Raw genomic sequence first — 57671 nt, forward strand, 5'->3', positions numbered from 1 at the left:
CACGCTTGTAGAAGTATTATAATAATCAGTTACGGTCTTTATGTGCCGTGGACGAACCGTATGGATCAGTTGAAAGGACTGAAGCTCTCTTATCGAACTTGTTGATCGTTATCAAAGAAACGGCCTCACCCCCCCGCCCTCGTCAGAGGAGAGGGGGCCAGGCAAAAGACTTTGGTGGCTATTGCGGGCAGGATCACCTCTTACCATTCCGAACAGAGAAGTTAAGCTGCCCAGCGCCGATGGTACTTGGGCTTGACCCCGGGAGAGTAGGTCGCCGCCAATTTTTAAGAAAGCCTCATCGCTACGCAGCGGTGGGGCTTTCTCCGTTTGTACAACGCGGTCTCCGACCGCGATGTACGACGCAGCCTCCGGCTGCGAAGTCTCCCGAGCCGCCCCAGCATAAAGCAGCCTCCGGCTGCGCCCAACCCATATTGCGTACTTTGTATCACACAAACCTCCGCATATGGCCCACCGCTACCTATCCTACATCTGTTACACGCTCTTCGGACTTATCGCTCTATCCACCACACTCACCGCTCAGGATGAGCTCAAGCAAGCCGTTAAGCAAAGCATAGACGACCAATACGCAAGCCTGACCGAGCTGAGCGACAAGATCTGGTCCTACGAAGAGATAGCCTTCCAGGAAAGCCAGTCGGCCGAAGCCCTGAAGCAATATGCCCGGGACAACGGCTTCACCATCGAGGAAAACATCGGAGGTATCCCTACCGCCTTCACTGCGGAATACGGAAGTGGAAAGCCGGTCATCGGCATTCTAGGAGAGTTCGATGCGCTACCGGGCTTGAGCCAGGAAACGGTACCCCACAAACAACCCCTCCACGAAGGAGCGGCCGGCCACGGCTGCGGACACAACCTCTTTGGAACGGCCAGCCTCGGTGCGGCTACGGCCATCAAGGATCTGATTGAGTCAGGAGAACTGGAAGGTACGATCCGCTTCTACGGTACCCCGGCCGAGGAGAAGTACTTTGGTAAGCTCTGGATGATCCGCGCCGGAGCCTTCGAGGACGTAGACATCGTCATGGATTGGCACCCCGCTGATGAGACCAAGACCGGCGTGCAGACCGGGCTAGCCCTGGTGGATTTCATCGTCGAATTCCACGGTCAGGCCGCCCACGCCGCGGGTGACCCCTGGAACGGCCGCGATGCCTCCGACGGACTCGAGCTCTACACCACGGGCATCAACTACTACCGCGAGCACGTCAAACCCAGCGTCCGTATCCATTACGACATCGAGGTGGCCGGTGAGGTCGTCAATGTCGTGCCGGACTACGCCCGTATCTGGACGCGCGTCCGCGATGCCAACTTCGCAGGGGTACAACCAGTCTACGACCAGATCAAACGCATCGCCGAGGGGGCGGCCATGATGGCGAATGTCGACTACGAGATCAACCTCGTTTCCGGCATCCACGAGGTAATGGTCAACCGAACCGGTGCCGAAGTACTGCAGCAGAACCTGGAGGAAATGGGGCCGATCGAATACACCGAGGAGGAGCAGGAATTCGCCAAAGGCATTCAGCAAGCGGTGGACAAACCGGAGATCGGCTTAGTCAGCAAGATCGAGCCGCTGGAAGAAACCCAGGAAGTTGCTAGTGGCGGCTCAACCGACGTAGGAGATGTCAGCTACGTGGTACCGGTCATTCGTCTCCGGGCGACCACCGCCCCGAACGGTACGCCCTGGCACAGCTGGGCCGTCGTTGCCTGCGGCGGCATGAGCATCGGCCATAAGGGGATGGCTTTCGCCGCCGAAGCCCTGGCCCGTACCATGGTCGACCTCTACGAAGACGAAGGCCTGCGCCAGCGCATCCGGACGGAATTCGAGGAGGACCTTGGAGATTACGAGCACGTACCTATGGTACCGGAAGGGCCGGCCCCCGTCGGAAACTAAGGGCGGCGGAGCGCAGGTAAGGTGCCGTTCACGGTAATCATGGAGGTTGGGTTGTGAATCAGGACAGCGCTTCCCGCATGTACAGCAAAAGGGGGCGCATCTTACTGTACGCTTCCGCTATCAAGTCCGGGAAGTCATCCCCCAGAACATCGTCCTGCGTAATACGACGGGAAATCGTAAAGTTCTTGCGGCGCAGCAGTTCGATGTATTCGTGATCACCGGAGTAGCCCTTCGGACTGGTCTTCAGTTTCTTCGGATCGTCCTCCAGCCCGCCGTCGAAGTAATCCTGGAAGGCTTTATCGGTTAGGATCTCTTGCAGCTTAGCCCCCTCCTTGTCGATACGGCCCCGGATCTTCTTGAGCATGTCATTGTCCGGGTTGTGAACGCCGCCGGCGATGAAGGAGTAGGGCGGAGAGACGTAGATGTACAATCCCGAGCCCTTCTGTTCCCCCGGGGCAAAGCCGAAGTTGTTCTTGTAGGTCGGCCGCTCCGGATGGTAGAGTAGATTGTTGTTGATCCGCTCGATGGCCTCTTTCGGCTCGATGTCCTTGTAGAAGTTGTCCCGCTCTCCGAGCTTATTGAGGATACGGTCGCATTCCTCGATCCAGATTTGTTTCGCTTCCTCGTAGCGATCCCGGTGGGCATCCATCCACTGCTTGGAATTATTGTCGGACAGGTCACGAAGGAAGTCGAAGATCTTGCGTTTGGACATGGCGGTAAATGCTATCGTTGGTCGGTGGATATAATGCGGTTTGCGGAAAACGGTTTGATGCTCTCCCGCCAGACGTACACACTGATCATCCCGCGGGATACCCCTAAAGGCGAGGAAATGCAACTAATTTGTAGCGGACCTCCGTTAATTGGGCAAACCCTATACCTGCGCCCCGTCGCCCGCTATGTTACTGACTATTTCCACTACCTACCAGCCGGCCACCGATCTGGGCTTTCTGCTGCATAAGCACCCGGATCGCTTCCAGACCATCAATCTATCCATCGGGCAGGCCCACGCCTTTTACCCGGAAAGCAGTCCGGAACGGACGACGGTGGCGCTGCTGCTCGATATGGATCCTATTGATATGGTACGTAACGGGCGGTCGGACGGTAACCAAGGGTTTAGCCTGGGGCAGTACGTGAACGACCGGCCTTACGTCGGCTCCTCTTTTCTTTCGGTGGCCCTGGCGAAGGCTTTCTCGACCGCTCTTAATGGTACCTGTCACAAGCGACCCGAATTGGTTGATCAACCCCTGCCGCTGAAGGCCACACTTTCGGTGGTAAGTGCGCCGGCCGGTGGAGAAGCGCTATTACGCAAGTGGTTTGAGCCATTGGGTTATACGATGGACATCACGCCCCACGCGCTGGATGCCACCCATCCGGAATGGGGAATGAGTTCCTACTACACTGTCACCATGGATGGGGTAGTAACGCTGCAGGCACTCCTGGCTCACCTTTACGTGCTGATTCCGGCCCTGGATCGCGACAAGCACTATTACGTCAGTGAAGGCGAGGTGGCCAAGTTGCTGGCAAAGGGAGATGGCTGGCTGGAGCAGCACCCGGCCCGGGAAGAGATCACCCGGCGCTACCTCCTGGGCTTCCGGTCGCTGACCAAGCAGGTATGGTCCGAGTGGGAGGGTGCCGAGGAAGCGGCGGACGTAGCCCGGAAGGAAAAGGCGGCTGCTCCCTCCCTGCACGATCGGCGATTACAGGCGGTATTGTCCGCGCTACTTGCAAGTGGTGCCGAGAGCGTATTGGACCTGGGCTGCGGGGAGGGAAAGCTCCTCCGGTTGCTGCTCAAGGAGCGCCAATTCCGGCGTATCGAGGGTATGGATGTCTCCTACGGAGAACTCACCAAGGCAATGGACCGGCTACACTACGAAGACCTGCCGCCCAGGCAGCGGGAGCGACTTAAACTATGGCAGGGAGCACTCACCTACCGCGATGAGCGCATGCATGGCTTTGACGCCGCTGCGGTAGTCGAGGTGATCGAGCACCTGGATGAGAATAGGCTGCAGGCCTTCGAGCGGGTCGTTTTCGGGAGTGCCCGGCCGGCTACGGTGGTGCTCACCACTCCGAACGCCGATTACAATGCCCTCTTTGAGAAAATGGAAGCAGACACGATGCGGCACACCGACCATCGCTTCGAATGGAGCCGGGAAGAGTTTCGCGCGTGGACCGAAAGAATAACTTCAGAATACGCTTACCAGGTCAGTATCGAACCGATCGGACCCATCGATGACACCTACGGATCACCTTCACAAATGGCGATTTTTACTCATGCAGATTAGTGTACCCGAACTTTCGTTGATCTTACTCGTCGGCCCGGCCGGATCCGGGAAGAGCACCTTCGCCCGGACACATTTCGGAAAGTATGAGGTAGTCTCGTCCGATACCTGTCGGGGCGTCGTGTCCAACGATGAAAATGCACAGTCAGCTACCCCCGATGCCTTTGACCTACTGAACTTCATCGTCCGCAAGCGCCTGAAGCAGGGACTGCTGACCGTAGTGGATGCTACGAACGTTCAGTCGGAATCGAGGAAGTCGCTGATCAAGATCGCCAAAGAATTTCACGTACTGCCCGCCGCTATTGTGCTCAATATGCCGGAGGAAGTATGCGCCGAGCGCAACCGGCAACGTCCGGACCGCAACTTCGGCCGCCATGTGCTGCGGCACCAGCTAACCCAATTGAAACGCTCCCTCCGAGGACTCAAACGGGAAGGCTTTCGCAAGATCTACGTGCTGGACACACCCGATGAGGTAGCTGCAGTGACCAGAATCCAACGCGACAAACTGTACAACGACAAAAAGAGCGTCCACGGGCCCTTCGATATCATCGGAGATATTCACGGCTGCTATGACGAGACGCACGAACTGCTGGAGAAGCTGGGCTACGAGATCAGGGTCGCTCCTGAGCGGAAGGAATACTTCGGTCTGGAAGTGAGCCATCCCGCCGGCCGGCAGGCTATCTTTCTTGGGGACCTGGTCGACCGCGGTCCTAACTCGCCCGACGTGTTACGCCTCGTCATGAGTATGATTAAGGATGGGGTGGCCTGGTGCGTACCCGGCAACCACGATCTGAAATTGCAGCGAAAACTGAACGGGAAGAAGGTGACCGTCAACCACGGGCTCGCGGAAACGCTCGAGCAACTGGAGGGCGAATCCTCCCGCTTCCGCGACGACGTCCGGGACTTTCTCTACAGCCTCGTCAGCCACTACGTATTTGACGACGGGCAACTGGTAGTGGCCCACGCCGGGCTGCGGGAAGACATGCAGGGGCGGGGCTCGGGCGCCGTGCGGGCTTTCTGTACTTACGGGGAGACCACCGGGGAGATCGATGAGTTCGGACTACCCGTGCGCCACAACTGGGCCGCCGAGTACCGGGGGAAGGCTAAAGTCGTTTACGGCCACACGCCCGTGCCCGAAGCGGAATGGTTGAATCGAACCATCGATATCGATACCGGCTGCGTCTTCGGGGGCAAACTGACCGCCCTGCGCTATCCGGAAGAAGAATTGGTAAGTGTTCCCGCCAGACAAATCTACTGCGAGCCGGTGCGACCGCTCAATCCGGCCCCCTCCGCGCTTTCCGCCCAGCAGGAATACGATGACCTGCTGGACATATCGGACGTGACCGGCAAGCGGATCGTGCAGACGCGCCTTCGGAATAACCTGACTATCCGGGAAGAAAACTCCATAGCCGCGCTGGAGGTCATGAGCCGCTTTGCCGTCAACCCGAAGTGGTTGATCTACCTGCCGCCGACCATGTCGCCCTGCGAGACCAGTGACCTGCCCGATTACCTCGAGCACCCGAACGAAGCCATCGCCTACTACCAAAGCAAAGGCGTGAATAACATTGTGTGCGAGGAAAAGCACATGGGGTCCCGGGCGGTGATCGTCGTATGCCGAGACGAATCGGTAGCGGCCCGTCGCTTTGGCATCACCAATGAGGGTCCGGGCGTGGTCTACACCCGTACCGGGCGAAACTTTTTTACCGACTCCGTGCTGGAGAAAGCATTTCTGGACCGCGTGACAGCTGCCCTGACAAAGTCCGGCTTTTGGGACAAGTTGGACACCGATTGGGTCTGTCTGGATACGGAGTTGATGCCGTGGTCGGCGAAAGCACAGTCGCTGATCCAGGAGCAGTACGCTGCCGTCGGTGCGGCGGCCAGCCACGCCCTGCCCGCGGTCAACGAAGCGCTGAGAAAAACGATGGCGCGCGGCGTAGAGGGCATGGATTCGGTAATGGAAAAATTCACCTACAAGGAAGCGGCGGTGGACCGCTACACTGTGGCCTACTGTAATTACTGTTGGGAAGTAAACTCCATTGACGACTATCGTCTCGCTCCCTTCCACGTGCTCGCGACGGAGGGGGCGGTCCACGTCGATAAATCCCACGAGTGGCATATGCAGACCATAGGCGACATGGCCACCGGAGACGAAATCCTTTTCCGGGCTACGCCGTACCGCATCGTCGATACGGCTGACGCCGCCCAGGTGCAGGCGGCCGTTGACTGGTGGCTGGCCCTGACCGCGGCCGGTGGGGAGGGTATGGTGGTCAAGCCTTACGATTTCGTCGCCTACGGCAAGGGCGGATTACTCCAACCGGCGGTAAAATGCCGCGGGAGGGAGTATTTGCGCATCATCTACGGACCAGAGTACGATTTGCCCGAGCACCTCAGTCGCTTGAAGAAGCGGGGGCTGGGTAAGAAGCGTTCGTTGGCGCTCCGGGAATTCGCCTTGGGTATCGAAGCGCTGGAGCGATGTATTCGCCGGGAACCGCTGCGCCGCATCCATGAATCGGTCTTTGGCGTGCTGGCGCTGGAGAGCGAAGCCGTGGATCCGCGTCTGTAAGCGGCTACTGCTGACATTGAAACGCGGTGGCTACCTTGGGTGGTCTTTCATCCCTATGGCCAACCGTCCCGAAAAATTCATCAGCTGCGACTGGGGTACCACCAACTTCCGGTTGCGGGTGGTGGATGGGGATACGTTAGCCGTGATTACAGAGCTTAGGTCAGGTACCGGTATCCGCCAGCTTGATGCGGACTTCCGGGAAAGCGGGAAGGGAAGCCGGTTCGACTACTTCGCGGATTATCTAAGCAAACAGCTCGATCAATTACCCGGTGAATACCAGTATTTGCCTGTCGTGGCTTCCGGTATGGCATCGTCCAGTATCGGGATGAAGGAGCTGCCCTACGCGCGCTTACCCTTCGGAGCGGCCGGTACCTCCCTGCTTAGCAAATGGTGCGAAATGGAAAACCGGCGGCTGTTGCTGGTGTCTGGGGTACTAGGCAATGGGGATATCATGCGCGGGGAGGAAGTGCAGGCTATGGGACTTGCCAGGGAGATGGAGCAGGACGGTGTACTCATCCTGCCGGGCACCCACGCCAAACATTTGACCTACCGCGAGAGCTACTTTACCGACTTCACGACGCATATGACGGGTGAGTTATTTGATGTGCTGGTGAAAAATAGTATTCTGAGTGGATCGGTAGCGGCCGGTTCATTCAATGAACTAGAACGAGCGGCGTTTTTGGAGGGAGTCGATACCGGGAAGACAGGGAAACTATCCTCCAGTCTATTTCGAGTAAGGGTAGGGCAGGTCATTGGAAAGAGACCACCGTCGGAAAACTACTATTACCTGAGTGGCTTATTAATTGGGGAGGAGCTGCGCCACCTATCACGGGCCGACGGAACGATCTACCTGGCAGCATCGGGGCCTACCCACGAGCTATACCGCCTGGCCCTGGACAGGTTAATGGACGGTGGACTCGTCAAAATCTTTAGCGAGCAGGTAGTAGATCGAGCGCTACATTTCGCCCACCAAACATTGCTACATCAACATGGCTAATACCCATCCATTTTCCTGGGAGTCTTTTAACGCCCTCCCGGTCATCGCGATTCTGCGCGGCTACGATCGCAAACAATGCCGCCGGATTGCCGGGGTAGGAATGGCTGCCGGATTTCATACCCTGGAAGTGACCATGAATACCGCTGAGGCTGCGGATATTATCCGCGAACTACGGGATCTCCACCCGGAACTAAATGTAGGCGCCGGCACCGTTTGTACCTTAGAAGACTACGAAGTCGCCGTAGCCGCCGGTGCCCAATTCATCGTCATGCCCATCGTGGAGGAGGAAGTCATCGTTAGTGCCGTCGCGGAGGATATACCCGTCTTTCCCGGAGCATTCACGCCTACGGAAGTGTACCGGGCTTGGTCGCTGGGCGCATCGGCGGTCAAGCTGTTTCCGGCCGGTCAGTTGGGTCCGAGCTACGTCCGCGATATACTCTCTCCGTTGGACGACGTCCGCTTGCTACCCACCGGCGGCATTGATGCCACCAACGTACAGTCCTACTTCGAAGCTGGAGCGTACGGCGTGGGCATGGGCAGCGGCCTCCTCGACAAGCCCCTCATTCAGGCAAACGACTACGATGGTCTCAAAAGCCACTTCGAAGCGGTACGACGCGGTTTCCAACCGCGCAGTAGAACGCTGTCTCCGACAGCGAGGTAAGACGCGGTTTCCAACCTCCCCGTACGATGCAGCTTCCAGCTGCGCCGGTAAAATGCGGTCTCCGACCGCGATCCCACTACTCACTTTCCTCCACCCGCTCAATCTTCCCCACCAAAAAAACATAGCTACAAAGCCCCACGAAAGCCACCGCCCCTACAAAGAACAGCGCCGACTCAAAACTCCCCCCCTCCGCCAGAAAACCAATAACCGTAGGCGAAACAACGGCCCCCAGTCCCCCGATAAAATTAAAAACGCCACCGACCAAACCGATCAGCCGCTTGGGGGCCAGTAGCGAAACGAAAACCCACGTAATCGACGCGAGCCCATTCCCAAAAAAAGCGATGGCCAGGAAGAAGATGATCAGAGCGGTACTGTCCGTATAGTTGGCGCCGATGATTAGAATGGAGAGGAGCATGCCTAAAATGATCGGCCCTTTTCGTGATGCCTCTTTACTGACGCCTCTGCGTACTAAAAGATCGGATACGAAGCCGGACAGCAATACCCCGACGAAGGCCGCCAAAAAGGGGATTGAAGCCAGGAAGCCCGACTGGATAAAGTCCAATCCACGAAATTCCACCAGGTAAGTCGGAAACCAGGTCAGGAAGAAGGTGAAAAGAGAAACCAGGCAAAACTGCCCGAGGTAGATGCCCCAGAGCTTGCGGTGAACGAACGCTTCGCGCAGGTCGGACAGGCTGAAGTTGGTGCGGCCCGCATCTTTTTGGTCGGTGGTGTTATCAACCAGTCCGCCTCCCGCTGCGATGAGGTCCAGCTCGGCCTCGCTGACCGACTCGTGGCTGCGCGGATCGCGGTAGTAAAACCACCAGACGACCGCCCAGATCATGCCGATCACCCCCGAGAAAATGAATAATCCCCGCCAGCCGAAGTAGGCCTGTACCGTCACTAACAGCGGCGTAAGAAAGGCCAGCCCGATGAACTGACCGGAGGTATAGATCGCGATGGCGGACGCCCGCTCCTGCTCGGGAAACCAGCTCGTGACGATGCGATTATTCGTCGGGTAGGAGGGGGCTTCGAAAACACCGATCGAGGCCCTGAGCTTGATGAGGGCCGCCAGGGAACTGACCAGCCCCTGTAGCAGGGTTGCGAGCGACCACAGCACCAGGATGATGGGGTACAGTAACCGTGGCCGCACGTGATCGGCCAGGATGCCGCCCGGGATCTGCAGCAGTGAATACGTGAGCCCGAAGGCGGAGAAGATGAGGCCGAGCTGAACCTTAGTCAGGTCCAGATCTTCGCTGATGGCCGCGGCGGCAACGGAGATGTTGCTCCGGTCCATATAATTGATCACCACCGTCACGAAGATGAGCGCGAGGATGTGGTAGCGTTTCCGGGTTATGGGCGCGGCACTTACCATTCCGTTACCGACCCGTCGGCGTTGCGCCAGATGGGGCTTTTCCAGTTGTGGCCGGTGGCGGCGGCTTCCCGCACCTTGTCCTCGTCGATCTCGATGCCCAGCCCCGGTTTAGTGAGCAGCGGTACGTGTCCGTCGCGGAGCTGAAAGCCGTCGGGGTCGGCGAGGTAATCGGTCAGGTCGGCGCCCACATTATAGTGGATGCCGAGGCTGGTTTCCTGGATCAGGGCGTTGGGGCAGTTGAAGTCCACCTGGAGCGCCGCGGCAAAACTGATGGGCCCCAGGGGGCAATGGGGAGCTAAGGCCACGTCGTAGGCTTCGGCGAGGGTGGCGATTTTCTTTACTTCCGTGATGCCTCCCGCGTGACTGAGATCGGGCTGAATGATATCCACCGCATTCTGTTCCAGGATGCGCTTGAAATCCCAGCGGGAGTACATCCGCTCGCCCGTAGCCATCGGAATGGACGTGAAATCGTGCAGGGCCTTCAGGGCGTCATTGTTCTCGGCCAGGACCGGCTCCTCCAGAAAGAAGGGGTCGTAGGGTTCGAGTACGCGGGCGATGGCCTTGACCTGTCCCTTGTGTACCCGGCCGTGGAGATCCACGCCGATCAGGACATCGCTGCCGACCGCCTCGCGCATGGCGGCCATCTTATCGCCGATGGCGGCCACCTTTGCCGGACTATCAATCCACTCCATTTCGTCGCAGATGGTCATCTTCACGGCGGTGAACCCGTTGGCGACCCGCTTTCGGGCGGCCGCGGCCAGGGCTTCCGGGGTATCGCCGCCGATCCAGCCGTACACGCGCATCCGGTCGCGGACGGCACCCCCGAGCAGCTGATAGACGGGTGCGTCGAATGCTTTCCCTTTAATGTCCCACAGGGCCTGATCGATGCCGGCCAGCGCGCTCATCAGGATGGGGCCGCCCCGGTAAAAACCACCCCGGTAGATCATGGACCAGAAGTCTTCGATGCGGTGGGCGGAGTGGCCGATGAGGTGTTCCTTCACTTCGTGGACGCAGGCCTCTACGGTGGCGGCGCGGCCTTCCACTACCGGTTCGCCCCAGCCTACGATGCCTTCGGCGGTGGTAAGCTTCAGGAAGAGCCAGCGGGGGGCTACTTTGAAGGTTTCGACCTGGGTGATGATTAAGTCTGGCATGATCTTACGGTGAGGAGTAGGTAAAGTACGGGATTTGGTACATCACGGCTTGTGGGCGCACTGCGGAGTGGGAAGTTTCGCTTTTTGCCGCTTTGCGGCTGAGGGGGTTCCACGGTGGACTAGGATGAGGTAAAGGGAAGGATGCAGAACTCGTTGCTGCTTCGCTAATGAATGGGACGCACAGGAAATGGCAGTTCGCCTTCGGCTCGTAGGGGTGGGTTCACACGGATGGCCACGGATTTAGGGCACGGAATTGCACGGATTTTTCCCGGCATGTTAGCTCGCCTTCGGCTCGTGGGGGGAGGGGGAAAGGTCTGCGTCTCCGCTCGTAGACGGACCTACTCGCCTTCGGCTGGTAGTGATTTTTCTAAGTTGGTATCCCCGTGGGTGGAAGAGCTCTGCACCGTCAGGTGCAGAGCAAGCCCCTGTCGCGGAATCAAAGAGCTGCGCCAGCAGCTATCAGCGCACTTAAAATCTGCGTCGATATTCGCGCCCTAATCCGTGTGATCCGCGGTAAAAGATCAGAGCGCCAGCGAGCCCCCTTCTTAGTGCAGTCTCCTGCCCAGACCAGCGTCAGCTGGTCTGGGCAGGAGGTTTTGCTATTGACCCGTCGGCAGACGAGCTCCGTTGCTCTACGCTCGGCGGACGACTGGTGCCGACCCGTGGGCGGACCAACTCCGCTTCACTACGTTGGGCAGACCGCGGGCGCCTTCAGGTCCGCCGAGTAGCGGCTCGTTTGCGGGGGCGGGGGAAAATAATCGGAGGAATATGTAACAGCTTCTATTGTATGGCGCATATACCGGTAAATCCCTTATCCATGCAAGGAAAGACACACTGGTTGTCGGTATTCATCCTGCTGCTAACGCAGGCGCAGCTATTTGGCAACGGCATCGAGGTTTCGAACCTGCAATTCACGGGGGAGGCGGGCAACGTGGCCGACCTCTCCTTCACCGTAGCGTGGGAGAATTCCTGGCGGCTTGACGCCGGACCCGGCAACTACGATGCGGCCTACATCTTTGGGAAGTACCGGACGGCCGGGGGCGATTGGCAACCCATGTACTTCCTAACCCTGGCCGGCACATCCGGGAACGCCACGCTGGAAAGACCTTCTGCCCCCGCCCCGGGCTTTTTTGCCTACCGGAACGCCGTCGGGACCGGAAACGCAAGCTTCAATCTCACCGTGCAATGGGACTACGGCGCCTTGGGCGTTGATGGCCTTTCGAACGTAGAGACCAGGATTTTTGCCGTTGAAATGGTCCATGTGCCCGAAGGGGCCTTTCAAGTCGGCGACGGCAGCATCAACGGCAGCAAATTTTACCAGGGGGAAGGGGAGCTTACCAGAGAGCCCTTTTCTCCCTACCGAATCGATTCGGAAGATGTGATATACATCGACATCGATAACTTGTATTACATTGATAGTACCTACTCCGGCGACCAGCTCGGCCTGTTGCCCGCGGAGTACCCAAAAGGCTTTGCCGGTTTCTACTGCATGAAATATGAAGTTTCCCAGCAACAGTGGGTGGACTTCTTCAATACGCTGACGCCTACCCAGCAGGCGACGCTGGACGTGACCGGCCCGAATGGCAAGAATTCCGATGTCGTCTTAGACCGTAACGCCGTCAGCTGGGATGGCAGCTCACCGGCTACCACGAGCCTGCCCGACGTAGCCATGAATTATGTACCGAATACCTTCATGCTCGCCTATCTCGACTGGGCCGGCATGCGCCCGCTCACCGAACTGGAATACGAGAAAGCCTGTCGGGGACCTATTATTCCCGTCCCCGGGGAATTCGCATGGGGCACCACGAATATCCACGGCACCGCTTACACCCTGAGCGGAGCCGGCACCGCCGCGGAAGCGATCACCGATCCAGGGGTCGGCACCGGCAATGCCGCCTACAGTAACCTCACGCCGGATGTAGATCCGCTGCGGGTTGGCATATTTGCGGCCAGCGCGGTCAACACCACCCGGGAAGAAACCGGGGGCAGCTATTATGGCATCATGGAATTGAGCGGCAACCTCATGGAACGTTGCATCAGTGTCGGCGCCGTGCAAAATCGATCATATACGGGCTTAACCGGCGACGGGAGGCTCTCGGAAACCGGTTGGGCCAACGTATCATGGTGGCCGAATACAGGACTGAGTTTTCGGGGTGGATCGATCGGACAGAAGAGCAGTTTGCTCCAGGTATCCGATCGCAGCTACGGGTCATATAGCAGCTCGATTTCCCTATCGTCGAACGGCATCCGGGGTGCCATTACCGCCCCATAGACGGTATGCGAACGGGTGCACATTTACTACTTCGTGCGGTCTTCCTCTGCGGCGCGACCCTGCCGGTGAGCGCACAGTACCAGGGGGGTGACGGCGACGGACACGATATGCTCGATCTCGCCTTTACCCTGGAGGCCTACGATCCAGCGGCAGTGTACAGCGGGGGCGCCGGCGACGGACACGATATGCTCGATCTCGGCTTTACGCTATCCGCCTACGATCCCGCGGCACTATTTAGCGGAGGCGCCGGCGACGGTCACGACATGCTCGATCTCGGCTTTACGCTATCCGCCTACGATCCCGCGGCACTATTCAGCGGAGGCGCAGGCGACGGACACGATATGCTCGATCTCGCCTTTACGCTGACCGCCTACGATCCCGCGGTACTATTCAGCGGAGGCGCCGGTGACGGACACGATATGCTCGATCTCGCGTTTACGCTGGCCGCCTACGATCCCGTAGCCCTGTTCAGTGGTGGTGGCGGTGACGGACACGATATGCTCGATCTCGCCTTTACCCTGGCCGCCTACGATCCCGTAGCCCTATTCAGTGGTGGTGGCGGTGACGGTTACGACATGGCCTTACTCGAGCCGGGTAGCCCCTTCCCCCTGACCCTACTTACTTTTGAAGCCGTTGCAAAGGCGGATTACGTCCTCCTGACGTGGGTGACGGCGGACGAGGTGGACACCGATTATTTCACCGTGGAAAAAAGCCGGGAAGGCTTCGATTTCAAGTCCATCGGTCGCACCGCCGCCGCCGGAAAAACGCCCCGCGGAGTCAAAACGTACTATGCCTTCGAAGACGGGGCCCCGTGGGAGGGAACCACCTATTACCGTCTGCGCAGCATAGATCTGGACGGCACCTTCTCGCTCTCGGATATCCGTACGGTCGACTTTCGCCGTGCTGCGGGGTGGGACTTTACGGTATTCCCAAATCCGAATGACGGCAGCCGTTTAGGTATTCAACTGACGGGCGGTGAGCATCAGGGTGCCATCCATACTGACCTTTACAGCGCAAGCGGTCGGCGAATATTGAATCACACGTTCCCCGCCGAAGTGACGGGGCGCTACACCCTGCCGGTCGGTGACGTGAACCTGCCGTCCGGATCCTACTACCTCCGCGTATCGAAGGGGGAAGAGCAAATCAGCAAATTGCTGGTGGTAAAGAGAAGATAAATTCGGGTTGACAACCGGCCTACCTCCTGGTCCACCCAGCGTTAGTCTCATGCTATCGACCCGTCGGCAGACGAGCTCCGTTGCTCTACGCTCGGCGGACGACTAGTGCAAAACCGTGGGCGGATGAACTCCGCTACGCTGCGTTCGGCAGACCACATACCCCTACGCCGAGCGAAGCGAGTGTATGCCTCCGTGATTCCTCTGTGAGCCCCTTTGCGTCCTCCGTGGTGAAGCCCCGAGCGCAGCAAGTGCCCCGCCAGAAAATTGTAAATCGTACATCAAAAATCGTAAATCGTAAATCGTAAATCCTACAAATACCGCCCGGTGTAACTACCCTCCACGCCCTTTAGCTCCGCCGGCCGGCCCTGAAACACCAGGTGCCCCCCGTCACGCCCGCCCTCGGGGCCGAGGTCGATAACGTAGTCGGCCGATTTGATTACATCGATATTATGCTCCACGATCAGCACGGTATGGCCGTTTTCGACCAGGGCGTTGAAGGCGGTGAGCAGCACGCGCACATCGTCGAAGTGGAGGCCGGTAGTGGGCTCGTCGAAGATGAAGAGAAGGTGGTCGCCGGCCTTGTCCTTGGTAAGAAAGCTCGCGAGTTTGACCCGCTGGGCCTCCCCGCCGGAGAGGGTGGAACTGGACTGCCCGAGCGTCACGTAGCCGAGCCCGACGTCCTGCAGGGGTTGCAGCTTACGGGCTACGGTGTCTTCTTCGGCAAAGAATTCGATGGCCTCATTGATGCTCAAATCGAGTATCTCGGCGATGTTCTTGCCGTTGTACTGTACGTCCAAAATCTCGCGCTTGAAGCGGGCGCCGTGGCACTCCTCGCATTCCAGGCGCACGTCGGCGAGGAATTGCATTTCCACCACCTGCTCGCCCTCCCCCTTGCAGGTCGGGCAGCGGCCGCCGTCCACGTTGAAACTGAAGAAGCTGGGCTTGTAGCCGCGGATCTTGGACAGCTGCTGATCCACCATCAAATTGCGGATCGCATCGTAGGCGCCAACGTAGGTGACGGGGTTGGAACGACTGCTCTTTCCGATCGGGGCCTGGTTCACCATCTCTACACCGGTGAGCATCTTCAGGTCGCCGGACAATTTGCTGAAGGCGCCCGGGGCCTGGCTGCTGCCTTCGCCGAGTTCCCGGAGCAGGGCGGGGTAGAGGATACCCTTCACCAAACTCGTCTTGCCGCTACCGGAAACGCCGGAGACGACCGAAATGGCATTCAGCGGAATGCGCGCATCCACCTTTTTCAGATTGTGCATCCGGGCACCCTCGATCTGGATCCAGTTGGTCAGGCGACGGGGTTGGTCGTTCGGCTCGATACGGAGCGTCCCATTCATGTATTTCGTGGTGAGGCTTTCGGTGGCCTCGTCGAAGATACTTTCGTAGGGGCCGGCAAAGATTACCTCGCCCCCGTGTACGCCGGCCTTCGGGCCGATATCGATGAGGTAGTCCGCCGCGGCGATGATACCCTCCTCGTGCTCCACGACCAGTACGGTATTCCCCAGGTCCCGCAGCCGCCGCAGCACCTTCACCAGGCGCTCGGTATCGCGGGGGTGGAGGCCGACGCTGGGCTCGTCCAGGATGTAGAGACTGGCCGTGAGGTTGCTGCCCAGGGTACGCGTCAGGTTGATGCGCTGGCTTTCGCCGCCGGACAGCGTATTGCTGAGGCGGTTGATGCTGAGGTAGCCCAGGCCGAGGTCCATCATGCTCTGCAGGCGGTTATTGACCTCCAGCAGCAGGCGGCGGGCGATCGTGGTATCGTGCTCGTTGAGCTTCAGTTCCTGGAAATGCTTTTGCAGCAGATCGATGGGCAGGTCGACCAGTTCGGTGATGGCCTTGCCGTCGATCTTGACGTAGGTGGCTTCCTTGCGCAGACGTTTTCCCTTGCAGTTGTGGCAAAGGGTGCGGCCGCGGTAACGGGCCAGCATCACCCGGTTCTGGATCTTGTACAGTTTTTTCTGCAGTTCGTTGAAGAAGGCGTGGATGCCGTCGACGTGGCGGTTGCCCTCCCAGAGTACCTCCTTCTGCTCGTCCGTCAGGTCACCGTAGGGGGTATGGACGGGAAATTCGAAGCGATTGGCGACCCGCAGAAAATCTTTCTGCCACTGCCCGTAAGTACTGCCGCTCCACGGGGCTACGGCACCGTCGTAAACGGACAGGCCCGGATTGGGGATCACCTTGTCCTCGTCGATGCCCATCGTCCGGCTGAAGCCTTCGCAGACCGGGCAGGCACCGTAGGGGTTGTTGAAGTTGAACAGGGCGGGGGAGGGCTCGAGGAAGGTCATTCCGTCGAGCTCAAACCGGTTGTTGAAGGCGGTCCATTCCTGCGCTCCGTCGCCCATGCTTACGATTACCTCGCCGTCGCCTTCGACGAAGGCGGTCTGTACGGAGTCGGCGATGCGCTTGTTGTTTTCCTCGTCGTCGGTCTTAACCACGAAGCGGTCGATAAGCACCATCATCTCCTCCTCGGTGGTGAGGGTGTCGAGGACCTTGTCCAGGCTCTTGCGGTCGCTCTCCAGAACGTCGTCGATGCGCTGCGGCTCGTCGTCGGCCAGCACCCGGGTGTAGCCTTTCTGTTGCAAAAGCTCGAGTTCGCGGCGGAGGGTGCGGTCGCCGTAGGTGCGCGGGATGGGGGCGTAGAGGTACACCCGGCTGCCTTCCTCCTGGCCGAGGATGTGGTCGACTACGTCGGAAACGGTGTGGCGCTTCACCTCTTCACCGCTTTTGGGGCTATAGGTGCGGCCCACGCGGGCATAGAGCAGGCGTAGGTAATCGTAGATCTCCGTCAGCGTACCCACGGTGGAGCGGGCATTGGCCGTTGTCGTTTTCTGCTCGATCGCAATGGCCGGGCAGATGCCGCGGATGTAGTCCACTTCCGGCTTCTTCATCCGCATCAGGAACTGCCGGGCGTAGCTGCTCAGGCTCTCCACGTAGCGGCGCTGCCCTTCGGCGAAGAGCGTGTCCATCGTGATGCTCGACTTGCCGCTGCCACTCACGCCGGTCACCACCACCAACTGATTTTTGGGGATAGTAAGGTCGACGTTCTTCAGGTTATTGGCGTTCGCCCCCTTGATGAAGATGGCGGTGCGGAGGTCGGCGGCGGTTTGCTCGGGACGGTTTTGGGACATAGGTTGGAAACACCCCTATGCGGTAGGGGTTGGGCGGGGGGAGGGGGAAGTATGCTTTTTGCGGGACAAAGTAGGAGAGGGGCCGGTCGTCGACCGGGCTTTGCTCGACCGCCGCTAGCGGGGTAAGAGAAGAAATAACTCCATTACCTATTTATTTCGTCTACCTTGTTCGAGGCTATAATGACCTCGAGGGGCGGGCCTTACTAATACATCTAAAACTCAAGTTGGCATATGATTGCAAAGCTACCTTTCTGCGTACTCGCTTTCACCCTTTGTTTGACTGCGGCGCTTACAGCGCAATCTGCCTATACAACCAATTACTGGCTTGAAGCGGAGTGCGCGGAGGTAGGACAAAATTGGGACATCTTCGAGGCGGATGCCGCAGCTGGTGGAGCTTTCGTCGCGTCTCAGTTCGTTTCCCGCAGAAACTCGCCGGCCGACATCGAAAGCAATCGCGTTCGATTTCAGATAGATAATGCTGATCCCACCGCGGTATATACCGTATATGCCCGGGTAGAAGCCGTTTTACCCGTTACGGATTCATACTATGTGAGAATAAACGATGACGGTTATACAAAAGCGAAAGTGGGGTCTTCGCGTGGTCCGGGATTCAAATGGCTCCCTATAACCGTAACCCAATTCACGGGAGGCAGCAATACCATCGATTTTGCGTACCGGGAAAGTAATACGCGGCTAGACAAAATCTATGTCACCAGTGGAGATGATGTCCCGGAAGGCATTGGCCCCGTCACCGGTAATTGCCGACCCTTTAGAACGCCAATCGATGACTATAACATCTTTTGGCTCGAAGCGGAGTGCGGTATCGTCGGTAGTAGCTGGCGTACGGTCAAGGGAGATGATGCGTCGAATGGCGCTTTTGTGGTGGCAGAAAAGTCGTCGATTGACCGAGCACCGATAGACGTGCCCAGCAATTACATAAGATTTACGCTTAGTGATGTTATTGGCGGCGGTTATCGACTTTGGATGAGAAGCAGTGGGGGCGGCTATTTCATCCGCGTCAATGGCGGCAAATGGTCCAGACAAAACTTTATAGGAGGAAAGACAACCGGCTTTCGGTGGCTTGAGGAGGGCCTACCCCGTGGGCTAAAAGCAGGAGACAACACCATTGATATTGCTTTCCGGTCGCAAGATTTTACCCTCGATAAAATTCTACTGACGAGATACAATTTGACGCCAACCTTATTCGGTGGCCTTGCTCCATCATGTGATTTAACGCCATATCCTACGCCCTCTGCCGAGAACACCTTTTTCTTCGAGGGAGAGTGCGGTGAAATGGGTGAGGTATGGGAAACTATCCTGGACTCAGGGGCAAGTCAGGGCCAGGCTGCTGTGGTAAAGGGGCCTAATTCCACGGACGTACCGCCAATTGATGAGCCAGACAATTTGCTTCGTTTCAACATTGACCGTGCCGAAGCGGGAGACTACAGTTTTTTCGCGCGCATAAAAGCGCCCACTGGATTCGATGATTCCTTCTGGTTTCGAGTGAACGGGGGAGAATGGTACGAATGGTGGATGAATATCCAACAAGGCGATGCATACAACTGGAATCAAATTCGTAGAGCAATCTATTTGAACGAAGGCGTCAATACGATTGACTTTACCTTCAGGGAAAACGGGACCATACTGGATAAGATCTATTTCTCCAAAAGCGCAATAGATCCAACGGACCAACGCGTCGCGGACTACGATATTAGCTGCAATCCAGACCCTGACGCTGCAGCAGACCAGTACCTTTCGGTGGAATGCGCAGCCGTAGGTGATACTTGGTTTACGGGTGGAGGTGTCGCTATAGCAACCGAGAATAGCATAGTCGCTCCACCGGAAGATATCGCGGCGAATCGCGTACGTTTCACAATAAATAGTGAGCCCGGCAACTATTCCATCTTCGCGCTAACCCGGGCATTCAACAGCCAAAGCAATTCGTTCTGGGTAAGAATTGACGACGGGGAATGGCTCGAATGGTCCCAGGGAATTAAGGTCAGTACGTCGTTCGAGTGGAACGAGATACCGCTTGCTATGCAGGTGAATCAGGAAGCACACTACATCGACTTCGCATTTATGGAGGCGGGCACCTGGCTGAAAGGGATATTTTTGACCCAAACCGGGATGATACCCGATAGGATGGACTTTACGGAGTCAGGCTGCGGTTCGGAAATTGCCATAAGCCGGGATCCGAAGTTGTTGGGAGCCGATAGTGACGTCCGCGCCGCCAATCCGCGAGCTGACATAACGCTGTTTCCAAATCCCGTCACCGATCGGCTAAATCTGGCGTATAGCAGTGTGGTCACCGGGGAACTGACGGTAACCGTAATCGACAACCTGGGAAGAAATGTCTACCAAACGAAAGTGACCAAGGAGGATCAGCTTCTTCGTTCCCAGGTCCCGATACATAATCTGGAGCCGGGGCAGTATTACCTGCGCATTCAAAATGGCCAGGACGTGCAATCGCGTGCGTTTCTGAAGCAGTGATCGTGACACCAGGTCGACAGCCCCCCCTTTCCGTGGCCAAGGGGGGGCTATGGTTTATTGGTCCGTTCCAAAAAGGATGAAGGATCAACGAACTACCGGCCTGATACCAATGCCATAAAGTATCCATTATTGATATACCCATGGGGTAGCTGGTCGAGCAAGCCGGCAGATGCGTATTTCTGAACCTATTAATAGGTTCATATCTAATGCCTAAGCAGCTCCCCGTACGGCAACTTTTCAGGAACTTTAATCTTGGCTGGATCATCCTTCTAAGTGGAATGGTGGCGCTCTCCGCCGGCCTATCCATGCATAACGATCTGCCGGCCGTAGATTCCTTTCTCTGCTTCGATGCGGGCTGCGCTTCCGTACAGAGCTGGTCGAATGTCGTGCTGGCCGGACTGATGCTGAGCGTTGGTACCGTAATGATATTAAAGGAGAAGGAGGTTTGAATATGGAGCGTGGGTCCCGGGCGTTCGAAATATCTTGTTTTTGATTTTGGACATATAGTCCTTCTAGCTACCTAAATCGTACCGCCTTGCTGGATCGCCTACTCCGAAAATTCCGCCGCCGGCAACCCACTATACTTTGTGAGTCCGTTTCGCCCTGCTCCCCGATCGTTGCCTTCGTAGAGGCTGACGACCGGGTCATCTATTTTTATCTGCAGGCCAAGGACGGGATGCGCTTCGGACCGAAAGCCTGCTGGGTGGCCAATTTAGTACCTGCTCCACAGGACGTGGAAAGAGATGCGATGGCAGAAGGCGTACCTCCTCTACAGCCCGCGAAGCATTGTGGCCACCCGCAGGGTAGATCGGTACCGCGCTCCAAGGATTTATCCGTGGTATGGTTAGCGGAGGGAAACGCTGCCGCTTTAAAGGAGAAAGGTGAGATAGTGGCAATCATACCCGGCTGGAGCGGGATCAATAACTTCAGCGGCTACGCAAGGGACGCTATCGGCACCGGCCCCTTTGCTGCCCAACTGCACAACGATATGAATATCTATGAGCGGGTGGCCGAGTCTGCCGAATTCTGGGAAAGCTGGAATAAGTCCGATCCCTTCGCCTTCTGCCAATCCCGGCAAATGAGGGTGTATGAGTCTACCTTCGGGCCCTGCACCCAATATTATGCCATTGACAACCACCAGTTTCCCACGCGCGGGCTATACACGCGTAATGATTCTGATGGCTTCGTAGCGGCAACTGTCGGTATGTCTTTATTGCCGATGCCCGTAGCTGAAATGTACGCCGATAATTCCGCGGAGATACACCGGGTAGAACTGGGTCTCATGCTGGACCGTCCCGTAGACGCGCAGACTTTGCAGCATATTTGCAATAGCCTCAGCGGACACGCGGCCATGCCCTGGCAGCAAATCAGTTGGTGGGGCCAGGGGCATACCGCTAATTTTACTTTCAAGTCATCTTCGCCACTAGACAACGTCGTATTGACGAGTCACCTAACGGTATTTCCCCCTGTTCCGATTGGACCCAGCTACGGGGATAAGGTTAACTTTTTATGGATGGTACCCATCAGCGATATGGAACGACTGGCATTCCATACAGCTGGCGACGGTACATTGATCGATCGGTTACAGGAGATAGGTGACGCAGCCCTGTCACTGGACCGAGAGGTACTCGGTTGAAAATGCTAATGATGATTCACTACAAGTTGTTATAAAAAAACCCACGACCGTCCAAGGACGATCGTGGGTTGAAATCCACTGTCCGTTAGGCGAACAGCGGGTGATATTGGTTAATATCGGGCGTAATCTACTTGCCGCTAAGCTTCTCGGCACCGGCGTCCAGGGCACGGGCAAGGGTGGTCAGACCCATGTTGTTGCCACCCAGTTCGCGGGTTTGGTCGGCGAGGGAAGAAAGCAAAGCGGATACCGATCCACCGTCAATGTTGTCGGCGGTCAGTTCGGTCTTGAGTTCCTGCAGGTCGCTGACGATCTCGTCGGTACCGTCCATGCTGCTCAGTTCGCCGATCCAGCTATCGATGTTGGATACGGCGGTGCTGGGCTGCAGGGCAGTGATGTCACCACCGGCGCCTTCTACAGCGGAGATGGTTGACTGAAGCGTCTGGCTGTTGGCCTCGTTGGCCATGGGGTCTACTGGATTCTGACGGTCGGGCATGGTGGTTTCCATCTCATCCGTTTCCATGGTGTCGGTATCGTCCATGGAAGTGGATGCCGGACGTTCACCACAGGCGAATAGCATCAGAACTAAAAAGAGGGGAAGAATCGTTTTCATCTTTTGAAGGTTTGGTTGTCGTTTAGTTTCACAACTCCAATCCCATCAAAAAGGTTCCGAAAAATCGTGGCTATAAATTTTGTTGACTCTAACACGGAGCTCCGGCAACTCCCTAGTAGTCAGTAAGTCATAGGCAGGCGCCAGGGAATAATGTGGCCGGCAGGGACGACTACGGACACCACGGCTGGCCAATACACCCACCAGCCTTATAAACCATATGTAATTGACTGAACGGCAGAATACTACGGGCCGATCTTGGGGTCAACTCTCTCTGTGCGTTTATTTCTCAGATGGAGCTGATCATTGAGAAAATAAATTACGTTCAGTGGCTTCTACGTCCTGGGGTCACCACCGAAATTCCGAACGCAGATTTTTAATCTCCTTTTGGTGTAATCGGGTCGGGAAAGCACAATCATCGTACGCGCGTCAGCATACTTCATCGTAGTACCGGCTATCCAAGGCGGGAATATGGCCTTCAGACAGCGTGAGGGGAATGATATAGTTATGCGACTCCGGTATCTACACCGCGACAGACGAGCGCCCTAGCGTCGGCTGCAATCGTAATCCTACGATCTATCCTTTCAGCCGACCGACTTGCCCCATCGGCATGAACCAGACGTGGCTGCAAGAACGGGGCTATTTAATGATGCCCAGGCTACGCGCAAAACGCAGCAGGTCGACCGTGCCGCGGACCCCGGCTTTCTTCATCAGGTTCTTGCGGTGGGTACACACCGTATTGTAGCTGATAAACAGCCGTTCGCCTATCTCCTGGCTACTGCAACCCTCGGCAACTAGCTTGAGCACGTCCATTTCACGGCGGGAGAAATTCACGGAATCCTTGCAATTAAAAACACGGGTGTGCAGGGTCTCCGTTTTACCGAAGCTGGTGTGCCGAACGTGCAGCTGACAGGCATGCGGAGATTGCAGGGCGGAGATGTCCGTCACGACCGTAAAATCGGTTACCGGAAGGCCCGCCACGTCCAGGTTAGGGAACGTCAGCTGGTGATTCAAATGAAGGTACTGGCCTTTCGCATCCCGAAAGCGGCAGGTAAAGCCAAAACTCAACGCCTTGCGCTTACCGATCGGGTGACGCGATAATTCTCGTCGGATTTCGGCCAATATGCGTTTAACGCACGGCTGATCTTCGGGGTGGATATAATCGAATGCCCGGCTCGGGCCGCCGAATTTCCACACCCCCGGATCGTAACCGAGGAGGGAGGTAATGCCGGGGCTGACGTAGCGGAAGCGGCCCGTCTGGTAATTCACCGAATACCAGTAGATGTTGGTCTGGGCAATCAGCGATTCGATAGCGGGATCGGGCGTCAGCGCCGGGACGTAGGAATGGCTTGGGCCGTCGGTGGCCAGCCGTTTGGGGGAGACGAGTGGGGATGTCATAGTGTATATGGGGCAGAGAGTTCACACACCTGTCTATACCAAAACGCTTAAAAAGTAACCCGGAGCCTAACCCAGATCACCAATTGTGGGTACGAAACAGGTAAAAAAAAAGGCCGGTTACGAAATTTAGTGAGACTACCAGTGAACCGGCATTTGAAGTTAAAAACATTTTACGCCAGACGAAACTTCGACGCCCGGTTTTGAATTGAATTTGGATTTTTTTTCAAGATTGACTTTAATTTCTACTATATCAGATTTCTGATAAGCCACATACCGTCAAGGGCGGATGTAACCGTCCATCAGAACTTCAGATACGACCCCCACGCCAATGTCCGCACGCCGCCCGAATATTCTCTTCATCTGTAGCCGGAATGAGTGGCGTAGCCGAACGGCCGAAACGCTCTGGCGAAATGACGACCGCATCAGCGTGCGCTCCGCCGGCACCTCACCACGCGCCCGGGTGCGGATCAATCGTAACCTGACGGACTGGGCCGATACCATCTTCGTCATGGAAGACCGTCATCAGCAGCAGTTAATCGAACGCTTCGGCCGTCAGGGGCTGGACGGTAAGATTGTCGTACTGGATATAGCGGACATCTATTCCTATATGGATCCGGAACTGGTGTCGGAACTGCGGGACGCCCTCGCGCCCTACCTAGGGTGAATCACCACCCTTGTTAAGCAATCGGCTCACCGATCACCTCTTCGGGGTGCTTTCGGAAGAAAAGGGCCACTATAGCCGTGGTCAATAAACCCATAATCAGGGCTCCGACGGCTGACTGAATAAGGTAGTTATCCAGGCGGAAGTAGGCTTCGGCTTCGGCCTGCGTAGTGGCTCCCGAACGAACTGCATAGGCGGCGACATTCGAAAAATAGTCGGGCGATATGATCGTATGCGTGATGTACTGTGCCAGGGGTGACAGGAGAACCACAACGGCGGTGACGATGGCCCCGGTAATGAATCCTTGCTTATAGGTCATGGTGCCCCCGTAGAAATATTCCCGTTTATCCCGCAGTGCCAGGCAGTAGATCAGCACGGAGGGAATGGCTACGAAGTTGGTATAAATCGCATGCCGGTCGACGTGCTGGTCGTGCAGGCCCACCAATCGCTCGAGCAGTACCCAGGCCAGCATCATCAGGGTGAAGACGACGCCCCATTTTATTTCTATTCGGTATGTGTGCATGCGCTCTTTCTTGATCGGGAAGAAATTGAAATTAAGGGCAACCGCGAGTTCGGACAAGTTTCCCGTGAGCACTCCATTCGATTGTGGGCTCCGAACGCTGAAGGTGCCCAACAAGCCCGGCGGCTACACCCTGATGGTCCGCACGAAGGCTGGCAGCGCTGTAGGAACATCATGCTACAGCGCCTCCTGGAGGGTGCCTATTGCGGCGGAGCGCAGGTAAAAACCCATTCATAAAATTTGAAGGTGAATAACCAAAGATCGCTCCTTATCTTGTTAGACACCTGCGCGCCTATTCCCTATGCCTCTTTACAAACTACCGCTACCCCTGCTCGTTCTTTGTCTGCTGGCGACGGTTTCTGCTTATGGGCAGTCAGCCGAACTAGCCGCCTCCCCCGCGGAGGAGCAATCAACCAGTCCGGCTTCCGGTTTCACGGTAACGGTGGCACCGCTTAGCCTGCTGGGTAGATTTCGGCGGGTACGCGCGGGCGTCATTTGGTCCCGACCGCGCTGGAACTATCTCTTGGACCTCGAATACGCCCCAGGGTTTTCCGGAGTGGGGAGGTTAACCACGCAGGCGCGTCATCACTTCTTTTACGGTATACGTCCCGAAATCCGCTACGCCATTGCCCGCAAAGCGAACGAGCGGGAGAGATACCGGCAATTCGTAGGTCTGGAGGTGCCGGTCAACTACGCGGAAGCCGTAGTGGACAACGGTCAATTCCACAACTCCGAAGGGGAGTACATTTCCTTCGACCGGGGCATCCGCCACCGAGAGCGCGTATCCGTACTGGCTAAGTATACGCTCGCCGTATGGATCGACCGCCACTTTTACGTGGATGGCTACGCGGGGATGGGCGTCGCACGCCGCAAGAACTACTACACCGAGCTGGTCAATGCCCGCCCCGAAGATTCTTTACTGGAAGACTTCGAGTGGAACTGGGGGGCATCACCGGCAGAAGGCACCGTGTGGTTGCTCGACGTCGCGCTGGGTTTCCGGCTTGGGTACCGGTTATAGGTAATCAGGCCGGTCGGGCGTATGGCTTATCTTCAACCGTAACGAAATCGATTGCATCCTCCGATCATGACGAAGAAGTACATATTGCCGGTCTGGCTTATCTGCCTGCTCCCCCTCCTTTCCCTCCCTGCCCAATCGGTTCCCCTGGTGTACGACAGCGAGTTCACGGGGGCGGACTGCCCGGAACCGCGGATGCCGGGAATCGAAGAGCTGCCCGCCGTATCTACGCTACCAGATCCCTTCGCATCCTCCGACGGGAGCAGCCGGGATACGAGCCTGGCCGCCTGGCGCTGTCGCCGCGCGGAGATCCTGGCCGAGATACAGCACTACGAGGTGGGGCAAAAGCCGCCGCGCCCGGACAGCATCACAGCGCGGGTGGACGGGGATACGCTACGCATCGCCGTCACGGAAAACGGGGCCACGCTCGAGCTGGCCGCCGGACTTACGCTACCGGAAGGGGAGGGACCATTTCCCGCCGTAATCGGTATCGGATTCAGCACCGGAACCCTGCCACAAGAACTCTTCGAAGAACGCGGCATCGCCCAGGTCACCTTCAATTTCCGGCAGGTGATGGCGCACGCCCAGACGCGGGGGGAGGAGCCGATCAACGCCCTGTACCCCGACCAAATCGATATGGGGGCCTACACCGCCTGGCCCTGGGGAATCAGCCGCCTGATCGACGGGCTCGAATTGGTGCAGGACGCACTCCCCATCGACCTGAGCCGACTGGCCGTGACCGGCTGCTCCTTCGGAGGAAAGATGGCCCTCTTCGCCGGCGCCTTCGACGAACGCATTGCACTCACTATAGCCCAGGAACCCGGCGGCGGGGGCGGTGCCGCCTGGCGGGTATCCGAAACCCTGGGTGAGGTAGAAACGCTGGGCCGGACCGACTACCGCTGGTTCAAGGAAGAGATGCGACAGTTTGCCGACCAGGTCGATAAACTGCCCTTCGACCACCACGAACTGATGGCCCTGGTCGCTCCCCGCGCGCTACTTGTCTTCGGCAACACCGACTACGAATGGCTGGCCGACGAAGCCCTTTACGTATCCGCCCAGGCCGCCCACGGGGTTTGGCAAACCCTCGGGGTAGGGGACCGCTTCGGGTTTTCCATCAACGGGGGTCACGGACACTGCCAACTGCCCGAGGAGCAGTGGCCGGAATTGGCGGCCTACCTGGATAGATTTCTGCTCGGTAAGGATGCGGACACGGAGGTGAGCATCCACCCCTTCGCGGATACGGATTACGAGAAGTGGTACGGTTGGTAGGGGTGGTGGGTGGTGGTTGCTGGGTACTGGTTGCTGGTTTACCTGCGCTCCGGCGCAAAAGCTTGTGTTCTATGCGTAAAGCTTACATTGGTCAACCGGATCATTCCGGAAAGTCGACCACCAAAACGTAGCGCAATATGCAAGGCCAGATAATGGATTACCCCCTCACCACGAATACCATTCTGGAATACGGTAATCGGGTCTTCCATCACAAGCGCATCATCTCCCATCTCCCCGACGGCACCCGCCACGAATACACCTTCGGCGAGATGTACGCGCGCACCAAGCAGCTGGCCAACGCCCTGAAGCACACGCTGGGGGTTACGGAAGGCGATAAGGTCGGCACCTTCGCCTGGAACCACGGCCCGCACGTGGAGTTGTACTACGGCATCTCGGGCATTGGCGCGATCTGCCATACCATCAACATTCGGCTGTCGCTGCAACAGATCGAATACATCATCAACCACGCGGAGGACAAGGTCATCTTCGTGGACGCCACCCTCGTGCGGATGCTGGAAAATATGGGCCCGCGGCTGGAGACTGTCCGCCACTGGGTACTGCTGAATGCCCCGGAGGGTTTCACCACCAGCCTGCCCAACGTGTATCACTATGAAGAGCTCCTCGAGGCCGAGCCCGACGAGATCGACTGGCCCGAACTGGACGAGAAGCAGGCCTGCGGGATGTGCTACACCAGCGGCACCACCGGCCTGCCGAAGGGGGTGCTGTACAGTCACCGGTCCACCTATCTGCACGCCATGGCCATCATGTCGCCGAACGCGGGGAACGTGAGCAACCGCGACGTGGTCCTGCTTGTCGTACCGCAGTTCCACGTCATGGCCTGGGGCTATCCCTATCTGTGCCTGCTGGCGGGGGCCGACATGGTATTGCCGTCATCCAATCTACAACCCGCCGCCCTCATCAAGATCATGGCGGCTGAAGGGGTGAATAAAGCAAACGGTGTACCCACCATTTGGCTGGGCATCTACCAGGAAATGAAAAAGAACCCGCCCGCCAAGCCACTGGCCCTGGAAGAATACGTCGTAGGTGGATCGGCCCTCCCCAAGAGCCTCATCAAGGGATTCCAGGACGATTTCGGCATCCAGGGCATCCACGCCTGGGGCATGACGGAAACCTCGCCCCTCGGCACCCTCAGCCGGCCCCAGCCGAAACACGACGATCTATCCGCCACGGAGCGACTCGATATCCGCGGAAAGCAGGGCATCGCCTTCCCCGGCGTCGAGATCCGCATCGTTTCCGACGAGGGGACACCCCTGCCCTGGGACGGCCAAACGATGGGGGAACTACAAATCCGGGGCGCCTGGGTCATCGACTCCTACTTCAAGACCGGCAATAAGGAAAGCTTCACCGGCGACGGTTGGTTCCGCACCGGCGACGTCAGCACCATCGACGAAGACGGCTACATGGAGATCAGGGACCGCACCAAGGACCTAATAAAGAGCGGCGGCGAATGGATCTCCAGCGTAGCGCTGGAGTCGTCGCTCATGGCCCATCCGAAGGTGAAGGAGGCCGCGGTGATCGCCATCCCGGATGAAAAGTGGATGGAGCGCCCACTCGCGGCCGTCGTGCTCCTCGACAGTAGTGACCTGGCGAGCTCGGAAGAGTTGAAAAATTTGCTATCCCACGACTTCGCCAAGTACCAGATCCCCGAGGACTATGTCTACCTCAAGGAAATTCCCAAGACCAGTGTCGGTAAGTTCGACAAAAAGGAACTCCGGCGGCTCTACGCGGAAGGGGAACTGGGCAAGGAGTGATTGGGTGAATAGTTGAAGGACTGAATGGCTGCCGCCGGGGATAGCTCGCTTCGCTCGTGGGCTTTACCGCAGCTGGCGATAGCTTAGAGCTTGTTTAGACTTTAACAATCGGCCTACAAATGGCCCTCTTCCCCCTGCTCCGCGTTACCGAAAGTGGCTTCGTAGCACTGCTACGATCCACTTTCGGTGCCTCGATCAGTGGCAAAATGACTCATTTTCGCCCAGAAGGCCAAAGTCCAAACAAGCTCTTATTCTGGATTTTATATATACCCGGCCCTTCCTCCGGGCCAAAAATCAGGATCTATTGGTCGCATATCCCGCACGCGGGGAAGTCTGATAGACCGATCCTCCAGTAAGGGGGTAAGTTGCATCTCACGTTACTTTTAGGGGGCAGACTAATCAATGAATAGCGCGCAATCGGCCCTGGAAGGGACGTTCCTACCGAGCGAGGTCTGTAACGAGCGGTAGCGAGTGAAGGGCCTCGCGGATAAACCTAGCCATAAAGCGCACCATCCCGCTCCAAGTCCTCCCCGCTAAATATCTTCTTGCTCGTCCAGGCTTGCGCGGGGGCCGACCAGAAGGGCGCTTCGGGGGGCAGTCCCAAGGGCAGAAAGCCGACTGAAGTTAGGTAGAGGCTGCCGGTGGAAATATAGCTTTCCGCCAGTCCGGGTTGATGACCGGCCAAGCCGAGGCGTAACCAGCCGTTCTCATCGAAGGTGCCTTCCGCTTCCATGAGTGTCTTCAGCACGGCCGTCATGGCGGGACGCACCTGAGCGGGAACGATCTCCTCCGGCAGTTCCTGCCACAGGGCGATCTGCCCCAGGTGCTGAAAGGCGCCGAAGCGGTAGACGATCGAGCGGCCGATGACCGGGAAGGTACCCTCGGGGCTGATCAGCCGCTCCTGAATTTCGGCGTAGCGCCGGCCCCGGTCCAGGGCACGGTCGAAGTGGCGCCCGTCTTCCTTGTCCTTATCCTTGAGCACCTTCAGGATGTCGAGCAGCATGGGCTGGATGACGTAGCTGTTGTAATAGTCCCAGTGAAAGTCCGGCCCGTCGCCGTACATCCCGTCGCCCAGGTACCACTCGACGTTCTTGCGGGTGGCCATGGCGGTGCGCATCTCGTCCCACTCCTCATCAATGGAGAGGAGGAATGCCTCGACCATCCCCGCGAACAGCAGCCAGTTACTGTAGTAGGGCAGGATGACTCGGGTGTTTTTCATCTCCTGGATGGTCCGCTGCTTCGTCGTCTCGTCGAGGGGCTCCCACAGCACTTTTGGGGCACGCAGATACGCGTGGGCGAGGAAGGCGGCGTCCACCAGCGGCTGCCGGCCGTGGCGGTAGAAGTTGAGGTAATCGGGATTGTCCGGATCTACGCCGTTGACCATGGCCCGGCGGTAGAGGTCGAGCATTTCCTTGCGTAGTGCTTGTTCCTCCGCCGGACCACCCTCCAGGGCCAGCCAGGGGGCCATACCGGCCATCAGGCGGCCGAAGGCTTCCAGGTAGGTGTACTTCTGTCGGTCTGCCAGGGAAGCTCCTTTCCCGAATTCCACCGGCATCCGCTCGCGCAGCTTTCCGGCCGCCATGCTCTCGAGAAGAGGGCGGGCGATCTTGACGAGCATACTGACCCAGTAGGCGCGGTCCGCGCTACCGTCAATCGGGCGGCGGGGCGCAGGTAAAGGGTCCGTCGGAAGCCCGGAAGCGGCCAGGCTACCCGTAGCCAGCCCGGTAAAGGCGGAAGTGATCCAGTTGCGGCGATTCATAACTCTATCTTTTTAGCGAAGGGGAGAGATGAGGAAGCCGTAGGTGTATTCGCCCGCCGGGATGGTGTATTCCGGGTGCGGCCTGGCCCCCCAGCTGTCGTCGCCCCCGATGCCCGACTGCTTATAATCGATGTTGACGGTCACCAGCTTCCGCTCGGGCACGTCGTAGTTGTGACGCTGCACCTTTCGCATGCCCTCGTCAAAGTCGCTGTTCAGTTGATTGTAGGCGCTGAATCCGATCAGTTCATCGGCGGCGCTGACCAGGATGCCGCGACCGGCATCGTCCACGAACCGGACCTCGCGGACGTCCGTTCGGTAGCCATTTTCCTGCGGGCGAATGTAATCGTACATCAGCTCGGATACGTCGGCGGAGTACCGGCCGACGAAGGAGGCCGTGTTGCGGTCCTGGTAATTCTCTCCCGGGCCGCGACCGTAGTAGGTAACTGCCTCGTAATCCGGCTTGAGGACGAAGGTGTTGCCCAGGCGGGGAATCATTGGTAGCGAGGCGTCGATATTCCGGAGCTCGTTGGTCACCTTCATTTCTCCGTCGGCATTGAAGGCGTAGCGTACCGTGATGGTACCCTCCACGGCGGGCAGGTCGTATACCGCGGTCACTTCCTGCTTCTTCTGATCCACGTTGAAGGACCGCAATACCTGCTCCTGGCTGGCGTCCTTCCAGCCCCGGCCGTTGCGGGTCATGCCGTAGCCGAAGTCGTTGTCGGTAGGGGCCCGCCAGAAATTGGGCTTCAGGGGTGCCTGGAGCAGGTTGCCGGCGCCGTAGTCGAGGGTGTACAGTAGGCCCGTGGTTACGTCGAAGCGGGCCTCGAAGTCATTGCCCATAACGGTGGCGTCACGGTCATCCTCGGTGATCGTCAACCCACCGCCCGCGGTCGGGTCGAAAACGGTAGGCTGCAGTTGACTCAGCTGAAATTCCTTGGCCGCTACCCGGTGGCCGGCGTCCAGTAGGGGAGTGGCCTTTCCCAGGATAGCCGCCACTTGTAGGTAGTACTCCCGGTCGGATAGGATTTCGGGAAGCTCAATGGTGACGGTTGTTTCCTGCCGGGGGGCGAGTTGAGGGGCGGGCAGATCCCCTCCGTCCACCGCCGTACCATCCTCCAGCAGGGTCCACTCCAGGTAGTAATCGCTCAGGTCGGTGAAATCGTAGCCATTGTATACCGTCAGTTTCCCGGAGGCGGGATCGAAAGCGGGAAATTTAATGTACTGGTACACCTTTTTAACCTCGTAGAGGGAGGGGTGGGGGGAGCGATCCGGATTGACCAGTCCGTTCAGGTTGAAGTTCTCATCGTTCTGGAGACGCGAGCCGCCCAGATCGCCGCCGTAGGCATAGTAGGTCGTACCGTCCGGCGTAGTGGCTTCCAGACCCTGGTCGACCCAGTCCCAGATAAAGCCGCCCTGGAGCACGTCATATTCCTCGATCACGTCCCAGTAGTCCTGTAGGTTACCGACGCTGTTGCCCATGGCGTGAGCGTATTCACAGAGGATGAGGGGGCGCTGGGGGTCGTTCTCGGCGTACGTCTTCAGCTGGTGGGGCCGGGCGTACATCGGGGCCTGGATGTCGGTGTTCTCGTAGTTGGTCGCGCCCTCGTACTGCACGGGGCGGGTATCGTCGTGCTCCTTGAGCCAGTCGTAGGTCGCGAAGAAGTTTTCGCCGTTGCCGGCCTCGTTGCCGAGCGACCAGGTCACGATGCTGGGGAAGTTCTTGTCGCGCTCGTACATGCGGATGGTACGGTCCAGGTGCATCGCCTTCCATTCGGGGCGGTAGGCGGGGTGAATTTTCTTGGCCTCCTCGTTGTTGTCGAGCCCCTGGTTGGTGGTGCCCATGCCGTGGGTTTCGATGTTGGCCTCGTCGATCACGTAAAAGCCCAGGGAGTCCGCCATGCGGTAGAAGAAGTCGTTCTTCGGGTAGTGGCTGGCGCGGATGGCGTTCACGTTGAACTCCTTCATGCGCTGCATATCCAAGCGGGTGACTTCCCGCCCGACAACGTGCCCGGTCTTCGGGTCGTGATCGTGCAGATTGACGCCCTTGAGGTACACGGGTACGCCGTTGACCAGGAACTGATTGTTCGCAATTTCGACGGTGCGAAATCCTACGTCCACCGAGGTGGCCTCGACGGTCTCCCCGTCGGCATCCTTCAGGGTCAGGAGCAGGGTGTAGAGGTTGGGCGTCTCGGCGGTCCAGGGGTGGGCGTTCTCGATTTCACCCGCGAAGGTGAAGTTGGTTTCGTCGCCGGTGTCGATGTCTTCGGTCTCGGAGAATTCCAGCAGCCGCTCGTCGCCGTCCAGGAGGACCGCTTCCAGCGTGTAGTCGTCGGCCTCCTCACCCGTACGATTACGCATTGCCACGGTAAGCGCGAATTCGCCGTCCGCGTAATCGTCGTCGTCCAGTTCGGAGATGACCCGGAAATCGCGGATGCTCACCGGGGCGGTAGCGTAGAGGTAGACCTCGCGGTCGATGCCGCTGAGCCGCCAGAAATCCTGGTCCTCCATATAGCTGGCGTCCGACCAGCGGTAGACCTCCACGGCCAGGGTGTTGTCGCCCCCTTGCAGGTAGTCCGTGATGCGGTACTCCGCCGGGGTTTTACTGCCTTCGTTGTAGCCGACCTGGTCCCCGTTGACCCAGATGTACATGGCCCCGCTGACGCCGCCGAAGTGGAGGTAGACCTCCTTACCGTCCCAGTCCTCCGGTACGGTGAAGCTGCGCCGGTAGCTGCCTACCGGATTGTAGTCGTGGTCAATGTAGGGCGGGTTCTTTGGGAAGGGGTAGACGATGTTGGTATAGATCGGCGTACCGAAGCCTTCCAGTTCCCAATTAGCCGGCACGCTGATGTCCTCCCAGTTGGTTACGTCATAATCGGTGCGGTAAAAGAACTGCGGCCGTTCGGCGGGCTTTACCACCCAGTTGAATTTCCAGGTTCCGTCGAGGGATTGGTAGAAGGGGGAGGCGGTATAGTCCGACTTCGCCAGGGCCGCTTCCGCCGTAGGAAAGCGATAGAAGGACGCGTGTGGGTATTCCCGGTTGATCTCGAAGATCTCCGGATTCTCCCACTCGGGCACCTCCTGGGCCGTGGTGGTAAGGGGGACTAACGCGGCTAGTAAGCCAACGAGAAGAAATTTTTGCATGATACGATGTCGTTGAAAAAGTAAGCTAGTGCATCTGTTTATAGCGCTGCATAGCCTCCACAAAGTAGAAATCCGCGTACGTAAGGGGCACATCCACCTCCGAGTTTTGCGGAATATGGCCCACGCTGTGCTTCAGTAAAAATCCCCCGTTGGTGCCGGTTTCCGCCAGGTAGTCGTCGCCGGAGAGTGTTCGGAGGATCGTCTCGGCGGTTGTGACGTATCGATTCGCTTCGTCCCCCTCAACGTATTCACTCAGCTCCAGGAAGGCGGAGGCCATGATCGCGGCGGCCGAGGCGTCGCGCATGGCATTGGGAATGTCGGGCGCGTCATAATCCCAATAGGGGATCCTATCCTCTGGTAAATTGGGGTTAGACAGGATGAAGTCCGCGATTTTTCTCGCCTGCTCCAGGTACTTTTCATCCTTCGTGTCGCGGTAGGTGGCAGTATATCCGTACAGTCCCCAGGCCTGCCCGCGCGACCAGGCGGAGTCGTCCGCGTAACCCTGGGCGGTCTTTTTCTCCTGTACGGCGCCCGTATCCTTGTTGTAGTTCAGCACATGGTAGGAGCTATTGTCCGGCCGGAAGTGGTTGGCCATGGTGGTATTGGCGTGGGTATTCGCGATCTCCGCGTACTTCGGATCACCGGTTTCGCGGCTGGCCCAGTACAGGAGTTCGAGGTTCATCATATTGTCGATGATCACCAGGTAATCGCCCTGGTCGGAATCCCAGGACTTGATCGCCCCCACTGTCGGTTCGAAGCGGGTAGCGAGGGACTCGGCACTTTTCAGGAGGATCTGCTTGGTCTCTTCGTCGGGGTTCATTTCATACAGTTCGCCGAAGCTGTCGTACATCATGAAGCCGAGATCGTGGGTGCTGGTATTGTTTTTCTCCTTTTCCAGCACCTGCATGATCCGCTTGGCCTCGGCCAGCATCTCCTCGTCGCCGGTTTCCTGGTAGAGCATCAGCAGGGTGCCGGGGTAGAATCCGCTGACCCACCAGCCGGAACCGCTGGTTTCCAGTTCGTTGCGGTCCGCATAGTACGTTTTCGGGAACCGATCGGCGGGGAGGCTGTCACGAAGCAGTTTATACTGGGTGACGGCTATTTCCATATTTCGCTCGATGGTGTCCAGCAAACCGATCTCGGGATCATCCACGCGGTCTTGGGTGCGGGTTGGGCCACAGGAAACCAGCAATAGAGAAAGGGAGACCAATGCCACCAGGGAGCAAAGACGAAAAGGATGCATGTCGGATGTTTTAAGGCGGAAGTTTAATAATGGAGTGAGGGTGGGGATGTGCCCGGCATATTTGGGGCCGGCTTTTACCTGCGCCCCGCCGCCCTGCTTTTGGGGGCTATCGACTCATTTCAACCGGTCCGATGCCTTCGTGGGTCGGCGTGACGGGCCGGATGGACCCGTCCGCGTCAAATTCCAGCTGGTCGATGGCGACCTCCCGGTGAAAACCCGCTTCGCGTCCCATCCCGATACCATTGGGGTAGGTAAAGCGGTGGTAGACCAGATACCACTCGTCGCGGTCCGGGATTTGGAGGACTGAATTGTGACCGGTACCGTAGATCTCCTTGTCTTCGTCCAGCTGGATAACCAGATTGTCTTCGGGAATGGTGAGCGGGCCCAGCGGCGTCGATGCCGTAGCGTAGCGGACGCGGTACGACGGGTCGCGGGTATCGTTTTCGCTCCAGAGGAAATAATACGTTCCATCGCGGAAGAAGACGGTGACCCCCTCGCGGAAGGTATCGTCGGGGGTGATCACCAGCAGGGTATTTTCCTTCAGGCTCGTGTAGTCGTCGTTCATCTCCGCGGTGGCCAGGTACCCGTTGCCCCAGTAGAAGTAGGTCTTTCCGGATTGGGGATCGGTGAACACTTCGGGGTCAATTTCCTGCCCGCGGTTGATGCCGGAGGGCGGACCGTCGATCAGGGGCTGTCCGCTGTCCACGAAGGGACCGGTTGGGGAGTCACTCGTGGCCACGCCGATCTTCTGTTCGGCGGTGAAGTAGTAGAAATACTTCCACGCGCCGTCTACCTCGGCTTCCAGGATGCAGGGCGCCCAGGCGTTACGGTTGGCCCAACTGACGTCTTTTTCCAGGTCCAGAATGACGCCCTCGTCGGACCAGGTGACCAGGTCGGGAGAGGAGAAGGCCTTGAAGTAGGTGCCCGACCAGCCGTTGAAGCCGTCGGAAGTGGGGTAGAGGTAGTACTTGCCGGTGTTTTGGGAATAGAGGACGTCCGGATCGGCGTAGTAGCCCGGCAGGACGGGGTTACTGACTTTGTCGACCGTCACGTCATACCGCCGCGGTTCCTGTCCTTCCATGGCGACGGTGTAGGTAACCGGGCCTTCCCTGAAGTCCTGGGGGCCGGAAGGAGCCAGTCCGAGCCCCGCCCAGTCCGAAAACTGCGGATCGAAAGCCGTGCGGTCCGTGCCGGGCAGGACGGGCAGTTGTAGCCTACCGGACTGCGTATCGAGGCGAATGTTATTACGCTTGATGGCCGGGTTGCGGACCTGGCTGATGAGGTCGTCGGGCCGCCCGTAGCGGGAAAGCAGGCGATCCAGCTCCGTAGGCGTAATGGGAATAACGGTGCCGTGGCGGGGATGGAAGTTCATGCGGACGTCCTCGTCGATGACCGTGAAGTTTTCCAGGTCCGAAGACCGGGTAAATTGGTATTCCCCCTTGGTGTACATATCGTACATGAGGATGTAGTCGTCGCTGTCGATCAATTGGAAGACCCCGCTACCCTCCACGGGGAAGGTGGTCTGTTGGATAAATTTGTCGCCGACGGTATAGGGCCCGGTGAGGCTGTTGGAGGTAGCGATCTTCAGGCCCTTCCCCCGGTCTTCCGTTTTGAAGAACAGGTGGTAGGTGCCGTCGTGGAAGACGATATCGCCGTCGATGGCCGCCCCGCCGTCGGGCGTTTCGAGCAGCTGCTGGGGTTTGGTGGCCAGGTCGGTGAAGTCGTCGTTGGCGTAAGCGTAGTAGATGATATCCGCGCCCTGCTGGCCGTGCTTCATGGACCAGTACACCATATATTTTTCCTCGGTCGGATCGTAAATCGTTTGTGGCGCCCAGACGCGCAGCAGGCTGTCCTGCCCGTCGAAGCGGTCCTGGATGTTGACCACGCTGGAGGTCCAGTCCATCAGGTTGTCGGACTTCAGCAGCACCATCGCGCGATTGGAATCCCAGCCGTTGGCCGATACCATATCGGTGACGACCATACGGAAGGACTCGTCGTCCGGGCTCCGGAGAATGTGCGGATCGCGAACGCCGCCCGTGGAGCTGATTTCCTTGCTATCCAGGATGGGTTCGTCGCCGTTCAGGGCATAGAAGGTGTAACCGTCGGTGCTCACGGCGTAGTGGACGGCTTCGGCTCCGGGGCCATTTCCGGTGAAGTAGGTGAAGAGGTAGGCGGCGTATTCGCCGTCGTGGCGTTCGGAGAAGGTGTCCACGGAGGTGGAGCAGCCGAAGCAACAGAACAGCGTGAAAAGCGCAATCGTAGAGTATAATTTCATAACAGTGTATTGCCAGGAAAATAGCAATTTCGAAAGGGAAGAGTTCACGGGGTCGTTGCCGGAAGGGCCAACTTAAAAAAGATCGGGAGCACCATTACTGCGCCCCCGATCCGCTATACATCACTAGTCGGGCCCGAGGCCCTTCGATCAGTAACCAGTAATTACTGGTAACCGGGATTTTGGATCAGTTCCGCGTCCTTGTTCAGGTCGATCTCGCGTTGGGGGATGGGCAGCAACAGATGCGTCTCGGTCAGCCCCCGTAGCTGGTACTGTTCGATGGGGTTGGTGCCGTTGTGTGCGTAGGCCCGGTCGACCAGTGTGCCCGTACGCATCAGGGTGAAGCGCCGGTTTTCCTCGGCCAGCAGTTCGCGGATGCGTTCGTCGAGGATAAAGTCCAGGTCGATGTCCGCGGCTTCCACTAGTGGTGCATTCGCCCGTTCGCGCAGGATGTTGATAGTTTCGGCCGCCTCCTCCAGCTTGCCCTGCCTGAACTCCGCCTCGGCGCGGAAGAGGTAGGTCTCCCCGAGACGCATCAAGATGAAGTCCTTCCACATGCCGAAGCCGAACAGGTCCTGCGGATCGAAGTGCCCCCACTTCAGGGTATACGGGGGGATGATGTACACCGTGTCGGGGCCCTCGTAGGGGACGGGCTGGCCGTACAGGCTGTCGATTTCCGGATCGTTATAGTAGAATTGCCGGTGGATGCTGTGGCGGCTGTTGCGCATGTCTCCCTCCGGGTAGAGGTTGTACAGGACGTAGTTATTTAGTCGCATGCGGGCAATGCCGCGACCGCCGAGGGAGTCGGCGATGACCATGCCGAATTTCTGGTGGTAGCTGGCGCCCCACACCCGGCGCTGCTGTGGGTTATTCGTCTGACCGCCGACGACATCGCGCGGGTTTTCGGCCTCGAGTACCCAGATGCCTTCGGTATTGCCCTGGCTGCGGCGCTGGTTGCCGTAGTAGAACATATCCGCGAAGGGCGTGCCGGCTTCGCCGGCCTTGACGCCGTAGCGCTCGCTGACCAAGCTGAAGAGGCCGCTTTCAATGACCATATCGGCCTGGGCTTCCGCGGCGGCGTTGTCGCCCGTACGGAGATAGAATTCCGACAGCAGGTGATTGGCCATATGGCGGTTGGCACGGGAATACTCGTTCGTCCGGTCGGTGATGAGCGGCAACTGGTCCGCGGCAAACAGGAGGTCGGCTTCGATCAGGTCGTTGATCTCCTCGAGCGAGGCGCGGAAGAAGTCCGTACGGGGCCCGGTCAGCGGTTCGGTCAGCAGGGGGACGCCGCCGAAGGCCGTGGCGAGGGTGTGGTAGGCCAGGCCGCGGAAGAAGCGAGCCTCGGCGTTGATCACGTTGCGGCGCTCCTCGGCAATACCGGTCACGCCCTCCGACTCGATGTTCTGGATGATGATGTTCGTGTTGTTGATCATCCTGTAGGCCCAGCTCCAGGTGTAGGCAGCGGCCTCGCTATCGGCGGTCAGCTGGTTGTAGTCGTAATAGGGCGTTTCGATACCCTGCGGCTGCGTCGGCCAGGTAATGTCCGTGCCCACCTGCCACACCGACGGCCAGCCCTGGGGGCCGCTGTGGGTGTAGAGGGTACTCATGTGATTGTATAGTCCGATGAGGGAGGCTTCGAAGCCCGGCTCGTCGGTCAGGGTCTCGGGAGCGTACACGTCCAGGACCTCCTCGTTCAGAAACTCCTTCTCGCAGGAAAAAACGGTCAATAGGAAAAGGCAGGCCAAAGCCTGTATATGGATATTTTTCAAATACATGATGCGCTAATTTTTAGAGTGTCAGGTTGACACCGAAGGAGTAAGTGCGGACGAACGGGTAGTTGTTGGTCCAGGTACCGCTGCCGCGGGAGCTGAAGTCGACCTCGGGGTCCCAGCCGATCCAGTCGGTCCAGGTGTAGAGGTTGCGGCCGGCCACGTAGATGGTGAGGGCCTGCATGCCTAACCGGTTCAGGACCGGCGAGGGGACGGCGTAGCTCAGGCGTACGTCTTTGAGGCGTACGTAGCTGGGGTCGCGGTAGTTCCACGAACCGAGGCGGCTCTGGACGCGGAGTGACGGCCAGTCGTTGATCGGGTTGTCCGGGGTCCAGTACTGGTAGGAGGTGGGGATATTCCGGCGCCCGACCTCGTCGCCGTAGTACTGGTCGGGGTTATAGCGCAGGCCGCCCTGGCTCGTCTGCAGGAATACGCTGAGGTGAAAGTCGCCGTAGTGGAAGGTATTGGTCAATCCGCCGTACCAGTCGGGCTGGGAGTTGCCGATGAGTACCCGGTCGTCGGGATTGAGCAGGCCGTCGCCGTTGATGTCCTCGAACTTGAGGTCGCCGGGCCGCGCGCCGGGGTTACTTTCCGAGGGGTCTTCGCCCTCCTGCCAGACGCCGATGTAGCGGTAGGTGTAGATGGATCCCAGGGGCTCTCCGAGGAACCAGCTGTTGCCGATGTCGTCCAGCCCGTCGCCGTAGAGTTCCACGAGCTCGTTGCGGTTGGACGCGATGTTGAAGCTCGACTCCCAGCGGAATTTACCGGCGCGGAGGTTTACACTGTTGACGGTGAATTCGATCCCCTGGTTGTCCAGTACGCCCAGGTTGTCCCAGACATCGCTGGAGCCCGTAATGATGGGCAGGCTCCGGCGCAGGAGGATGTCCGTGGTCCGGGACTGGTAGAGATCCAGGCTACCGCTGACCCGGCCCTGCCAGAGGCTGAAGTCCACGCCGAAGTTCGCCGAGGTAGTGGTCTCCCAGTTCAGGTTGGCGTTGCCGAGGTTGCTGGCGAGGATGCCGACGCGGCTTACGCCCCCGAAGGGGTACCGGACGGGGTAGGCGGTGGTGGCCGTTTGGTTCGGGTCGATGGCCTGGTTGCCCGACTTGCCGTAGCTGAAGCGCAGCTTCAGGTTATCCAACCAGCTGACGCCGCTCATGAAGTCCTCGTTGCTCACGTTCCAGCCGAGGGCTACGGAGGGGAAAAGGCCGTACTTATCGGTATTGGCGCCGAAGGCGGAGTAGCCGTCGCGCCGCGCGGTCAGCGTCAGCAGGTAACGGCTGTCGTAGCCGTAGTTCACGCGCAGCATCTGCGAGAGCAGCGACTGGCTGTTGGCCCGGGAGTCGGTGGTCTGGTTCTCCGCCGCGGCCAGGTCGTAGAACGACAGCTGATCGTTGACAAAGGTGTTGGCGTCGGCCGTAAACCAGAAGTACTTCGACTCCTGCGCGCTGTACAGGGCCGTAATGCCGAGGGTGCTGGCACCGAATTCGCGATTGTAGGACAGGATGTTTTCCAGTACCCAGTTGTCGGTCTGCCCGTTATTGGAGTAGGCCGATCCTACCTGGTCATTCGCCGCGCGGCCGGTATACCCGGAGTCCCGGGTCAGTTCGAGGGTATAGTTACCGTTGAGGCGGTAAGAGAGGCCCGGCAGGAATCCGGGACTGAGTTCCAGGTAACCGCCCCCGATAAGGTTGTTCCGGCGGCGGACGCGGTCGGTGGTCAGGCCCAGGAGGGGATTGGCGAAAAGCAGTTCCGGGTCCATCGGGAAGATCTCATAACCGCCCTCCTCGTTATAGAGCTGGCCGTAGGGGCTCATGGCGGTGGCCTCCAGGAAGTTGGCGCGGCCGCCGTCGTAGTTGTTGTTAGTAAAGGACAGGGAGGTGCCGGCGCGTAACCAGTCGGTCAGCGTAGCGTCCAGGTTGGTGCGGACGCTCGTCCGTTCGTACTGGTAGCCTTCCACGACGCCGTTCTGGTCGAGCCGTCCGCCGGTCACGTAGTATTGCACGTCGTCCGTGCCGCCGCTGATGCTGAGATTGTGCTCCTGCAGAATACCGGTCTTGGTCGCTTGGTCCAGCCAATCGGTGGTAATCCCCGCCTCATAATTTTCGATTTCGGACTGGTTGGGCAGGGGCCGGTCCAGGTCCAACCCGAATGCCTCGACGTAATCGGCGTACTTCTGCACGTAGGCGTCCGGGCCGAGGAATTCGAGGGAGTTCACCATACTTTCGGCCGCCACGTATCCGGAGTAGCCGATCTGGGGTTTGCCGGTCTTTCCCCGTTTGGTGGTAATGAGAATGACGCCGTTGGCCCCCCGCGTACCGTAGATCGCCACCGCGGAGGCATCTTTCAGGATCTCGATGGATTCGATATCGTTGGCGTTGATGTCGTTCGTGGTGCCGAAGAAGGGCGCCCCGTCGAGTACGATGAAGGGGCTCGTGTTCGCGTTGATGGAATTGATGCCACGGACCCGAATATTCGCTTCCGAGCCGGGTACGGAAGACGCCTGGGATACCTGCAATCCGGCCGTCGTGCCCTGGATGGCCTGGAGCACGTTCGTGACGGGAAGATTTTCCAGCCGGTCCTGCGGCACGGAGGCCACCGATCCCGTGATGTCCGATTTTCGCTGCGTACCGTAACCGACGACCACGATCTCGTCGAGGGCCGCCACGTTCTCCTGCAGTTGGACGTCGATGGTCGTCCGGCCGTTGACCGGGATCTCCGCCGTGAGGAAACCGATAGAGGAAAATATCAGCGTATCGTTTTCCCCGATGTCGGCCAAGGCGTAATCACCGTCGATGTCCGTGACCGTGCCGGTGGAGGTTCCCTTGACCAGCACGGTGGCACCGATCAGCGTTTCCCCGGTATTGCTGGTCACCCGGCCGGAGACCGCCAGCGCTTGCTTCGCCGCGGCGATGCCCCGGGCCACCCGCTGGAATTGGCGGGTCGGGTCTTCGGTGGTTCGCTGCACGCTGATCTGCGTTTCGTTCTCCACCCGCTGCAGTTGCTTGATGGCCTTACCGAGTTTGCGGGCCCCGATCCGGCCGGCTTTGTTATCCCGGTAAATGACCAAATACTTTTCCCCGAAGGTCCGGTGGATAAAACCGGTTTCGGTAAGCAGCCGGGCAACGGCCTCCTCGAGGGATTCTTCCGCCCGAAATTCAAAGTGTACTTCGACATCCTCTAACAGGGCGCGCTCGTAGGTGAAGAAGACCTGATAACGCTCCTCCATTTCCTTGATGACGTCGATCAACTGTCGTTGATCGATTATCTTGGGGGCGGAAATGCCATTGGTGCCCGTTGGGGTGGCGTGGGCCGGATGTACGGCCAGCAGCACCGCTAGCAGCAACCCGGACAATTGGTAAATAGTCCTAAATCTCATTTTTTGCATTTTTATTACTAGTAAGCGCCAGGGCGACCCTCTCACCGGTTGTCCTGGCTATTTCGATCGACTCGTGTCGTTCATTCCTCAATTCGGTAGCGGCCCGCTTCCCCTTCGATCGGGTAGCCCAGCACCTGTTCGAGCAGGGGCATGACGATGCTGATCTCCTCCATCGGCAGGCCCGCGGTAATCTTTCGCCCGTAAATGGAGGTGTCCGCCACTTCCAGGGTCACGCCGTAGATGTTCTCGATCTTGTCCAGCACCTTGCGCAGGGGGGTATTTTCAAAGACGAGCACGCCGTCCTTCCAGCTCGTATGTACCTCGGGTTTGGCCGGCTTCTCCCCGGCCACTAATTGTTTTTGCCGGGCGGAATACGTCACCAGCTCACCGGGTGCCATGGTCTTCTCGGTGCGCTCGCCGGCCACCAGCTGTAGCGCGATGGCTCCCTCTTCCAGGTAGACGCTGGTCTCCTCTTCCCGGCTGTTGACGTTGAAGACCGTCCCCAACACGGCGACGGTCAGATCCGGCGTGGCCACCAGGAATTTCTGGCCCGTGGCCGGATTCGGACGTACCTTGAAGTAGGCTTCGCCCCTTAGGTTAACGATGCGGTCTTCCACCTCATCCCAATCGGGGGCATAACTCAGGCGGCTATTCGCGTTGAGGCGCACGACCGAGCCATCCGGTAGCCGCACGCTTTTCTGTTCGGCAAAGCCCGTGGTGGTGGTTATCAGCTCGTTTGTTCCGTTCAGGAACGCAATGCCTCCGGCGACCAGGAGGAGCAGGACGGCCGCCGCCGCCAGCCAGGGGGCGTACGATTTTTGCTTACTGGTGAATAGTCCCTTCCGCGAAGGAGCGGTGTCCATACGGGCGAGGATAGCGTCGTAGGCGGCGGGGGGCATCCGCTGCCGGTAGTTACTGTACTGCCACAGGGATTCCAGCACCCGGTGGGCGCGGCTTTCCGGTAGCTGAGACACCATGGCGAAGACCTGATCCAATTCTTCTTCGGTGCACTCGCCAGTGTGCAATCTTTTTAACAACTCCTCTTCCCGTGCGCTCAACATTGTTCTATGTTTGGAACTTGTAAATTGACCTCCCAATTCCGGAGGCCGTTTGTTTACACGGGGGCCGGTTTTTTTAAAAAAAATACCTTACTTGCACGTACAGGAAACAAAAAATCGTGAGAGCGAATAGCCAGGAAGCACATCTCGCACGCTTGCGAGCCGGTGACCTGCGTAGTTTCAGGTGGATTTACGACCAGGATCATGCAAAAGTCTATGGTTTCTGCCTGAAGCTGCTGGGATCATCCACGGCGGCGGAAGAAATTACTTCCGATGTCTTCGTGCGCCTGTGGGAAAAACGGGAGATCATCGATCCCCAACAACCGATTCATCCCCTGCTCTTTAAAATCACTCGCGATTACGCCTGGAACTACCTGAAGCGGGAGGCTCGCAAAAGCCGGCAGCACGATCAGTACCGGGCACTACAGGCTGCTACGGCCGATGCCAACGTCGAGTCCGAGCTGGTGTACCAGGATTACCTGCGCATCGCCGAATCGGCCATCGACCGCCTACCCGGCCGCCAGCAGGAGATTTTTCGCATGCGGTATAAAGCCGGCCTCTCGAACCGGCAGATCGCCAGCAAACTGGAACTTTCCGAGAGTACCGTTCGGGTGCAACTTTCGCGCGCCAGCAGTTTCCTGCGGGACTTCTTCAAAGCCAACCCCGAACTGCCCCTGTCTATGGTGGTCCTCTGCTTCATGGCGTAGCGGGGCGGCGGAGCGCAGGTAAAAACCGAATTCATATCAGGAAAAAATGCTGGCTATCTCTCCCATCAGGGCCCGGTCGTACGTCGGATCCACGCAGCGGACCGTACCGGTATCGGGGCAACAGGCGTACGAAGCCTTCCATTTCGCATAGTTCTTGCTTACGCCCCGTACGGCACGGACCAGGTAATGCATCTCCGCCTCCGACATCGTCGGGTGGATGCTTAGGCGGATCCAACCCGGACGAAGCACGGGCAGCTGTCGGTCGATGCGCTCGAGCAGCTGGGAGGAACTGTCCTGGTCGATGGACAGCAGATGGTGACCGTAGGTGCCGGCGCAGGAGCATCCCCCCCTCACCTGCACGCCGTAATAGTCGTTGAGCATCTTGACGGCCAGGTTGTGGTGCAATCCGGCGATGTTGAAGGAGATGATGCCCAGCCGCTCGCGGTGGTCGCCGGCCAGGACGGTTACTTCGGGGATCCGGTCCAGGCCTTCCCAGAGCAAGCCCATTAGGTGATTTTCCCGACGACGCATCCATTCGGTGCCCATTCGTTCCTTAAGCCGGATGGCGAGTGCCACGCGGATGGTCTGCAGGATAGCCGGCGTGCCGCCGTCTTCGCGGGTCTCCGCGTCGGCAGCGTAGCGATGCTGCCCCCAGGGAGTCGTCCAGGTGACGGTTCCGCCGCCGGGGTGATCGGGCACGGAAGAGGCGAGCAAGGACTCATTGACGACGAGCACGCCGCAACTGCCCGGTCCGCCCAGGAATTTGTGGGGACTGAAGTAGATCGCATCCAGATGGGCGTCGGGCCGTTCGGCGGGGTGCATGTCTACGTTCACGTAGGGTGCCGAGCAGGCAAAATCGACAAAGCAGTACCCGCCGGCGGCGTGCATTACCTCGGCAATATCGTAGTAGGGGCTCTCGATCCCCGTTACGTTGGAGCACGCCGTGATGGCCGCGTACTTCGGTCGGTGGCCGGGATAGCTGGCGACGGCCCGGGCAAACTGGTGGGCGCACACCAGACCGGTATCGCTGCATTCCACCAGCACAACCTCCGCGCCCGTCTCCAGCCAGCTGGTGTGGTTGGAGTGGTGCTCCATATGGGTGATGAAGACGATGGGCCGCTCACCTGGCCGTTGCGAGAAATCCTGTTTGCAGCCGATGAGGCGTTGCAGCTTATTGACGGCGGCCGTCATCCCCGATCCGGTGCAGATGAGCACGTCTTCCGCGGCTGCGTTTACATGGCGGCGGATGAGGCGCCGGGCTTCCCCGTAGGCATGGGTCATTGCGCTGCCGGTGGCATTGGTGTCGGTGTGGGTGTTGGCCATCAGCGGCAGGACCGATTTCCGTAGCGTGGTCTCTATGGGGCCGTAGGCACGCCCGCTGGCGGTCCAGTCAGCGTAAAGCAGGGAGATGCCCGCGGGGTGACGGTGCGTAAACAGCCGGCGAGTGCGGCCGATGATGCCGTTTCGTATATCCGTAATGGGGGTAGCGAGATCGAAGGACTGGGCAGCTTGCATGCTCCCAGATGCCGTGAAAGCGATCTCCGTTACGGGGACCGGCGTCTTTTATCTTAAACATCGGATGTGTCAGTCCTGCCAAAATTTCAGGCATCGGATGTGGCAGGTTTTTGATTTCCAAAATTTTCTTATTTATCAGAAATTAACGGTAGATACGCTCATTTTAGGTTGTTTTTGGTGCTCATCTCCTCTGGATAAGGGGTATTGGGCATCGGATGTCTACCGCAGCGTTGCTGCGGGGACATCCGATGTTTATCCCCCCTCGGCAACCTTCGTTAAAGGGGATGCCATAGGTATTAAGGGCTGCCGCGCGGACGTATAGATCGTATGGCTTCTCAAAAGCGGCTGCTCGGCTTCGTGCTGCTCGGGCACCTCTACATCACCCTTCCCGCACTGGTATTTTGGCTGGGCCCGCCCGTGCTGGCCTATTTTCTGCTTATCCCTTATGGCTGGTGGTGGACGGGTACGGCCATCGTTACCGCCCTGCTGGCCGGCTACTGGGTTGCCTGGCGCTATTGGGGCTGGGCGGTGACCCGCTGGCGGATCCGAAGTTTCGGGTCGCTGGACGACATCGATTGGTTACGCTTGGAGCAACTGGCCGAACGATTTCTGCTGATCTGGCCCAACGGGCATCCCGCCGAAGAATTGGAAGTGCGGACCGGCGACCAGGACCGCCGCATCCGGGAGGTCATGGAGCGTAACGCCGATTTGCGCGAGCTGGAACGGGCGTTTTTCGGCTTCGATACTCCTCGGAAGTACGGCTATAAGCTCCGCCGGCTGAGCCTGCTATTCTCCTTGGGTAGCCGGGTCCTCGTGCTGGCGGTCGCCATGACCAGCTTCCTTCAGTTGCCCCAGCCCTATTTCGGGCTGATCCTGATGGTGCTGGTTTTTTTCCCCAGTCGTGACTTCCGCATGTACCGCCACCTGCCGTTCCGGGGAGCCGCGATCGAGTTCAGTGACGCGGGCGTGGTCCTGCGCGTACCCGAATTGCGCGTCAGCTACTGGCATGATTTCCGCAGCTACCGGCTCTACGAGCACGAGCAGGTCCTCGTACTGGAAGGAGCGGCCGGTGAGGAGGACAGCATCGACCTGACCTACTACCGCATCACGGATTATCGCAAACTGGCATCCATCATCGACGTCTACATCGAACGCTACGGGGAGAAGGTCGCTCAGGGCGTGCTGAATTAGCCGTGGGATGTCCGGGTACAATTTGTTAGTGAGGCGCTAAGGACTTAAGTTAGCGGGGGGCGTAGCCCATTCGGGGCTTCTCCACTCACGCTATAAGCACTACCACATAATGGGCAAAACGATGTTCTTGGAACGGTCCGTAGAGATCGACCGACCCGTCGGTGACGTATTCAATTACGTCCGCTTTATCGACAACCACCGCCACTTCAGCATCTGGCAAATGGCCGATCCGGACATGGAGGTCACTTCCACGGGGGAGGATGGCCAGGTCGGTTACGTACACAGCTGGGATAGCCAGGTCCGGAAAGTAGGGGCAGGCAGCCAGGAGATCACCGAGATCCTGGGCCGGGAGCGCATCAGCTACGAATTGCGCTTTGAGCGCCCCATGCGGGCCACAAACTACTCCAACGTCCATTTCCTAAGCCTGCCCCACGAGCATACGCGCGTCACCTGGGATTTTAGCGGGGAAATAGCTTTCCCCATGAGCCTCTTCTCCTTCTTCATCAGGCGGATGCTGGCCCGCGACATCGACAAGAATCTGGCTAATCTGAAGGATAAGCTCGAGGAATAACTACTGGAATACTCCTCGTTCGGTTGCTTTGACCGGGCAGGGAAAGCAGCCCGCTACGGAACGCTTGACGGGCCTGCCTAACAGCGTGCCTCCAAAAGAAAGGTAAAGGTCGAACCCCGGGCAACCGGCATCCGTAAAATGGTCATAACCAAAGGATTTGATCATGAACAACAGACTAGCCAATAAAGTAGCCATCGTAACCGGTGGCGGTGCCGGTATCGGCGAAGCCATCAGTAAATTATTCGCCCGCGAAGGAGCCCGGGTCATCGTAGCCGGACTGCCGGAAGACCCCGTTGATGACGTAGCCGCCGATATACGCGCCAACGGGGGAGCGGCCCTGCCGTATAAGGGAGACCTGTCCAAGCTACAGGCAGCCAAGGACTGCGTGAAGATCGCCACGAACGAGTACGGCCGCGTGGATATCCTGATCAACAACGCCGGCACCTTCGTCGAGACGAATATGCTCGAGGACTTCACCGAAGAAGGCTTCGACTACATGGTCAAGAATAACATCCGCACGGCCTTTGCCATGTCGAAAGCCGCCCTGCCGGAGTTACAGAAAACGCAAGGGAACATCGTCTTCGCCGGATCGGAAGCCGGCGTACTGGGCGTACCCCAGAATGCCCCATACGGCGGAACCAAAGGCTTCATCATCGCCTTCGCCAAAGGACTGGCCGGCGAGCAGGCGGCCAACGGCGTGCGGGTGAATATCGTGGGCCCCGGCCCCATCGATACGGCCTGGACCCATAAGGAAACGGGACCGATGGATAAGCAGATGGAAAAGATGAACAACCAGGCCAATCTGATGGGCCGTCGCGGTTCCGTAGAGGAGATCGCGAATGTCTATCTCTTCCTCGCCTCCGACGAGGCCAGCTACGTGACCGGTGCCCTGTATATGGTCGACGGGGGTATCACGATCGGTAAGGGACCCATTGGCGACCAGGCGGCCAAGTCCTTCAAGAAGGAGCCCGCATCTTCCCTGGACCTGGATCATACGATGGACGGGCACACCTCGGTCCGGAAGTAACGTCCCTTCCCCCCCTAAACGCGACATGGCCACCCCCGCCCGGGAGTGGCCATGTCGCGTTTAGGGGGCTTCGGTCGATTATCCACCCAGCATATCGCTGCCCTGGGAGGAACTGTTGGTATTCTTCCGCTGGAAGAGGGAAGCGTCCATCTTACCGAATCGGTAGGAGAAGTTAAGGCGGAGCAGCTGCGGATTCTGCAGGCGGGAAGTTTCCTGGCTGAAGAAATCCGTTAGGGTGTAGCTGCCGAATTCGCGCGAGCCGAAAATATCCTGGATGCTCAGGGTCACCGCGGCGGCATTGTTCCACAGGTTTTTGCGGAGGGAAGCATCGACGAACCAGATCGGTTGGGTGTAGCCCTGGGCGGTATTCTGGCTGGGGCCGTTACCCCCACCCCCGAAGGCATCGTTGTTGGTAGTTGGCGTGAAAGATGCCCGGGTGCGGTACTCTCCGTTAAGTTGGAGGGCGAAGTCTTTCGGCAGCCGGATCTGGACCGTCTCCTTGAGGAAGCCGCTCAGCCGGCTGACCTCCAGTCCGGATTCGAGGTTGCCGGCGTCCACTACCGACTGGTACACGTTCAGGTTGGACGTGAGGTCCAGCCAGCCGAAGAGGTTGTTCTTGAGGGTCACTTCGGCGCCGTAGGCCGTGGCGCTGTTTGTGTTGGCGTAGCTGGTGACGATGGCGTTCTGCCCGAGCTGCTCGTTAAATTCGGTGATCTGGTAGGCAGCGATCAGGTCGGTGGCCTGCTTGTAGTAGACCGAGACCAGCAGGTTATTGCCGCTGGGGAAGATATTCTGGTACGACAGCTCCAGCGAATTGGTAAACTCGGGCAGCAGCTGGGGATTCCCGCGGCGCAGATTCAGGGAGTCGGAGAAGTCGGTGAAGGGCATCGTCTGGAAAAAATTCGGCCGGTTAATGCGTCGGGTGTAGGCCAGTTGTACCTGGTCGGTCTCATTCAGCTTCCGGGTCAGGAAGGCGCTCGGGAACAGGCTGATGGGGTAGTCGATCCGGAAGGAGGAATCCTGCCCGGTCAGCGTGCCCTCGTAGAAGGAGCTTTCGGCGCGCAGCCCGACTTGCAAGCCCCAGTCGCCAAACTCCCGGCCGGTCTGGAGGTAGCCGGCGAAAACGTTGTCCTGAAAGGCGAAGCGATCCGACAGCTGGATGATCTGGGTCCAGTCTTCGCCCTCCCCGTAGTTGACGAAGGTGGCCTGGTCGTTGCTGTTGCTGCGCAGGGTGGCCTTGATGCCGCCCTCCAGCTTGGTCTTATCGTCGATGGGAGCGATAAAGTCGGACTGCAGGGTCAGGAAGCTGCCGCTGCCCGTGCTTTCCTGCCGTTGCTGGCTGATGTCGCCGCTGTCGTAGAAGCTGCGGTAAAGGCTGTTGCCGTCGAATCGCACCTGGTTGTAGTTGGCGTCGGCCGTCCACTCGGCGCCCTGCCGCGGGAAGAGGTGCTTGAATTGCAGGGAGGCGCCGACGTTCTGAAAGTTGCGATCCTGGTCGCTGAAGCGCTCGTAACCGGAGGATTCGCCGGTGCCTCCGTTCCCGTAGGTGGTCGTATTGGTCAGGTAATCGGTCGGGCGGAAGGTACCGTTCATATAGCTCCCGCTGAGCGTAAGGGTGTTGCGGTTGTCGAGGAAGTAATCGAGACCGGCGCGGACGTTACCGAAGGTGCCGCTCATATCGGATTCGGTTTGCTGGGTGATGCGGGTAGGGCCGGGTTCGGTAAAGGTCTCGCGGAAGGTGGTGCCCACCGTAGTGCCCTGGCGGCTCATCAGCATGCCGGATCCGAAAACATTCACCTTGCCCCCGCGGGCGTTGATGTCGCCGCCGAGGTTATAGCCACCCTGGCTGTCGCCGCCGACGCGCACGTTGCCGTTGTAGCCGATCTGCTGGTCCTTTTTGAGCACGATATTGACGATGCCCGCCGCGCCACCGCCCGCGTCGAATTTCGCGGAGGGGTTCGTGATGACCTCCACGCTCTCGATCGAGGTGGCGGGGATCTGTTCGAGCGTCAGCGTCGATGGCCGTCCGTCGATGAAGACCTGGGGCGCGCCGTTGCGCAGACTGACGTTGCCGTCAAGGTCGACGGACAGGGAGGGAACGTTCTTCAGCGCGTCCACGGCGGTTCCGCCAGCGGTGCTGAGGTCCTTGTCCACGCGGTAGGATTTGCGGTCGAGCGACAGGGTCGACAGCGAGGCCTCCGCCGTCACCGTCACCTCGGTGAGCGTGCTGGCGGCGGTGGCCAGTGACAGGTTGCCGAGGTCCTTCGTCGGTCCGCCGCTGAAGTCGAAGGGCTGGCGAATCTCGGCGTAGCCCAGGAAGGATACCACCACTTCCAGCGGGCCGCGGGCGGATACCTGCTCGAAATTGAAATCGCCGTTGTCGGCGGTGAACTGACCGGCGTAAATAGTGTCGCGGAGGGCCTGGGTGGCGGGGTCCATGACCTTACCCTCTACCTGTACCGTGGCGTAGCCGACGCCGGCGCCCGTTTCGTCGACCACCTTGCCGTAGACGCGGCCCGTCATGGCCGATGGCGGTCCTCCGGGGCCGCCGGGTCCGCCGGGTCCGCCACCCGGGAACTGGGCGTGAAGAAGAGAGAAGGTGCCCAGCAGCAGGGCGAAGAGGAGAATGTGGTATTTCATAATCGGGGGGATACTTTTGGGGGGGCCGACGTTCGTGCCGGTTTCCTGGATGGCAACACGAATATCCGCCCGCGTTTGACCCCGAAACCGGGTGTCTCGGTGAACCCGGGAATTGTCCCGACGAACCCGGCTCCCGCCGGTAGCTATAGGGGCGCCGCCGCCGTTTTAAAAGCCGACCTTTACCCCGTCAGCCGACCGATCCTATGTCTACTCCCCGCATCTCCCGCTCCGCCGTGCTCCAGGCTACCGTCTGGATCGGCCTCTGGCTGCTCTTTACCCTCACCGGCGATACGGCCAACCGCTCGAGCGCCGCCTATCTCCTGATCACGCTGCGGATCGCGGGCTTTGCCGTTTACTACAACCTTCTGTACTACGCCGTTCTGCCGCGTTACTTTTCCGGCCGCAAGCGCAGCTTCTACGGCTGGGCGGTGCTGGCCTTCGGGCTGTTCGTCGCCTACTCGATCACCTGTGACCTACTTTTTGTAGATGCGGTACGTACGGCCGGGGGCGACGGAGCGCAGGGAGAAGAGCGCCCCCTGGGCTGGGTGATCGTTCCGGCCATCTTTCTTGGCCTGGCGGTTTTCGGGGTAGCCGCCACCTTCCGCGGCTTTACTGCCTTCGAGGAAAAGAAGGCGTCGGAGGAAGAGGCCAAGCGGCAGCGACTGGAGGCGGAGATCGCCCTGCTTAAGTCCCAGATCAACCCCCACTTTCTGCTCAATACTATTAATAACCTTTACGTCCTTGCGCTCACCCAGCCGGACAGAACGCCCGACGCCCTGCTGAAGCTATCGGAAATGGTCAGCTACATTCTCTACGAGTGCGCCAGCCCGCGGGTGCCGCTGGCCCGGGACCTGCAGTTCATCGAAAGCTACGTCGACCTCCAACGCCTCCGACTTTCGCCCAATGCCCGCCTTGAGGTGCGGCTGCCCGCATCCGTATCCGACTCCGTGATGATCGAACCGATGATCCTCGTCAACTTCGTGGAGAATGCCTTTAAACACGGCCTCACCACCCAGCGTCCCTGCACCATCGCCCTGGCGATCGAACTGGCCGGCGGGCAACTGAGCATGCAGGTGGAGAATCCCGTGCTTCCGCACAAAGCCGAAGGAATGGGAAATCCTTCCGGCATTGGGATGCCCAATACCCGGCAACGGCTGGACCACGCCTACGCGGGAAAGTATACCCTCCGGGTGGATGACACCGATGGGATCCACCGGGTGACGCTGGCCATAAACCTCGACGTATGACCTTCATTGCCCTCGACGACGAGCCCCTGGCCCTGGTCCTGGTCGAACGGCTGGCCCGGGAGGCCCCGGAGTGGACGCTGCTGAAGACCTTTACCGACGCCGCCGCGGCGGCAGGCTTTCTGCGGGAAAATGCCGTCGACCTGCTGCTCACGGACATCAATATGCCCGACATCAGCGGCTTGGATTTCGTCCGCCAACTGGCCGACGAGCGTCCTCTCATCATCTTCCTGACCGCCTACAAGGAACACGCCCTGCAGGGCTTCGACCTGGACGTGGTCGACTACCTGGTAAAGCCGGTACGGCGGGACCGCTTCCTGCACGCCCTCGATAAGGCGGCTACCCTGATCCGGCTGCAGCGTCGGGCGGCGGCGGGTCCGGCGGCGGACGACCACTTTTTCGTGTTTTCCGAGTACGAGGAGATCCGGATCGTAACGGCCGACATCCGCTACGTGGAAAGCATGGGGGACTACGTGAAGATCCACCTGGCGGGGCAACCCCGGCCCGTGGTTACCCTGGAGCGGCTCAAGAACCTGTTCGACAAGCTGGAGGACAAGGGATTTCAGCGCATTCACCGCTCTTACCTCGTCCGCTTGGCGGCCATCGATGGCAAGCAAAAGAATCGGGTGCGGGTGGGGAATAACTGGTTGCCCGTGGGGGAGACGTATGCGCCACAACTTGCCAAGCGCCTGACCTGAGCGGGTTAGGGATGCATACGACCTTGCTAGCCCGGCCAGTGCTGCCTACTACCTTTCCGTATATTAGCCAAAACCCTACCACCAGTGCGTTCTTCCCTCTTCCTCCTTTTCGCTGGAATGCTAGCCTCCTCCCTAACCGGTCAGGCAAGCTTCGTGGTCGAGGAGAAATTGAAATTCGGCCCGCGGGTTTCCCGCACCGGCGCCATGATCTTTTTGAAGCTTCCGCTTGAGGAACCCGGTCAGCGGACGATCGACATTAGCTTTTCCACGCCACCCCTGAACGCGCCCGCCCCGCGCGAGCCACAGGAGTACACCTGGCGGGGAGACGGCATCGGTACGGGGGATACCCTGCAGGCCACTTACAAGATCATTGCCGCGCCGAAGCCGGCCTGGACCGATGATCTACTCGATAGTCTGCGCGGGAAGTCGATTGGCTGGCCCGCGCTCGCCCCGGGGGAAGAAGTGGAGCCCTATATCCTGCCCCCGCTGGTCAGGGAGGATATCGGCCGCACGGAATTCAGTACGCTGAACCGCGCCGATACCAGTCTGGCGGATATCAATCGCCTGATTCGCCGGCTCGACCGTCGAATAGTGACCGTCCGGGATCCGGAGAATTTCGATCAGGCACAACCCCTGCTGGAGGACGTATACCGACGGCGGACGACGGCTACTCGGAAGCACCTGCTGTTATCCCTGGCGCTACAGTACATCGAGGTACCCCACCGGGTGGTGGCCGGCAAGATACTGAGCTACGGAGAGGTGATCGAAAATCAAATATGGGTGGAAGTGCCGGTCGGGGGAAGCTGGTACCGCGTATTCTACGGGGATGGGGTAGACCGATCCGAATGGATGCCCCCCGAAACTTCCGACCTCTTTCTAGCCTGCTCCTACGACTGGCGCGATCTGACGCTGGAGGTCCTTAGCGCGGCGGGAGCACCACCTATTCCATCAATCCTATTTACCTCGGCGGAAAGCCTCCTCTTTTATTTCTGGGACCGCAAAAACGTGGCGCTGGAACGCGGGCAGTTTAGAAGAGCGGAGGCGATGATCGATTCGCTGCTGATGTATACCCCCAACAGCGTAACCGCCATAACCGAAAAGGGCTTGATCCTGGCCCAGGCGGGCCGACCGCAGGATGGCATTGCCTATTTGCAGCTGGGTATCCGCAAGGCCGAACTGCCCTCTGAACAGAGTTTTGCGCTGATGCAGCTGGCCAGGTACTTCTCCCTGCAACATAATGGGGATGATGCTTTACAGGCCGTGATAAGGGCGTGGCAGATCGAGCCCTTCGACAGAGCGGTGCTGCTTCAGGATCCGCGCTTTAAGTGGTTATACCAGCAACGCGCGCTGATGAATAAACTGCGGGCTGTACTGAATATGCAATAACGGGAATATACTGCCTATAGCATGTCGACCTTGCCGCTACCCAGATTATAGTAGGCCGGTACGATCTTCACCTTACCCGCTTCTACGGCTTTGCGGATGATCGGGCTGCGGGTCTTCAGCTCCTCGGCGGTAAGGCGGGCGTTCTCCTTGACGACGGTATTCACGTCGGCCCCGTCGTCGGTTTTGTCCAGCGCCGGTGCGATATGGGAAAGCAGGTGGTTGAGGTTGTAGCCGTTATCGCCGCCGTTGACGGCCGCGGTAACCGCACCACAGGCTTCGTGGCCGAGTACCACGATCACCGGCGTACCGATGTGGGCGACGGCGTATTCGATACTCGCGATGGAAGAGGTGTTCGCTACGTTGCCGGCTACCCGCACGGTAAAGATTTCCCCCAGGCCGGTGTCAAAGGCTAGTTCGGGCACGACGCGGCTGTCGGCGCAGCTAAGGATGATAGCGTAGGGTTCCTGACCGGAGGTGAGTTCCCCCCGCCGGGCGGAGTTCTGCAGCTTGCCGTCCAGTTTGTCGGAGACGAAGCGTTCGTTACCTTTCTTAAGCCGGTCGAGTACCTGGTCGCTATTCATCATGGTGTAAAAGCGGTTTTTGGTTAATGTTCCCTGTTGGAAATCATTGTGGGGGGTAAATGTTTATTAAACGAGCCATCCTGCCAATCGGCAAGTTTTAAGTGTAGGTACATCTATTTTAGGTGCAGAGGCGTTTGCCAGAGAAAATAGCTATGTCCGATCCCGGCTATCGAATTCCCGCAACCACCCGCATCGGTCACGTCCATCTTAAGGTGGCCGACCTGGATCGCTCCATGACCTTTTACGTGGATATACTGGGGTTTTCCGTTTCTGCCCGTTACGGTAAGCAGGCCGTATTTCTCGCGGCGGGAGGTTACCACCACCTTATCGGACTGAATACCTGGCAGAGCCAGGGGGCGCCGCCCGCTTCCCGGCACGGCGTCGGCCTCTACCATACGGCAATTCTGTATCCGGAACGAAAAGACCTCGCCGTGGCGCTCCAGCGTCTCCTGGATGTGGAATATCCCCTCACCGGTGCCGCGGACCACGGCGTGAGCGAAGCCCTGTACCTGGACGACCCGGACGGCAACGGCGTGGAACTGTATTGGGATCGCCCGGACGCGGACTGGCCGCGCACGTCCACGGGAGAAATCGAAATGTACACCCGCCCCCTGGACCTGGAGGCCTTGTTGGCCTTGGCCGAATAAAAATGCCCTCCGCACCGGATGGTACGAAGGGCACAACGGAATAACACTAAAATATTTTACCGCTTGCTCAGCTTCACCGTCAGCTGGCCGTCGGCCGTAGTGACCAGGGCGACATAGGTACCGGCACGCAGGTCGGCCATCGGCAGCTCAAAGCGATCGGTCGCCGGGGTGAATTCCCGTACCACGCGACCGGTAGCGTCGAACAACAGCAGGCGCTCCATACGTACGGGAGCGGTGATGGTTACGGATTCAGACGTCGGATTCGGGAAAGCAGCGAGTACGCCGACTTCCGGCTCGGAGGTCGGTACGGTGGTACTGTTGTAAAAGTAGACGTTATCGATGTACACGGATTCGGTCCGGTAGGGGCGGGCCGAAATGATCAGCTGGCTGATGTCGGTCAGGTTGATTCCCGTAAAGTCGGACAGGGCAATGTCCAGCCGAACCCATTCCCCTTTTTCGGTAACCTGGTAGGGGATCTCGAATTCGGTGTCGTTTCCTTCACCGGGGCCGTCGTCACCAAAATCGACGAGCTTGATCAGCAGTGTATCCAGGTTCTCGGTCCAGTAATCGATGTGGAAGGTATTCATCATGCTCAGGTCCAAAGCGCTGTCGCCCAGCATCTCTATGCCGGCGTAACCCAGATCGGGGTAAAACTTAACGGCGTTGCCCATGATGGTATCCTCCATAAAGCCCGACTCACTCCATTCGGCCCGCCAGGTATTCACGGGTACGTCCGTGTAGGCGTCGCTGAATAGCGAAATGATGTCGTCCCCTTCGTGTATGGGGGCGGGAGCGGCCATCTGCGGGCCTTCCTCTTCTTCCTCCATTTCGGTGGCCTGGCCGCCGAAGTAAACGTCATCCCAGTAGTAGGTAGCGGCTTCCTCCGGCTGGCTGCCGAAATCGAAAAAGATGGACATCTTGTTGTACATCGATCCCAGGTTGAGGGCGGCGGTACCCGTCGCTTCCATCGCGAAGTCGAAGACCAGGGTGTCCCAGGCCTCGGCGACGACGGTGTTGGTTTCCGTCTCCACGCTAATGGTATTGTCATTACTTGCCTCTACCTTCAGGCGCACGGGCGTTCCGGCGGTCGGCGACCATACGCGTACGGAGACGGTCGTGGAATCAGCGGTGAATGGGATGGGGCTGGCGAAACCGGGATCGAAGGGCGATCCACCCCGATCGAGCGTGATCGTGGTTCCCGCGTAGGTTTGGGCACCGACGATCTTCGTCGTTTGGGCTACCGTGTTTTCCGCATTGGTAGGATCTTCCACCACCTGGGAGGAGGCCCCTTCGAAGTCGGAAAGTCCGTAGGTCACGTCCTCGTCCTCGAAGGTGACCGGGAGGTCCAGCGGGGTCTCGCCGAGGCTCTCGCCGCCGCTGTAGAAATACAGGTTATCCAGGTATACGATGCTCTCCTCGGCCGGGGCGCTGGAGATGATGATTTGGGAAATATCGGTCATGTTCATCCCGGCGAAGAGGCCGAGGGGCAGGTCTACGCTGACCCACTCCCCATTGGGAAGGAACCGGCGTAATTCACTCTCCGTGTTATTCTCCTGGGGCTCGTAGCCGTCGCCACCGAAGTCAACCATTTTGATCTGGAAGGCGGTACTGTTGGGCGACCAGAAATCGAAGTGGAGGGTCGTGATACCCGCCTCCATGAGGTCGATGGCGTTTTCCCCGGTCATCTCGATACCGGTGAAGGAAAGGTTGCCGTAACGAAGCACCTCGTTGCCGGCTATGGTTTCCCGGGTGAATTCGGCGGCACCGAAATCGGCCCGGTAGGTGTTGACCGGCACGTCAGTATAAGCGTCGCTGAAGATGCTGATGACATTGTCTGCCTCCTGCATGGGGGCGGGCGGTGCATCCGTCGGGGCCTGCTGGGCAAAGGCCAGCGTGGGCAGGAGGAGTGCAATGATCGAGTAAAGCTTTTGCATAAGATCGTTTTAAGTAGTTAGAAAGGCT

General features: G+C 58.7%; 41 protein-coding genes and 1 rRNA gene (1 of these 42 running past the window's edge). 23 read left to right on the top strand and 19 right to left on the bottom strand.

The window, feature by feature from the left end; genetic code table 11:
- Positions 1-170: 170 nt before the first annotated feature.
- Together rrf and DRW39_RS15220 are read left to right on the top strand one after the other, a co-directional pair.
- Positions 171-283: ribosomal RNA gene (gene rrf, locus DRW39_RS15215) — 5S ribosomal RNA — on the top strand.
- A 180-nt stretch (positions 284-463) separates the two neighbouring features.
- A complete protein-coding gene (locus DRW39_RS15220) occupies positions 464-1903 on the top strand; it encodes an amidohydrolase (protein ID WP_116107924.1) in 1440 nt (479 codons plus the stop codon).
- A gap of 58 nt (positions 1904-1961) precedes the next feature.
- Here DRW39_RS15220 and DRW39_RS15225 read toward each other — a convergent pair whose 3' ends face one another.
- Complete coding sequence (locus tag DRW39_RS15225) at positions 1962-2615, bottom strand: DUF2461 domain-containing protein (protein WP_116107925.1); 654 nt, start codon at positions 2613-2615, stop codon at positions 1962-1964.
- A 184-nt stretch (positions 2616-2799) separates the two neighbouring features.
- Here DRW39_RS15225 and DRW39_RS15230 point away from each other — a divergent pair, with 184 nt between their 5' ends.
- The 4 genes from DRW39_RS15230 to DRW39_RS15245 are packed head-to-tail and all read left to right on the top strand — an operon-like array spanning position 2800 to position 8403.
- Positions 2800-4185: a 3' terminal RNA ribose 2'-O-methyltransferase Hen1 gene (locus tag DRW39_RS15230; RefSeq protein WP_116107926.1), complete on the top strand. Its 1386-nt coding sequence runs from the start codon at positions 2800-2802 to the stop codon at positions 4183-4185.
- The gene (locus tag DRW39_RS15235; protein WP_116107927.1) at positions 4175-6745 is read left to right on the top strand and encodes a polynucleotide kinase-phosphatase; all 2571 of its coding nucleotides are present in this window, start codon (positions 4175-4177) and stop codon (positions 6743-6745) included. Before DRW39_RS15230 ends, DRW39_RS15235 begins: the two co-directional genes overlap by 11 nt.
- Before the next feature lie 55 nt (positions 6746-6800).
- Positions 6801-7742: a 2-dehydro-3-deoxygalactonokinase gene (locus DRW39_RS15240; protein ID WP_157976147.1), complete on the top strand. Its 942-nt coding sequence runs from the start codon at positions 6801-6803 to the stop codon at positions 7740-7742.
- A complete protein-coding gene (locus DRW39_RS15245; RefSeq protein WP_116107929.1) occupies positions 7735-8403 on the top strand; it encodes a bifunctional 4-hydroxy-2-oxoglutarate aldolase/2-dehydro-3-deoxy-phosphogluconate aldolase in 669 nt (222 codons plus the stop codon). The genes DRW39_RS15240 and DRW39_RS15245 overlap by 8 nt, the downstream gene beginning before the upstream one ends.
- Before the next feature lie 76 nt (positions 8404-8479).
- Here the strand turns inward: DRW39_RS15245 and DRW39_RS15250 are convergent, their stop codons facing one another.
- Both DRW39_RS15250 and dgoD read right to left on the bottom strand, forming a co-directional pair.
- Entirely contained in the window at positions 8480-9775 is a 1296-nt protein-coding gene (locus DRW39_RS15250; RefSeq protein WP_116107930.1) for an MFS transporter, read from the bottom strand.
- Complete coding sequence (gene dgoD, locus DRW39_RS15255) at positions 9769-10926, bottom strand: galactonate dehydratase (protein ID WP_116107931.1); 1158 nt, start codon at positions 10924-10926, stop codon at positions 9769-9771. Before dgoD ends, DRW39_RS15250 begins: the two co-directional genes overlap by 7 nt.
- Positions 10927-11743: 817 nt before the next feature.
- Here dgoD and DRW39_RS15260 point away from each other — a divergent pair.
- Complete coding sequence (locus DRW39_RS15260) at positions 11744-13198, top strand: SUMF1/EgtB/PvdO family nonheme iron enzyme (RefSeq protein WP_157976148.1); 1455 nt, start codon at positions 11744-11746, stop codon at positions 13196-13198.
- A 5-nt stretch (positions 13199-13203) separates the two neighbouring features.
- On the top strand, positions 13204-14373 hold the full coding sequence (locus tag DRW39_RS15265) for a T9SS type A sorting domain-containing protein (protein WP_116107933.1): 1170 nt from the start codon (positions 13204-13206) through the stop codon (positions 14371-14373).
- Positions 14374-14681: 308 nt separating this feature from the next.
- Here DRW39_RS15265 and uvrA read toward each other — a convergent pair whose 3' ends face one another.
- On the bottom strand, positions 14682-17510 hold the full coding sequence (gene uvrA, locus DRW39_RS15270; RefSeq protein WP_116107934.1) for an excinuclease ABC subunit UvrA: 2829 nt from the start codon (positions 17508-17510) through the stop codon (positions 14682-14684).
- Positions 17511-17741: 231 nt separating this feature from the next.
- On the opposite strand from uvrA, the gene DRW39_RS15275 reads away from it, so the two are divergent.
- The 3 genes from DRW39_RS15275 (at position 17742) to DRW39_RS15280 (ending at position 21636) form a co-directional block, all read left to right on the top strand.
- Positions 17742-20000, top strand: coding sequence for a T9SS type A sorting domain-containing protein (locus tag DRW39_RS15275; protein WP_116107935.1), 2259 nt, complete (start codon positions 17742-17744; stop codon positions 19998-20000).
- A gap of 206 nt (positions 20001-20206) precedes the next feature.
- Positions 20207-20449, top strand: a complete 243-nt coding sequence (locus DRW39_RS22310; RefSeq protein ID WP_157976149.1) for a hypothetical protein — start codon at positions 20207-20209, stop codon at positions 20447-20449.
- An 86-nt stretch (positions 20450-20535) separates the two neighbouring features.
- The gene (locus DRW39_RS15280) at positions 20536-21636 is read left to right on the top strand and encodes a suppressor of fused domain protein (protein WP_116107936.1); all 1101 of its coding nucleotides are present in this window, start codon (positions 20536-20538) and stop codon (positions 21634-21636) included.
- A gap of 127 nt (positions 21637-21763) precedes the next feature.
- On the opposite strand, the gene DRW39_RS15285 is transcribed toward DRW39_RS15280, so the two are convergent.
- Together DRW39_RS15285 and DRW39_RS15290 are read right to left on the bottom strand one after the other, a co-directional pair.
- Positions 21764-22246 (bottom strand): hypothetical protein, encoded by a 483-nt coding sequence (locus DRW39_RS15285; protein ID WP_116107937.1) that lies wholly within the window; start codon positions 22244-22246, stop codon positions 21764-21766.
- A gap of 636 nt (positions 22247-22882) precedes the next feature.
- Complete coding sequence (locus DRW39_RS15290; protein WP_116107938.1) at positions 22883-23641, bottom strand: LuxR C-terminal-related transcriptional regulator; 759 nt, start codon at positions 23639-23641, stop codon at positions 22883-22885.
- A 328-nt stretch (positions 23642-23969) separates the two neighbouring features.
- Between DRW39_RS15290 and DRW39_RS15295 the strand changes: the two genes are divergently transcribed.
- Entirely contained in the window at positions 23970-24305 is a 336-nt protein-coding gene (locus DRW39_RS15295; RefSeq protein ID WP_116107939.1) for a low molecular weight protein tyrosine phosphatase family protein, read from the top strand.
- 13 nt (positions 24306-24318) lie between these two features.
- Here the strand turns inward: DRW39_RS15295 and DRW39_RS15300 are convergent, their stop codons facing one another.
- On the bottom strand, positions 24319-24825 hold the full coding sequence (locus DRW39_RS15300; RefSeq protein ID WP_116108140.1) for a DUF4199 domain-containing protein: 507 nt from the start codon (positions 24823-24825) through the stop codon (positions 24319-24321).
- Positions 24826-25123: 298 nt separating this feature from the next.
- Here DRW39_RS15300 and DRW39_RS15305 point away from each other — a divergent pair, with 298 nt between their 5' ends.
- The 3 genes from DRW39_RS15305 to DRW39_RS15315 all read left to right on the top strand — a co-directional run bounded on the left by DRW39_RS15305 (position 25124) and on the right by DRW39_RS15315 (position 28878).
- Positions 25124-25840: a hypothetical protein gene (locus DRW39_RS15305; protein ID WP_116107940.1), complete on the top strand. Its 717-nt coding sequence runs from the start codon at positions 25124-25126 to the stop codon at positions 25838-25840.
- 66 nt (positions 25841-25906) lie between these two features.
- Complete coding sequence (locus tag DRW39_RS15310; protein ID WP_116107941.1) at positions 25907-27106, top strand: alpha/beta hydrolase family protein; 1200 nt, start codon at positions 25907-25909, stop codon at positions 27104-27106.
- A 137-nt stretch (positions 27107-27243) separates the two neighbouring features.
- Positions 27244-28878 (top strand): long-chain fatty acid--CoA ligase, encoded by a 1635-nt coding sequence (locus DRW39_RS15315; protein ID WP_116107942.1) that lies wholly within the window; start codon positions 27244-27246, stop codon positions 28876-28878.
- 493 nt (positions 28879-29371) lie between these two features.
- On the opposite strand, the gene DRW39_RS15320 is transcribed toward DRW39_RS15315, so the two are convergent.
- The 7 genes from DRW39_RS15320 to DRW39_RS15350 form a co-directional block, all read right to left on the bottom strand.
- On the bottom strand, positions 29372-30637 hold the full coding sequence (locus DRW39_RS15320; RefSeq protein ID WP_116107943.1) for a DUF2264 domain-containing protein: 1266 nt from the start codon (positions 30635-30637) through the stop codon (positions 29372-29374).
- A gap of 12 nt (positions 30638-30649) precedes the next feature.
- Positions 30650-33778: a glycoside hydrolase family 2 TIM barrel-domain containing protein gene (locus DRW39_RS15325; RefSeq protein WP_198664908.1), complete on the bottom strand. Its 3129-nt coding sequence runs from the start codon at positions 33776-33778 to the stop codon at positions 30650-30652.
- 25 nt (positions 33779-33803) lie between these two features.
- Positions 33804-35021: a glycoside hydrolase family 88 protein gene (locus DRW39_RS15330; protein WP_116107945.1), complete on the bottom strand. Its 1218-nt coding sequence runs from the start codon at positions 35019-35021 to the stop codon at positions 33804-33806.
- 106 nt (positions 35022-35127) lie between these two features.
- Positions 35128-37296, bottom strand: coding sequence for a family 43 glycosylhydrolase (locus DRW39_RS15335; protein WP_116107946.1), 2169 nt, complete (start codon positions 37294-37296; stop codon positions 35128-35130).
- Positions 37297-37457: 161 nt separating this feature from the next.
- Positions 37458-39071 (bottom strand): RagB/SusD family nutrient uptake outer membrane protein, encoded by a 1614-nt coding sequence (locus DRW39_RS15340; protein ID WP_116107947.1) that lies wholly within the window; start codon positions 39069-39071, stop codon positions 37458-37460.
- Positions 39072-39084: 13 nt separating this feature from the next.
- Positions 39085-42444, bottom strand: coding sequence for a SusC/RagA family TonB-linked outer membrane protein (locus DRW39_RS15345; RefSeq protein ID WP_198664909.1), 3360 nt, complete (start codon positions 42442-42444; stop codon positions 39085-39087).
- 80 nt (positions 42445-42524) lie between these two features.
- Positions 42525-43505, bottom strand: coding sequence for a FecR family protein (locus DRW39_RS15350; protein ID WP_116107948.1), 981 nt, complete (start codon positions 43503-43505; stop codon positions 42525-42527).
- 116 nt (positions 43506-43621) lie between these two features.
- Between DRW39_RS15350 and DRW39_RS15355 the strand changes: the two genes are divergently transcribed.
- Entirely contained in the window at positions 43622-44209 is a 588-nt protein-coding gene (locus DRW39_RS15355) for an RNA polymerase sigma-70 factor (protein WP_157976151.1), read from the top strand.
- A 36-nt stretch (positions 44210-44245) separates the two neighbouring features.
- Here the strand turns inward: DRW39_RS15355 and DRW39_RS15360 are convergent, their stop codons facing one another.
- Positions 44246-45724 carry an aminotransferase class V-fold PLP-dependent enzyme gene (locus DRW39_RS15360; protein WP_116107950.1) on the bottom strand — a complete coding sequence of 493 codons (1479 nt, stop codon included), beginning with the start codon at positions 45722-45724 and terminating at the stop codon, positions 44246-44248.
- Positions 45725-46051: 327 nt separating this feature from the next.
- Here DRW39_RS15360 and DRW39_RS15365 point away from each other — a divergent pair, with 327 nt between their 5' ends.
- The 3 genes from DRW39_RS15365 to DRW39_RS15375 all read left to right on the top strand — a co-directional run bounded on the left by DRW39_RS15365 (position 46052) and on the right by DRW39_RS15375 (position 48513).
- The gene (locus DRW39_RS15365) at positions 46052-46915 is read left to right on the top strand and encodes a hypothetical protein (RefSeq protein WP_116107951.1); all 864 of its coding nucleotides are present in this window, start codon (positions 46052-46054) and stop codon (positions 46913-46915) included.
- 127 nt (positions 46916-47042) lie between these two features.
- Positions 47043-47486, top strand: a complete 444-nt coding sequence (locus DRW39_RS15370) for an SRPBCC family protein (protein ID WP_157976152.1) — start codon at positions 47043-47045, stop codon at positions 47484-47486.
- A 163-nt stretch (positions 47487-47649) separates the two neighbouring features.
- Positions 47650-48513, top strand: coding sequence for an SDR family NAD(P)-dependent oxidoreductase (locus tag DRW39_RS15375; protein ID WP_116107953.1), 864 nt, complete (start codon positions 47650-47652; stop codon positions 48511-48513).
- Between the two features lie 78 nt (positions 48514-48591).
- On the opposite strand, the gene DRW39_RS15380 is transcribed toward DRW39_RS15375, so the two are convergent.
- Positions 48592-51153 carry an outer membrane beta-barrel family protein gene (locus tag DRW39_RS15380; protein WP_116107954.1) on the bottom strand — a complete coding sequence of 854 codons (2562 nt, stop codon included), beginning with the start codon at positions 51151-51153 and terminating at the stop codon, positions 48592-48594.
- Between the two features lie 203 nt (positions 51154-51356).
- Here DRW39_RS15380 and DRW39_RS15385 point away from each other — a divergent pair, with 203 nt between their 5' ends.
- From DRW39_RS15385 to DRW39_RS15395, 3 genes are all read left to right on the top strand, one after another.
- Positions 51357-52400: a sensor histidine kinase gene (locus DRW39_RS15385; RefSeq protein ID WP_116107955.1), complete on the top strand. Its 1044-nt coding sequence runs from the start codon at positions 51357-51359 to the stop codon at positions 52398-52400.
- The gene (locus DRW39_RS15390) at positions 52397-53095 is read left to right on the top strand and encodes a LytR/AlgR family response regulator transcription factor (protein WP_116107956.1); all 699 of its coding nucleotides are present in this window, start codon (positions 52397-52399) and stop codon (positions 53093-53095) included. Before DRW39_RS15385 ends, DRW39_RS15390 begins: the two co-directional genes overlap by 4 nt.
- Before the next feature lie 84 nt (positions 53096-53179).
- A complete protein-coding gene (locus DRW39_RS15395) occupies positions 53180-54481 on the top strand; it encodes a tetratricopeptide repeat protein (RefSeq protein WP_116107957.1) in 1302 nt (433 codons plus the stop codon).
- A 14-nt stretch (positions 54482-54495) separates the two neighbouring features.
- Here the strand turns inward: DRW39_RS15395 and DRW39_RS15400 are convergent, their stop codons facing one another.
- A complete protein-coding gene (locus tag DRW39_RS15400) occupies positions 54496-55065 on the bottom strand; it encodes a carbonic anhydrase (RefSeq protein ID WP_232830161.1) in 570 nt (189 codons plus the stop codon).
- A gap of 149 nt (positions 55066-55214) precedes the next feature.
- Here DRW39_RS15400 and DRW39_RS15405 point away from each other — a divergent pair, with 149 nt between their 5' ends.
- Positions 55215-55709 (top strand): VOC family protein, encoded by a 495-nt coding sequence (locus DRW39_RS15405; protein ID WP_116107958.1) that lies wholly within the window; start codon positions 55215-55217, stop codon positions 55707-55709.
- 56 nt (positions 55710-55765) lie between these two features.
- Here DRW39_RS15405 and DRW39_RS15410 read toward each other — a convergent pair whose 3' ends face one another.
- Both DRW39_RS15410 and DRW39_RS15415 read right to left on the bottom strand, forming a co-directional pair.
- Positions 55766-57643, bottom strand: coding sequence for a T9SS type A sorting domain-containing protein (locus tag DRW39_RS15410; RefSeq protein ID WP_116107959.1), 1878 nt, complete (start codon positions 57641-57643; stop codon positions 55766-55768).
- A 26-nt stretch (positions 57644-57669) separates the two neighbouring features.
- Positions 57670-57671 carry a 2-nt sliver of a family 16 glycosylhydrolase gene (locus DRW39_RS15415; protein ID WP_116107960.1) on the bottom strand. It continues 814 nt past the right edge of the window, so just 2 of its 816 coding nucleotides fall inside the window; its start codon lies beyond the right edge, outside the window; the stop codon is cut by the window's right edge — 2 of its three bases fall inside, at positions 57670-57671.

Origin of the sequence: Lewinella sp. IMCC34191 (genome assembly GCF_003390935.1) — a bacterium.
Classification (GTDB): domain Bacteria; phylum Bacteroidota; class Bacteroidia; order Chitinophagales; family Saprospiraceae; genus Neolewinella.

Excerpts from the sequence above, each read along its gene's own strand:
- DRW39_RS15220 (WP_116107924.1), top strand. The coding sequence starts at position 464 with ATGGCCCACCGCTACCTATCCTACATCTGTTACACGCTCTTCGGACTT.
- DRW39_RS15225 (WP_116107925.1), bottom strand. The coding sequence starts at position 2,615 with ATGTCCAAACGCAAGATCTTCGACTTCCTTCGTGACCTGTCCGACAAT.
- DRW39_RS15230 (WP_116107926.1), top strand. The coding sequence starts at position 2,800 with ATGTTACTGACTATTTCCACTACCTACCAGCCGGCCACCGATCTGGGC.
- DRW39_RS15235 (WP_116107927.1), top strand. The coding sequence starts at position 4,175 with ATGCAGATTAGTGTACCCGAACTTTCGTTGATCTTACTCGTCGGCCCG.
- DRW39_RS15240 (WP_157976147.1), top strand. The coding sequence starts at position 6,801 with ATGGCCAACCGTCCCGAAAAATTCATCAGCTGCGACTGGGGTACCACC.
- DRW39_RS15245 (WP_116107929.1), top strand. The coding sequence starts at position 7,735 with ATGGCTAATACCCATCCATTTTCCTGGGAGTCTTTTAACGCCCTCCCG.
- DRW39_RS15250 (WP_116107930.1), bottom strand. The coding sequence starts at position 9,775 with ATGGTAAGTGCCGCGCCCATAACCCGGAAACGCTACCACATCCTCGCG.
- dgoD (WP_116107931.1), bottom strand. The coding sequence starts at position 10,926 with ATGCCAGACTTAATCATCACCCAGGTCGAAACCTTCAAAGTAGCCCCC.
- DRW39_RS15260 (WP_157976148.1), top strand. The coding sequence starts at position 11,744 with ATGCAAGGAAAGACACACTGGTTGTCGGTATTCATCCTGCTGCTAACG.
- DRW39_RS15265 (WP_116107933.1), top strand. The coding sequence starts at position 13,204 with ATGCGAACGGGTGCACATTTACTACTTCGTGCGGTCTTCCTCTGCGGC.
- uvrA (WP_116107934.1), bottom strand. The coding sequence starts at position 17,510 with ATGTCCCAAAACCGTCCCGAGCAAACCGCCGCCGACCTCCGCACCGCC.
- DRW39_RS15275 (WP_116107935.1), top strand. The coding sequence starts at position 17,742 with ATGATTGCAAAGCTACCTTTCTGCGTACTCGCTTTCACCCTTTGTTTG.
- DRW39_RS22310 (WP_157976149.1), top strand. The coding sequence starts at position 20,207 with ATGCCTAAGCAGCTCCCCGTACGGCAACTTTTCAGGAACTTTAATCTT.
- DRW39_RS15285 (WP_116107937.1), bottom strand. The coding sequence starts at position 22,246 with ATGAAAACGATTCTTCCCCTCTTTTTAGTTCTGATGCTATTCGCCTGT.
- DRW39_RS15290 (WP_116107938.1), bottom strand. The coding sequence starts at position 23,641 with ATGACATCCCCACTCGTCTCCCCCAAACGGCTGGCCACCGACGGCCCA.
- DRW39_RS15295 (WP_116107939.1), top strand. The coding sequence starts at position 23,970 with ATGTCCGCACGCCGCCCGAATATTCTCTTCATCTGTAGCCGGAATGAG.
- DRW39_RS15300 (WP_116108140.1), bottom strand. The coding sequence starts at position 24,825 with ATGCACACATACCGAATAGAAATAAAATGGGGCGTCGTCTTCACCCTG.
- DRW39_RS15305 (WP_116107940.1), top strand. The coding sequence starts at position 25,124 with ATGCCTCTTTACAAACTACCGCTACCCCTGCTCGTTCTTTGTCTGCTG.
- DRW39_RS15310 (WP_116107941.1), top strand. The coding sequence starts at position 25,907 with ATGACGAAGAAGTACATATTGCCGGTCTGGCTTATCTGCCTGCTCCCC.
- DRW39_RS15315 (WP_116107942.1), top strand. The coding sequence starts at position 27,244 with ATGCAAGGCCAGATAATGGATTACCCCCTCACCACGAATACCATTCTG.
- DRW39_RS15320 (WP_116107943.1), bottom strand. The coding sequence starts at position 30,637 with ATGAATCGCCGCAACTGGATCACTTCCGCCTTTACCGGGCTGGCTACG.
- DRW39_RS15325 (WP_198664908.1), bottom strand. The coding sequence starts at position 33,778 with ATGCAAAAATTTCTTCTCGTTGGCTTACTAGCCGCGTTAGTCCCCCTT.
- DRW39_RS15330 (WP_116107945.1), bottom strand. The coding sequence starts at position 35,021 with ATGCATCCTTTTCGTCTTTGCTCCCTGGTGGCATTGGTCTCCCTTTCT.
- DRW39_RS15335 (WP_116107946.1), bottom strand. The coding sequence starts at position 37,296 with ATGAAATTATACTCTACGATTGCGCTTTTCACGCTGTTCTGTTGCTTC.
- DRW39_RS15340 (WP_116107947.1), bottom strand. The coding sequence starts at position 39,071 with ATGTATTTGAAAAATATCCATATACAGGCTTTGGCCTGCCTTTTCCTA.
- DRW39_RS15345 (WP_198664909.1), bottom strand. The coding sequence starts at position 42,444 with ATGAGATTTAGGACTATTTACCAATTGTCCGGGTTGCTGCTAGCGGTG.
- DRW39_RS15350 (WP_116107948.1), bottom strand. The coding sequence starts at position 43,505 with ATGTTGAGCGCACGGGAAGAGGAGTTGTTAAAAAGATTGCACACTGGC.
- DRW39_RS15360 (WP_116107950.1), bottom strand. The coding sequence starts at position 45,724 with ATGCAAGCTGCCCAGTCCTTCGATCTCGCTACCCCCATTACGGATATA.
- DRW39_RS15365 (WP_116107951.1), top strand. The coding sequence starts at position 46,052 with ATGGCTTCTCAAAAGCGGCTGCTCGGCTTCGTGCTGCTCGGGCACCTC.
- DRW39_RS15375 (WP_116107953.1), top strand. The coding sequence starts at position 47,650 with ATGAACAACAGACTAGCCAATAAAGTAGCCATCGTAACCGGTGGCGGT.
- DRW39_RS15380 (WP_116107954.1), bottom strand. The coding sequence starts at position 51,153 with ATGAAATACCACATTCTCCTCTTCGCCCTGCTGCTGGGCACCTTCTCT.
- DRW39_RS15385 (WP_116107955.1), top strand. The coding sequence starts at position 51,357 with ATGTCTACTCCCCGCATCTCCCGCTCCGCCGTGCTCCAGGCTACCGTC.
- DRW39_RS15390 (WP_116107956.1), top strand. The coding sequence starts at position 52,397 with ATGACCTTCATTGCCCTCGACGACGAGCCCCTGGCCCTGGTCCTGGTC.
- DRW39_RS15400 (WP_232830161.1), bottom strand. The coding sequence starts at position 55,065 with ATGATGAATAGCGACCAGGTACTCGACCGGCTTAAGAAAGGTAACGAA.
- DRW39_RS15405 (WP_116107958.1), top strand. The coding sequence starts at position 55,215 with ATGTCCGATCCCGGCTATCGAATTCCCGCAACCACCCGCATCGGTCAC.
- DRW39_RS15410 (WP_116107959.1), bottom strand. The coding sequence starts at position 57,643 with ATGCAAAAGCTTTACTCGATCATTGCACTCCTCCTGCCCACGCTGGCC.